This window comes from Kitasatospora sp. NPDC004615, from assembly GCF_042873545.1.
GTDB lineage: Bacteria > Actinomycetota > Actinomycetes > Streptomycetales > Streptomycetaceae > Kitasatospora.
Genome location: NZ_JBIALQ010000001.1, coordinates 660,949 through 716,368, shown reverse-complemented (window position 1 = coordinate 716,368; position 55,420 = coordinate 660,949). Strand labels below are relative to the sequence as shown.

56 protein-coding genes and 2 pseudogenes (2 of these 58 running past the window's edge) are annotated in these 55,420 nt (G+C 71.3%); 27 read left to right on the top strand and 31 right to left on the bottom strand.

All coding sequences use genetic code 11. From position 1 onward, the window contains the following. Positions 1-190, top strand: the 3' portion of a protein-coding gene (locus ACFYS8_RS03325; RefSeq protein WP_387635033.1) for a S26 family signal peptidase. 455 nt of this gene lie to the left of the window's left edge; the window shows 190 of its 645 coding nt (coding positions 456-645); its start codon lies off the left edge, out of view; its stop codon occupies positions 188-190. A gap of 6 nt (positions 191-196) precedes the next feature. Here the strand turns inward: ACFYS8_RS03325 and ACFYS8_RS03320 are convergent, their stop codons facing one another. After that, positions 197-727 (bottom strand): NUDIX domain-containing protein, encoded by a 531-nt coding sequence (locus ACFYS8_RS03320; RefSeq protein WP_387635031.1) that lies wholly within the window; start codon positions 725-727, stop codon positions 197-199. A 137-nt stretch (positions 728-864) separates the two neighbouring features. Between ACFYS8_RS03320 and ACFYS8_RS03315 the strand changes: the two genes are divergently transcribed. After that, positions 865-1,131, top strand: coding sequence for a GlsB/YeaQ/YmgE family stress response membrane protein (locus ACFYS8_RS03315; protein ID WP_387635029.1), 267 nt, complete (start codon positions 865-867; stop codon positions 1,129-1,131). Between the two features lie 62 nt (positions 1,132-1,193). Here the strand turns inward: ACFYS8_RS03315 and ACFYS8_RS03310 are convergent, their stop codons facing one another. After that, entirely contained in the window at positions 1,194-2,093 is a 900-nt protein-coding gene (locus tag ACFYS8_RS03310; protein ID WP_387635026.1) for an ADP-ribosylglycohydrolase family protein, read from the bottom strand. 547 nt (positions 2,094-2,640) lie between these two features. On the opposite strand from ACFYS8_RS03310, the gene ACFYS8_RS03305 reads away from it, so the two are divergent. After that, positions 2,641-3,888, top strand: a complete 1,248-nt coding sequence (locus ACFYS8_RS03305) for a M20 family metallopeptidase (RefSeq protein WP_387635023.1) — start codon at positions 2,641-2,643, stop codon at positions 3,886-3,888. Positions 3,889-4,021: 133 nt separating this feature from the next. Here ACFYS8_RS03305 and ACFYS8_RS03300 read toward each other — a convergent pair whose 3' ends face one another. After that, the gene (locus ACFYS8_RS03300; protein ID WP_387635021.1) at positions 4,022-5,431 is read right to left on the bottom strand and encodes a M1 family metallopeptidase; all 1,410 of its coding nucleotides are present in this window, start codon (positions 5,429-5,431) and stop codon (positions 4,022-4,024) included. A gap of 26 nt (positions 5,432-5,457) precedes the next feature. After that, complete coding sequence (locus ACFYS8_RS03295) at positions 5,458-6,363, bottom strand: M28 family peptidase (RefSeq protein WP_387635018.1); 906 nt, start codon at positions 6,361-6,363, stop codon at positions 5,458-5,460. Between the two features lie 155 nt (positions 6,364-6,518). Between ACFYS8_RS03295 and ACFYS8_RS03290 the strand changes: the two genes are divergently transcribed. The 7 genes from ACFYS8_RS03290 to paaE all read left to right on the top strand — a co-directional run bounded on the left by ACFYS8_RS03290 (position 6,519) and on the right by paaE (position 13,041). After that, the gene (locus ACFYS8_RS03290) at positions 6,519-7,235 is read left to right on the top strand and encodes a response regulator transcription factor (RefSeq protein WP_387635015.1); all 717 of its coding nucleotides are present in this window, start codon (positions 6,519-6,521) and stop codon (positions 7,233-7,235) included. Next, positions 7,225-9,087, top strand: coding sequence for a sensor histidine kinase (locus ACFYS8_RS03285; RefSeq protein WP_387635012.1), 1,863 nt, complete (start codon positions 7,225-7,227; stop codon positions 9,085-9,087). Before ACFYS8_RS03290 ends, ACFYS8_RS03285 begins: the two co-directional genes overlap by 11 nt. Before the next feature lie 197 nt (positions 9,088-9,284). Continuing rightward, positions 9,285-10,268, top strand: coding sequence for a 1,2-phenylacetyl-CoA epoxidase subunit PaaA (gene paaA / locus ACFYS8_RS03280; protein WP_387635009.1), 984 nt, complete (start codon positions 9,285-9,287; stop codon positions 10,266-10,268). After that, a complete protein-coding gene (gene paaB / locus ACFYS8_RS03275) occupies positions 10,265-10,558 on the top strand; it encodes a 1,2-phenylacetyl-CoA epoxidase subunit PaaB (RefSeq protein ID WP_387635006.1) in 294 nt (97 codons plus the stop codon). Before paaA ends, paaB begins: the two co-directional genes overlap by 4 nt. A 43-nt stretch (positions 10,559-10,601) precedes the next feature. Next, positions 10,602-11,483, top strand: a complete 882-nt coding sequence (gene paaC / locus ACFYS8_RS03270; RefSeq protein WP_387635003.1) for a 1,2-phenylacetyl-CoA epoxidase subunit PaaC — start codon at positions 10,602-10,604, stop codon at positions 11,481-11,483. Beyond that, positions 11,477-11,974: a 1,2-phenylacetyl-CoA epoxidase subunit PaaD gene (gene paaD / locus ACFYS8_RS03265; RefSeq protein ID WP_387635001.1), complete on the top strand. Its 498-nt coding sequence runs from the start codon at positions 11,477-11,479 to the stop codon at positions 11,972-11,974. Before paaC ends, paaD begins: the two co-directional genes overlap by 7 nt. Beyond that, positions 11,974-13,041, top strand: a complete 1,068-nt coding sequence (paaE, locus tag ACFYS8_RS03260; RefSeq protein ID WP_387634998.1) for a 1,2-phenylacetyl-CoA epoxidase subunit PaaE — start codon at positions 11,974-11,976, stop codon at positions 13,039-13,041. Before paaD ends, paaE begins: the two co-directional genes overlap by 1 nt. A gap of 91 nt (positions 13,042-13,132) precedes the next feature. On the opposite strand, the gene ACFYS8_RS03255 is transcribed toward paaE, so the two are convergent. The 3 genes from ACFYS8_RS03255 to ACFYS8_RS03245 form a co-directional block, all read right to left on the bottom strand. Next, positions 13,133-14,248 (bottom strand): NAD(P)-binding domain-containing protein, encoded by a 1,116-nt coding sequence (locus ACFYS8_RS03255; RefSeq protein WP_387634995.1) that lies wholly within the window; start codon positions 14,246-14,248, stop codon positions 13,133-13,135. Positions 14,249-14,286: 38 nt separating this feature from the next. Further along, positions 14,287-15,159: a RimK family alpha-L-glutamate ligase gene (locus tag ACFYS8_RS03250; protein ID WP_387634992.1), complete on the bottom strand. Its 873-nt coding sequence runs from the start codon at positions 15,157-15,159 to the stop codon at positions 14,287-14,289. 202 nt (positions 15,160-15,361) lie between these two features. Continuing rightward, positions 15,362-15,736: a YbjQ family protein gene (locus ACFYS8_RS03245; protein WP_387634990.1), complete on the bottom strand. Its 375-nt coding sequence runs from the start codon at positions 15,734-15,736 to the stop codon at positions 15,362-15,364. A 143-nt stretch (positions 15,737-15,879) separates the two neighbouring features. Here ACFYS8_RS03245 and ACFYS8_RS03240 point away from each other — a divergent pair, with 143 nt between their 5' ends. Continuing rightward, positions 15,880-16,797 carry a hypothetical protein gene (locus ACFYS8_RS03240; RefSeq protein ID WP_387634988.1) on the top strand — a complete coding sequence of 306 codons (918 nt, stop codon included), beginning with the start codon at positions 15,880-15,882 and terminating at the stop codon, positions 16,795-16,797. 17 nt (positions 16,798-16,814) lie between these two features. Continuing rightward, complete coding sequence (locus ACFYS8_RS03235; protein ID WP_387634985.1) at positions 16,815-17,585, top strand: peptidyl-tRNA hydrolase; 771 nt, start codon at positions 16,815-16,817, stop codon at positions 17,583-17,585. Between the two features lie 51 nt (positions 17,586-17,636). On the opposite strand, the gene ACFYS8_RS03230 is transcribed toward ACFYS8_RS03235, so the two are convergent. From ACFYS8_RS03230 to ACFYS8_RS03205, 6 genes are all read right to left on the bottom strand, one after another. After that, complete coding sequence (locus ACFYS8_RS03230; protein ID WP_387634982.1) at positions 17,637-21,470, bottom strand: ATP-binding protein; 3,834 nt, start codon at positions 21,468-21,470, stop codon at positions 17,637-17,639. Between the two features lie 352 nt (positions 21,471-21,822). After that, the gene (locus ACFYS8_RS03225) at positions 21,823-23,136 is read right to left on the bottom strand and encodes an aldehyde dehydrogenase family protein (RefSeq protein WP_387634980.1); all 1,314 of its coding nucleotides are present in this window, start codon (positions 23,134-23,136) and stop codon (positions 21,823-21,825) included. Positions 23,137-23,159: 23 nt separating this feature from the next. After that, complete coding sequence (locus tag ACFYS8_RS03220) at positions 23,160-23,297, bottom strand: hypothetical protein (RefSeq protein WP_387634978.1); 138 nt, start codon at positions 23,295-23,297, stop codon at positions 23,160-23,162. A gap of 115 nt (positions 23,298-23,412) precedes the next feature. Further along, positions 23,413-24,426: an NADP-dependent oxidoreductase gene (locus ACFYS8_RS03215; protein WP_387634975.1), complete on the bottom strand. Its 1,014-nt coding sequence runs from the start codon at positions 24,424-24,426 to the stop codon at positions 23,413-23,415. A 42-nt stretch (positions 24,427-24,468) separates the two neighbouring features. Beyond that, positions 24,469-25,044, bottom strand: a complete 576-nt coding sequence (locus tag ACFYS8_RS03210) for a TetR/AcrR family transcriptional regulator (RefSeq protein ID WP_387634972.1) — start codon at positions 25,042-25,044, stop codon at positions 24,469-24,471. Between the two features lie 4 nt (positions 25,045-25,048). Then, the gene (locus tag ACFYS8_RS03205) at positions 25,049-25,744 is read right to left on the bottom strand and encodes a type 1 glutamine amidotransferase domain-containing protein (protein WP_387634970.1); all 696 of its coding nucleotides are present in this window, start codon (positions 25,742-25,744) and stop codon (positions 25,049-25,051) included. A gap of 170 nt (positions 25,745-25,914) precedes the next feature. On the opposite strand from ACFYS8_RS03205, the gene ACFYS8_RS03200 reads away from it, so the two are divergent. Then, on the top strand, positions 25,915-26,865 hold the full coding sequence (locus tag ACFYS8_RS03200) for a LysR family transcriptional regulator (protein ID WP_387634968.1): 951 nt from the start codon (positions 25,915-25,917) through the stop codon (positions 26,863-26,865). 160 nt (positions 26,866-27,025) lie between these two features. Here the strand turns inward: ACFYS8_RS03200 and ACFYS8_RS03195 are convergent, their stop codons facing one another. The 6 genes from ACFYS8_RS03195 to ACFYS8_RS03170 all read right to left on the bottom strand — a co-directional run bounded on the left by ACFYS8_RS03195 (position 27,026) and on the right by ACFYS8_RS03170 (position 32,647). Beyond that, the gene (locus ACFYS8_RS03195; protein WP_387634966.1) at positions 27,026-27,877 is read right to left on the bottom strand and encodes an NmrA family NAD(P)-binding protein; all 852 of its coding nucleotides are present in this window, start codon (positions 27,875-27,877) and stop codon (positions 27,026-27,028) included. 109 nt (positions 27,878-27,986) lie between these two features. Further along, a complete protein-coding gene (locus ACFYS8_RS03190; RefSeq protein WP_387634964.1) occupies positions 27,987-28,451 on the bottom strand; it encodes a hypothetical protein in 465 nt (154 codons plus the stop codon). Positions 28,452-28,607: 156 nt separating this feature from the next. Continuing rightward, positions 28,608-29,126: a MarR family winged helix-turn-helix transcriptional regulator gene (locus tag ACFYS8_RS03185; protein ID WP_387634962.1), complete on the bottom strand. Its 519-nt coding sequence runs from the start codon at positions 29,124-29,126 to the stop codon at positions 28,608-28,610. Between the two features lie 596 nt (positions 29,127-29,722). Then, positions 29,723-30,904 (bottom strand): TIGR02679 family protein, encoded by a 1,182-nt coding sequence (locus ACFYS8_RS03180; protein WP_387636822.1) that lies wholly within the window; start codon positions 30,902-30,904, stop codon positions 29,723-29,725. Beyond that, positions 30,905-31,930 (bottom strand): ferritin-like protein, encoded by a 1,026-nt coding sequence (locus ACFYS8_RS03175; RefSeq protein WP_387634959.1) that lies wholly within the window; start codon positions 31,928-31,930, stop codon positions 30,905-30,907. Positions 31,931-32,296: 366 nt separating this feature from the next. Then, the gene (locus tag ACFYS8_RS03170) at positions 32,297-32,647 is read right to left on the bottom strand and encodes a calmodulin (protein ID WP_387634957.1); all 351 of its coding nucleotides are present in this window, start codon (positions 32,645-32,647) and stop codon (positions 32,297-32,299) included. Between the two features lie 727 nt (positions 32,648-33,374). Between ACFYS8_RS03170 and ACFYS8_RS03165 the strand changes: the two genes are divergently transcribed. Beyond that, on the top strand, positions 33,375-34,091 hold the full coding sequence (locus tag ACFYS8_RS03165) for a class I SAM-dependent methyltransferase (RefSeq protein WP_387634954.1): 717 nt from the start codon (positions 33,375-33,377) through the stop codon (positions 34,089-34,091). A 287-nt stretch (positions 34,092-34,378) separates the two neighbouring features. Here ACFYS8_RS03165 and ACFYS8_RS03160 read toward each other — a convergent pair whose 3' ends face one another. Continuing rightward, complete coding sequence (locus ACFYS8_RS03160; RefSeq protein WP_387634951.1) at positions 34,379-34,603, bottom strand: LPXTG cell wall anchor domain-containing protein; 225 nt, start codon at positions 34,601-34,603, stop codon at positions 34,379-34,381. A gap of 217 nt (positions 34,604-34,820) precedes the next feature. On the opposite strand from ACFYS8_RS03160, the gene ACFYS8_RS03155 reads away from it, so the two are divergent. Further along, the gene (locus ACFYS8_RS03155; RefSeq protein WP_387634948.1) at positions 34,821-36,125 is read left to right on the top strand and encodes a TIM44-like domain-containing protein; all 1,305 of its coding nucleotides are present in this window, start codon (positions 34,821-34,823) and stop codon (positions 36,123-36,125) included. A gap of 167 nt (positions 36,126-36,292) precedes the next feature. Further along, positions 36,293-37,363, top strand: coding sequence for an RNA ligase (ATP) (locus tag ACFYS8_RS03150; protein ID WP_387634946.1), 1,071 nt, complete (start codon positions 36,293-36,295; stop codon positions 37,361-37,363). 156 nt (positions 37,364-37,519) lie between these two features. On the opposite strand, the pseudogene ACFYS8_RS03145 reads toward ACFYS8_RS03150, so the two are convergent. The 3 genes and pseudogenes from ACFYS8_RS03145 to ACFYS8_RS03135 form a co-directional block, all read right to left on the bottom strand. Further along, a pseudogene (locus ACFYS8_RS03145) lies at positions 37,520-38,170 on the bottom strand (transposase family protein); the annotation flags it as partial. Between the two features lie 200 nt (positions 38,171-38,370). Next, entirely contained in the window at positions 38,371-38,610 is a 240-nt protein-coding gene (locus ACFYS8_RS03140) for a hypothetical protein (RefSeq protein WP_387634944.1), read from the bottom strand. Beyond that, positions 38,607-38,783: pseudogene (locus ACFYS8_RS03135) on the bottom strand (colicin E3/pyocin S6 family cytotoxin); the annotation flags it as partial. The gene ACFYS8_RS03140 and the pseudogene ACFYS8_RS03135, both read right to left, overlap by 4 nt. Positions 38,784-39,079: 296 nt before the next feature. Between ACFYS8_RS03135 and ACFYS8_RS03130 the strand changes: the two are divergent. The 8 genes from ACFYS8_RS03130 to ACFYS8_RS03095 all read left to right on the top strand — a co-directional run bounded on the left by ACFYS8_RS03130 (position 39,080) and on the right by ACFYS8_RS03095 (position 43,523). Next, positions 39,080-39,844, top strand: coding sequence for a hypothetical protein (locus ACFYS8_RS03130; RefSeq protein ID WP_387634941.1), 765 nt, complete (start codon positions 39,080-39,082; stop codon positions 39,842-39,844). After that, the gene (locus tag ACFYS8_RS03125) at positions 39,825-40,376 is read left to right on the top strand and encodes a hypothetical protein (protein ID WP_387634939.1); all 552 of its coding nucleotides are present in this window, start codon (positions 39,825-39,827) and stop codon (positions 40,374-40,376) included. Before ACFYS8_RS03130 ends, ACFYS8_RS03125 begins: the two co-directional genes overlap by 20 nt. Before the next feature lie 7 nt (positions 40,377-40,383). Then, positions 40,384-41,178, top strand: a complete 795-nt coding sequence (locus tag ACFYS8_RS03120; RefSeq protein ID WP_387634937.1) for a hypothetical protein — start codon at positions 40,384-40,386, stop codon at positions 41,176-41,178. A gap of 337 nt (positions 41,179-41,515) precedes the next feature. Then, positions 41,516-42,372 (top strand): IS5 family transposase gene (locus ACFYS8_RS03115; RefSeq protein WP_387636819.1). Its coding sequence is split into 2 segments (ribosomal slippage): positions 41,516-41,758 and positions 41,761-42,372, totalling 855 coding nucleotides; the frame shifts between segments, so codons are not numbered across the junction. Between the two features lie 19 nt (positions 42,373-42,391). Then, positions 42,392-42,724 carry a hypothetical protein gene (locus tag ACFYS8_RS03110; protein ID WP_387634934.1) on the top strand — a complete coding sequence of 111 codons (333 nt, stop codon included), beginning with the start codon at positions 42,392-42,394 and terminating at the stop codon, positions 42,722-42,724. Between the two features lie 117 nt (positions 42,725-42,841). Next, a complete protein-coding gene (locus tag ACFYS8_RS03105; protein WP_387634932.1) occupies positions 42,842-43,024 on the top strand; it encodes a hypothetical protein in 183 nt (60 codons plus the stop codon). Further along, complete coding sequence (locus tag ACFYS8_RS03100; protein WP_387634930.1) at positions 43,018-43,341, top strand: GAP family protein; 324 nt, start codon at positions 43,018-43,020, stop codon at positions 43,339-43,341. Before ACFYS8_RS03105 ends, ACFYS8_RS03100 begins: the two co-directional genes overlap by 7 nt. Further along, positions 43,299-43,523 (top strand): GAP family protein, encoded by a 225-nt coding sequence (locus tag ACFYS8_RS03095; protein ID WP_387634927.1) that lies wholly within the window; start codon positions 43,299-43,301, stop codon positions 43,521-43,523. Before ACFYS8_RS03100 ends, ACFYS8_RS03095 begins: the two co-directional genes overlap by 43 nt. 64 nt (positions 43,524-43,587) lie before the next feature. Here ACFYS8_RS03095 and ACFYS8_RS03090 read toward each other — a convergent pair whose 3' ends face one another. Further along, on the bottom strand, positions 43,588-44,496 hold the full coding sequence (locus tag ACFYS8_RS03090; RefSeq protein WP_387634924.1) for a DMT family transporter: 909 nt from the start codon (positions 44,494-44,496) through the stop codon (positions 43,588-43,590). Positions 44,497-44,782: 286 nt separating this feature from the next. On the opposite strand from ACFYS8_RS03090, the gene ACFYS8_RS03085 reads away from it, so the two are divergent. Then, positions 44,783-45,226, top strand: a complete 444-nt coding sequence (locus tag ACFYS8_RS03085) for a hypothetical protein (RefSeq protein WP_387634921.1) — start codon at positions 44,783-44,785, stop codon at positions 45,224-45,226. An 8-nt stretch (positions 45,227-45,234) separates the two neighbouring features. Here the strand turns inward: ACFYS8_RS03085 and ACFYS8_RS03080 are convergent, their stop codons facing one another. The 6 genes from ACFYS8_RS03080 to modA form a co-directional block, all read right to left on the bottom strand. After that, the gene (locus tag ACFYS8_RS03080; RefSeq protein WP_387634917.1) at positions 45,235-47,943 is read right to left on the bottom strand and encodes an MXAN_6230/SCO0854 family RING domain-containing protein; all 2,709 of its coding nucleotides are present in this window, start codon (positions 47,941-47,943) and stop codon (positions 45,235-45,237) included. A gap of 162 nt (positions 47,944-48,105) precedes the next feature. Continuing rightward, positions 48,106-48,984, bottom strand: a complete 879-nt coding sequence (locus ACFYS8_RS03075) for a glycosyltransferase family 2 protein (protein WP_387634914.1) — start codon at positions 48,982-48,984, stop codon at positions 48,106-48,108. A 59-nt stretch (positions 48,985-49,043) separates the two neighbouring features. Beyond that, positions 49,044-49,523 carry an SMI1/KNR4 family protein gene (locus ACFYS8_RS03070; protein ID WP_387634912.1) on the bottom strand — a complete coding sequence of 160 codons (480 nt, stop codon included), beginning with the start codon at positions 49,521-49,523 and terminating at the stop codon, positions 49,044-49,046. A 12-nt stretch (positions 49,524-49,535) separates the two neighbouring features. Beyond that, entirely contained in the window at positions 49,536-50,594 is a 1,059-nt protein-coding gene (locus tag ACFYS8_RS03065) for an ABC transporter ATP-binding protein (RefSeq protein WP_387634910.1), read from the bottom strand. After that, positions 50,591-51,430 carry an ABC transporter permease gene (locus tag ACFYS8_RS03060; RefSeq protein ID WP_387634908.1) on the bottom strand — a complete coding sequence of 280 codons (840 nt, stop codon included), beginning with the start codon at positions 51,428-51,430 and terminating at the stop codon, positions 50,591-50,593. The genes ACFYS8_RS03065 and ACFYS8_RS03060 overlap by 4 nt, the downstream gene beginning before the upstream one ends. Further along, on the bottom strand, positions 51,427-52,212 hold the full coding sequence (gene modA / locus ACFYS8_RS03055) for a molybdate ABC transporter substrate-binding protein (RefSeq protein WP_387634905.1): 786 nt from the start codon (positions 52,210-52,212) through the stop codon (positions 51,427-51,429). The genes ACFYS8_RS03060 and modA overlap by 4 nt, the downstream gene beginning before the upstream one ends. A gap of 270 nt (positions 52,213-52,482) precedes the next feature. On the opposite strand from modA, the gene ACFYS8_RS03050 reads away from it, so the two are divergent. Further along, positions 52,483-53,853 carry a cytochrome P450 gene (locus ACFYS8_RS03050; RefSeq protein WP_387634903.1) on the top strand — a complete coding sequence of 457 codons (1,371 nt, stop codon included), beginning with the start codon at positions 52,483-52,485 and terminating at the stop codon, positions 53,851-53,853. 49 nt (positions 53,854-53,902) lie between these two features. On the opposite strand, the gene ACFYS8_RS03045 is transcribed toward ACFYS8_RS03050, so the two are convergent. Further along, a complete protein-coding gene (locus ACFYS8_RS03045; RefSeq protein WP_387634900.1) occupies positions 53,903-54,568 on the bottom strand; it encodes a hypothetical protein in 666 nt (221 codons plus the stop codon). Between the two features lie 434 nt (positions 54,569-55,002). On the opposite strand from ACFYS8_RS03045, the gene ACFYS8_RS03040 reads away from it, so the two are divergent. Next, positions 55,003-55,420, top strand: partial view of an MHYT domain-containing protein gene (locus tag ACFYS8_RS03040; protein ID WP_387634898.1) — the 5' portion only. The gene runs 380 nt beyond the window's last position; the window shows 418 of its 798 coding nt (coding positions 1-418); its start codon is at positions 55,003-55,005; its stop codon lies off the right edge, out of view.

Below are 55,420 nucleotides of genomic sequence, written 5' to 3'. Positions count from 1 at the left end.
CGTCCCGCCCGGCAAGCTGTTCGTCATCGGCGACTACTCCGAGGTGGCGGAGGACTCCCGCGCCTACGGCTGGGTCGACGAGGCCGCGGTGACCGGCCGGGTCGGCTGGGCCGTTCTGCCACTGCTCGACAACGGCCCGCTGCCCTACGACGCCGACCTGGTCGCCGTCGATCCGCCGCCCGGGAGTTGACGGCCGTCAGGCGGCCTCGTCGAGCAGCAGCGCGAGCACCCCGACCAGGGTGGCGCTGCTGACGATCTCGCGGCGGGCCACCAGGGCGCGCAGCTCGGACAGCGGGACCCACGCGATTCGGTCGGACTCGTTCTGTTCGGTGGGCGGGCCGGTGAACTCGGCCGGTTCGGCGCGGAACACGAAGTGCTCGGCGTCGGTGATGCCCGCGGCCGGCTGGGCGTAGATCAGCGGGCGGACGTCCGACACCCGCCAGCCGGTCTCCTCCAGCGCCTCCCGGGCCGCCGCGGCCGCCGGGTCCTCACCGGCCTCCACCAGGCCCATCGGCAGTTCCCACGCCCAGGTGTCGGTGATGAACCGGTGCCGCCACAGCATCAGCACCTCGGCACGGTCGTTCACCACCGCCGCCACCGCGAGATGGCGCAGCTTCACCACGTGGTGCTCGAAGCGCTGCCCGTCCGGCAGTTCGACATCCGCGACCCACACGTTCAGCCACGGGTCCTGGTACACCGGGCGCTCCCCGTACACCTTCCACCGCACCGCGCCACCCCTTTCGTCCCCCGGACGCTACCGCACCCCGCGCGCGCCGCGGCCGGAACCGAACGGTTGCGCCAGTCGTCCTTGTGGAGGAGAAGCGCGACGGGATTGGCCCTCGTGGCGAAGGGCAGGAGAACGGCATGGGCATCGTCAGTTGGATCATCCTGGGGCTCCTCGCCGGAGCTATCGCCAAGCTGCTGCTCCCCGGCAAGGACCCGGGCGGCATCGTCATCACCACGCTGATCGGCATCGCCGGTTCGTTCATCGGCGGGTGGCTCTCCTCGAAGTTCCTGCACAAGTCGATCAACGTGCACTTCTTCGACCTGCCCACGTGGATCTCCGCGATCGCCGGCGCCCTCGCCCTGCTCATCGTCTACCGGCTGCTGTTCGGCAGGTCACGCGACTGAGGCGGCGTCAACACGGTGCCCCGGCGAGCTGGTTGCTCGCCGGGGCATTCGCGTTGTGCGGGTCAGAGCGGCGGCAGGGGCTCCTGCGCGGCCGACCAGGCGGCCGGGACGCCGGACAGGCCGGTGCGGGCGGCGACCACGCCGGCGGCGATGGCGCAGGTGGTGTCCATGTCTCCCCAGCCCGCGACGGTGTGCCAGAGGGTCTCGACCAGATCGTCCGGGTGACCGGCGGCGGACCAGAGCGCGAACGGGACGGTGTCCTGCGCCGAGACCAGGTGGCCGGAGCCCAGCACCACCGCGGCATGCCGGATGCTGGTCTCCGCCGGGAGGCGGGCGGCGATCCGCAGGCCGGACCGCACATCGGACTCCGGCAGCAGCGCCGCCACCTCCTGAAGGAAATCGGCCCGGGGAGCCGCCGCACCGCCGCGCGAGCGGACCGCCAGCGCCGCGGCCAGCGCGACCGCCTGCGCGCCCGCCACCGCCTCCGGATGCGCGTGGGTGGCCCGGGCGGAACGTTCGGCCTGCTCGGCGACCACCGTCAAGTCGTCCGCGAACCACGCGCCGAGCGGCGCCACCCGCATCGCCGCGCCGTTCCCGTGCGAGCCCTGCCCGCCGAACAGCGCGCCGGTGACCGCGCGATGGTCCTCGCCCGCGTGCACCGCGCGCAGCACCTGGTGCATCGACGGCCCGTACTTGCGGTGCGGCACCGCCATGTACTCCTGCGCGAACTCCCTTGCCAGCGCGGCCGGTTCGACCTTGCCGCGGTCGCGCAGGTGGCGCACCAGGACGAGCGCCATCGCCGTGTCGTCCGTCCAGTGCCACGGCCCGGGCCTGGTCAGCCGGCCCGCGACCTCCGTCGACGCCTCGTCCACCGGCGGGTGGAACCAGCGATCACCGAAGGCATCGCCCAGCGCCAGACCGCGCAGGCTGTCGAGGGCGGGCGGCGGGACGGGGGACAACATGGCGACTCCTCGCGGGGGCGGGTGAACGTCACCGATTCTGGCTGCTCGGCGGGCCGCCCGGCGAACCGATTTCCTGGAGACGGATCCGGTGTCACCCCTCGGACGGGGGTTCGCTCGATCGTGGGCGATTCGCGCTGCCGATTCGCCCCCGCGGGTCCAAGGTGGGAGACGGACGCGCTCGGAATCCGCGTCCCGCTCGCCGTGCCAGGCCCGGGTTCTGCGGCCGTTCCACGGCCTTGACGACGGGTGGAGCGACGAGTGCGCGGACGGTGGGCACCTCGCCGGGAGGTGATCGAATCTTCTAGGCTCGCTTCCCGGTCCCTGCCGAGGCGCCCGTCCGTGCCGAGGAACAGAGACCGACGTCCCCGGACCCCGGGCCGAGCCGGGGTCGCGGACCGAGCGAGGAGGACGCAGTGCTGCCCAGTCCCAGGTCGAATCGGACACCACGACCCAGCCCGAAACGGTCCAGCCCGAAGCCGCAACAGATTCCCGCGACGCCCGTCCCGGCCATACCTCCCAGTGCCCCGCGCCCCACCGGGGGTGAACGGTGAGCCGCCATACCGTGGCCCCCGAGCCACATCCCGCCACCCCCACGGCCGACGAACTGCCCGTAGCGGCACCGACGTTGGCCACCGCCGCACTACCGGGCCTGCCCCACACCCTGACCAGCAGGGCCCGCACCCTCACCGCCGCCGTCCGCAAGCGCTGCGCGGACCTCGCCCGGATCGAAACCCCGTCCGGCGACGCGCCCCGGCTGAACACCCTCGCCGAAGAACTCGCCACCGGCTACGCCGCCACCGGCGCCACCGCCACCCGCGAGAACTGCGCCCACGGAGACCACCTGGTACTCGACTGGCCCGGCCGGCACGAAGAACTCCCGCACCTGCTGGTGGTCGGCCACCACGACACCGTCTGGCCCGTCGGCACCCTCACCGACTGGCCCGTCGAGGAACAGGACGGGCGCCTCACCGGCCCCGGCATCCTCGACATGAAGGGCGGACTCGCCCTCCTCGAAGGCGCGTTCGCGCTCCTCGCCGACCTCGGCCAACGCCCGCACCGACCCGTGCGGATGATCGTGGTCTCCGACGAGGAGATCGGCAGCCCCGACGGCCGCCGCCTCGTCGAACGGCACCTGCGCGGCGCCGCCGCCGTCCTCGGCCTCGAACCCGGCCACCCCGACGGCCGCCTGAAGACCGCCCGCCGCGGCTCCACCCGGGTCCGGCTCACCGTCACCGGACGCGAGGCACACGCCGGCAACGACGCCGCCGAGGGCCTCTCCGCGATCGACGAACTGGTCGACCAACTGATCACCGTCCGCGGCCTGGGCCGACAGCCCGGCACCGAACTCAACACCGGACGCATCGACGGCGGCACCCGCGCCAACGTCGTCGCCGGCCGCGCCCAGGCCGAGATCGGGCTGCGCTTCGACACCACCGAAGCCCAGCGCCGCACCCTCGACACGCTCGCCCACCTGACCGCGAACCGGCCCGGCGCGAACGTCCGCACCGAGGTGCTGTCCTCCCGGCCCACCTGGCCCGAGCGCACCGCGAATCCGCTGCTGCGGCACGTCCGCTCACTCGCCGCGGCGCTCGGCCAGCACCTCGACGGGGCGCCCGCGGGCGGGGCGGGGGACACGAATCTCGCCGGCGCGAGGGGTCTTCCGACCCTGGACGGACTCGGCGCGGTGGGGGCCGGGCCGCACGCGCGGCACGAGCACCTGCGGATCGACCAACTGGGGTCGCGGATCGCTCTGTTGGCGGCGCTGTCGGCTGTGCCGTTGCCTCGGCTGCGGTGAAGACCGGGGAACTGCGCGACGAGCGCAAGCCTGTCCGTGAGGTCGCGAGCACGTGCAAGTGCTTGTCTGCGTCGCGATCTTGCGGTCGAGTGCCTTCCGTCTCGCGCAGTTCCCCACGCTGTTTTCGCACCCGCTACTTGGCCAGTGCGCCGAGGGTGCCCGGGTAGAGGTACTGCTTCGCGGGGATCGACGTTCCGTGGGCCCAGGCGTCGAAGAAGCCCTTGAGGTCCTGGCCGGACACCTGCGCCGCCAGGGTCTCGAACTGGGGGAAACTCGCGTTGCCGTAGGCGTGGTCGGTGGTCCAGCGGCGGAGGGTGGTGAAGAAGGCGTCGTCGCCGACGGTGCGGCGCAGGGCGTGCAGCATCAGGGAGCCCTTGAAGTACAGGGCGGGGTCGAGTTCCTTGCCCGCGCCGGGGTCGTAGAGCTTGGTGGACCAGTAGCCGGGGTTGTCCTTGTTGTTGGCGATTTCGGCGGCGTAGAAGCCGGTGTCGAGGTTGCTGCCCTTGTGCTCCTCCCACAGCTGGTTGGCGTACTGGGCGAAGCATTCGGCGAGGCAGCCGTCGCGCCAGTCGGTGAACGAGACGCTGTCGCCGAACCACTGGTGGGCGTTCTCGTGGACGACCGACATGTCGAAGATGGCCCCGCTGTAGGTGGGCCGGCTCTGCGTCTCCAGCGCGACCGGGCCGCCGGGGCCGGGATTCTTGGGCATGCCGACCACGATCGCGCCCGCGGAGGAGAACGGGTAGGGGCCGAACTTCGAGGCCAGGAAGGCCAGGATGTCCTGCTGTTCGGCCTCGGCGGCCGGGTCGATCGTGACGTCCGGGCTGTACGCCGTGATGATCGGTGTGCCGTCCGGCAGTTGGGCGCGGTGGACGGTGAAGCGGTCGATGGCGACGGTGCTGAGGTACGTCGCCATCGGGCGGTCCTCGTTCCAGCGGAAGGTCGTGGTGCCGCGGGCGGTGGTGGTCGGCCCGGGCCGGCCGTTGCCGATGGCGGTCCAGCCGTCGGGGACGGTCGCGGTGAGGGCGAAGGTGGCCTTGTCGGACGGGTGGTCGTTGGACGGGTACCAGGAGGTCGCGGAGTGCGGCTCGCCCGCGACGTACGCGCCGCCGTCGGCCAGCGTGTGCCAGCCCTCGGCGTCGGGCGTGCCCGCGTACTTCACCCGGACGGTGAAGGTGGCGCCCCCGGCGAGCGGCCGGGCCGGGACGATGTTCAGCTTGTGCTCGCCGGAGCGCGAGAACGACCGCGCCGGTGCGCCGTTCACGCTGACCGAGGCGACCGTGAAGCCCTTCAGGTCGAGGCTGAGGCGGTCCAGCGTGCGAGTCGCCCGGGCGGTGACGGTCGTGTCGCCGTCCAGGTGGTCCGTGCGGGCCGGGTCGTAGGCGATCCGGACGTCGTAGTGCCCGACGTCGTAGCCGGAGTTGCCGTCGTCGGGGAAGTACGGGTCGATGCCGCCGGTCGCCGCCGAGGCGGGCAGGGCGGTCACGGCGACGCCGAGGGCGGTGGCGATCGCGAGGGCGGTGGCGGTCCGTCGAGTGCGCATATGGGCTTCCTGGGGTGTCGTGTCGGTCAGGGACGGGTGGTGGCGGCGAGCTGCCAGAGCACGCCGATCAGGGCGTTGGTGCTGACGGTCTCGGTGGCCGGGTCGACGTTGGCGAGGTTGTCGCACGCCTCGTGGATGCAGTCCGAGATGCCGGTGCTGAAACCGGAGGACGGGATGCCGGCCTTGCCGAACGACTCGTTGTCCGACCCGCCGACGCCGATGTCGAAGGTGGCGTGCCCGCGGGCGGCGAACCAGGAGGCGAAGGCCTGCCCGGCCGCCTCGTCGGCCTGCGGTCCGTCCTGCACCACGAGCCACTGCTGGGTGTTCTTGCTGCCCGTCTGGTCGAAGTTGAGGTAGAGGTCGATCGCCTTCCGGCCGTCGGCGGACAGGCTGTTGACGTAGTCGGCGGACCCGAACAGACCGGGCTCCTCCGCCCCCCACCAGGCGAACCGCAGGTGCCTGGCGGGCTTGAGCCGGGCCTTGGCGACCTGGAGCGCGGTGGTCAGGACGGTGGCCGCGCCGGAACCGTTGTCGTTGATGCCCGGGCCCTGATCGACGCTGTCCAGGTGGGCGCCGGTGAGCAGCACGTGGTTCGGATCGCCGCCCGGCCAGTCGGCGATCAGGTTGTAGCCGGCCCTGCCGTCGTGGTCGAAGCGGCGGAGCTCGGTGCGGAACCCCGCCCGGTCCAGCGCGTTCCGCACGTACGACACCGACTCCGTGTACCCCCGGGTGCCGTGCGCGCGGTTGCCGCCGTTGCGGTCGGCGATCCGCTGCAGGGCGCTCAGGTGCGGCATCACGTCCCGCTCCGAGACGGTCGGCGCGGCCGCGGCGGCCACGCCCTCGGCAGGTGCGGCCGCGGCGACCGCGGACAGGGCCAGGGCCACGCCGAGCAGCCGGGTGGCGAGGAGCGACGGGCGGAGGGAGGACTTCACGCGGAGGCCTTTCGGAGCGGTACCGGGGCTCGCCCCGGCGGACTCCGCCACACTGGCCGGTCCGTGTCAGGAAGTTGTCAGGAACCGGTGGGGAAGCAGTGGGCCGTGACGTGACGTCAGATCGGCCCCCGAGCAGGCGTTCTACGATCATCGGCATGTGTGCACATGTCGTCGTCGCCGAGGACGATCCCAAACAGGCCGACCTGGTCCGCCTGTACCTGGAACGCGAAGGGCACCAGGTCGTCGTCGTCCACGACGGCCGCGCCGCCCTGCGCGAAGCCCGCCTCGGACCGGCCCAACTCCTGGTCCTGGACGTCATGATGCCCGTGCTGGACGGCCTCGGCGTCTGCCGGGCCCTGCGAGCCGAGTCCGACCTGCCGGTGCTGATGCTCACCGCCCGCACCGCCGAGGACGACCTGCTGCTCGGCCTCGACCTCGGCGCCGACGACTACCTCACCAAGCCCTACAGCCCCCGGGAACTCGTCGCCCGGGTCCGCGCCCTGCTGCGCCGCCGCGCCCCCGCCGCCCCGCCCCGGGACACCGCGACGCCACCGGGTGCGCTGAGCGCCGGAACCCTGACCGTCGACCCGGTGCGCCACGAAATCACCGCCCACGGACAGCCCGTCAACTGCACACCCGCCGAATTCCGGCTGCTGGAGGTGCTGGCCGCCCAGCCCGGCCGGGTCTTCACCCGGGCCCAACTGCTGCAACACCTGCACGGCATCGACCGGTACACCACCGCCCGCACCGTCGACACCCACGTGATGAACCTGCGCCGCAAGATCGAACCGCACCCGCAGCGCCCCACCGTCCTGCTGACGGTGTACGGCATCGGCTACAAGCTCGCGGAGGTGCCGCGCGTTGCCCCGTGACACCCCGCTGCGCCGCAGCCTGACCGCCCGACTGCTCGCCCTCTCCGCGCTGGTGTCGCTCTGCTCCATCGCCGCCACGGCCTGGCTGGCCGCCCGCACCACCACCGGCGCGATCAAACAGGAACAGACCCAGGCCATCGCCGACCACACCCGGATCTACCGGCAACTGCTCGGCTACGCCGCGACCCACCCCGACTGGAACGACGCCCAGGACACCGTGCGGCAACTCGCCGCCGCCACCGGGCAGCGCATCGTCCTCGCGACCCCGCGCTTCGAACCGGTCATCGACTCCGCGGCCCCGGCCCCCGGCCCCGCCGCCTTGCCCCGCACGCCCACCACCATCGTCGACCCGCTCTCCGTCGACCTCGCCATGCTGCCCGACGCCCCCGGCGACCGGATCGACGTACGCGCGGTCGGCCCGTTCCGGCTGACCCCGGGGGAGTCCCAGGCGCTGCGCAACGAACTCGAGCAGCAGGCCGACTGCATGCGCACGGTGCTCGGCGTCGACGCGACCGTCACCGACGACCTCGCCGGGCGGCCGCAACTGCGCACCGCCAACGGCTCCGTCCTCGGCCGGCGCTGCGCGACGCCCATGGTGGCCAGCGCCCCCACCCGCACCGACACGGCGGCCCTCGCCGACCTCACCGCCCTCGCCAACGCCTGCCTGGCCCGCCAGCAGCTCGGACCCGTCACCCTGTCGCTGGGGCCGGACGGCGCCCCGGTCAGCGACGCCCGCCCGGACCAGCCGACCTCCGCCTGCCTCACCAACGCCCGCCGGCAGCAGCTCGTCCAGTACGTGGCGCCGCCCATGCTGCTCTTCGTCGGCACCCCGGCAGACACCGCCGGCCCCGCACCCGTCCTGACCGCCGCCCACCCCGGACGGGTCACCGAGGTCTCCGCCGTGGTGCTGGTGGTGACCGTGGCCGTCACGGTGACGGTCGGACTGCGGCTCTCCAGGCCGCTGCACGCACTCACCCACGCGGCCCGGCGGATGGCCGACGGAGACCTCTCGGCGCGGGTACGGGTCACCGGCCGCAACGAGATCTCCGGACTCGCCGCCGCCTTCAACGCCATGGCGGAGCGGCGCGGACAACTGGAGGAACTGCGCAAGGCCATGGTCGGCGACATCGCGCACGAACTCCGCACCCCGCTGAGCAACATCCGCGGCTGGCTGGAGGCCGTCGAGGACGGCGTCGCCACCGCCGACCGGGCCCTCACCGGCTCCCTGCTCGAAGAGGCCATGCTGCTCCAGCACCTCATCGACGACCTGCGGGACCTCGCCGCCGCCGACGCGGGCGAACTGACCCTGTTCCGCGAACCCGTCGACGTCGACGAACTGTTGACGCAGGTCGCCAACGCGCACGGCGCGCAGGCACAGGCGTCCGGGGTGACGCTGGCCGTCGAACCGGCCGCCGATGCCCCGGAGGTCTTCGCCGACCCGGTGCGGCTGCGGCAGGCCGTGGGGAACCTGGTCTCCAACGCCGTCCGGTACACCCCCGCGGGCGGCACCGTCACCCTGCGGGTCCGGGCCGAGAGCGACGCCGTGCTGATCGAGGTCGCCGACACGGGCAGCGGCATCGCCGAGGCGGACCTGCCGCTGGTCTTCGAACGGTTCTGGCGCGCCGAGAGGTCGCGCAGTCGGCGCAGTGGGGGCAGCGGGCTCGGCCTCGCCATCGTCCGCAAGATCGCCGAGCTCCACGACGGCGGCGTCCAGGTGGCCAGCACGCCGGGGGCGGGCTCGGTGTTCACGGTCCGGCTGCCGCTCGAGGGCGCGAAATCAGGCTCGCGCGAGCCGGCGGGCAGGCCTCCAGGGGCACGGGGACCTGGGCGACAAGCGCACGCCCGTCCGTAAGGTCGCGAACACGCGCAAGTCATGGCCCTCGTCGCGATCTCGCGGTGGGGCGCTTTCCGCTGCGCGCAGTTCCGCCCCCTCGCTTCGCTGGGGGTACCCCCAGCGCCCCCGGATTCGCACCCGCCTGCGCTCTCCCGGTATGCGCACCCGCTGCCCTTTCCCTCCAAGCTTGTCACGAGGTCCCCCATGCGTACAGAATGGAACCGACCGAACGGTCAGTCGGGAGGTGGGTGGTGGAGGCGAGCGCGGAAGCGCAGTCGCGGTTCGAGGCGGTGATCGCCAACGAACAGCGCGTGGAGCCCCGGGACTGGATGCCCGAGGCGTACCGGGCGACCCTGGTGCGGCAGATTGCGCAGCATGCCCACTCGGAGATCATCGGGATGCAGCCGGAGGGCAACTGGCTGACCCGGGCGCCGTCGCTCAGGCGCAAGGCGATCCTGTTGGCGAAGGCGCAGGACGAGGCCGGGCACGGGCTGTACCTGTATGCGGCGGCGGAGACCCTGGGCGTGGACCGGGCCGAGCTGACCGAGAAGCTGATCGACGGGCGGCAGAAGTACTCGTCGATCTTCAACTACCCGACGCTGACGTTCGCGGACGTCGGCGTGATCGGCTGGCTGGTGGACGGCGCGGCGATCTGCAACCAGGTCCCGCTGTGCCGGTGCAGTTACGGGCCGTACGCGCGGGCGATGGTGCGGATCTGCAAGGAGGAGTCCTTCCATCAGCGGCAGGGCTACGAGTTGCTGATGACGCTGATGGCCGGCACCGAGGCGCAGCAGCGGATGGTGCAGGACGCGGTGGACCGCTGGTGGTGGCCGTCGCTGATGATGTTCGGCCCGCCGGACGGGGCCTCGCCGAACAGCGAGCGGTCGATGGCATGGCGGATCAAGCGGCACAGCAACGACGAGCTGCGCCAGCGCTTCGTCGACATGACCGTCCCGCAGGCCGAGCATCTCGGCGTCACACTGCCGGACCCGGCGCTCGCCTGGAACGAGGAGCGCCGCAGCTGGGACTTCGGCGAGCCGGACTGGTCGGAGCTGATGCAGGTGATCAAGGGCCAGGGCCCGTGCAACGCGCAGCGGATCGACCGGCGGCGCGCCGCCCACGAGGACGGCGCCTGGGTGCGTGAGGCGGCGTCGGCGTACGCGGCCAAGCGCGGGCAGAGGAAGGGGAGTTCGGAATGAGCGGGGAGCGATCGTCCTGGCCGCTGTACGAGGTGTTCGTACGGCCTCGGCGCGGACTGAACCACGTGCATGTGGGGTCACTGCACGCGGCCGACGACAGGATGGCGCTGCTGGCGGCGCGGGACCTGTACACCCGGCGCAACGAGGGGGTGAGCCTGTGGGTGGTCCGCTCGGACGCGATCGCCGCGTCCAGCCCGGACGAGCAGGACCCGTTCTTCGCGCCGAGTGGCGACAAGGTGTACCGGCACCCGACGTTCTATCCGATCCCCGAGGACGTTCCGCACATCTGACGCGGAGCTGATCCACCGTCAATTACTGGGCAGGGAAGGCGACATGACCGACGACCACGTGTACCTCTCACTGGCCGACGCCGCCGGGGAGCCGGACGGCGAGGCCCGCTGGGCCTACGGCACGGGGTTCGCCGATCCGCTGCTGGGCGTGGACGCCGCGCCGCCGCCGGGCATCGACCCGGCGGACCTCGCGGCGTACTGCCTGATGCTGGGCGACGACGCGCTGGTGCTGTCCCAGCGGCTGATCCAATGGATCACCCGGGCACCGGAGTTGGAGGAGGAGGTGGCGCTCGCCAACCTCGGCCTCGACCTGCTCGGACAGGCCCGCCGACTGCTCACCCGGGCCGGGCAGCTGGACGGCACCGGCCGCGGTGAGGACGAACTCGCCTACTGGCGCGAGGACTTCGAGTACCGCAACGTCCGCCTGGTGGAGCTGGAGAACGGCGACTTCGCGCAGTGCGTGGCCCGGCTGCTGATGTTCGCCACCGCCCGCGAGGAGCTGTACCGCCGCCTGGCCGGGCACGCCGACCCGGTGCTGGCCGCCGTCGCGGCCCTCGGAGTCAAGGAGTTGGCGTACCACCGGGAGTACGCGCAGTCCTGGGTGCTGCGGCTCGGCGACGGCACCGCGTACTCGCGGGAGCGGATGCAGGCCGCGCTGGACGCGCTGTGGCCCTGGCTGGACGAGCTGTTCACCCCGCACGAGGTCGAACTGCGGCTCGGCGTCGACCCGTTCGAGCTGCGCGAACCCGTACTGGCAAGCCTGGCAGCGGTGTTGGGGGAGGCCACGCTGAGCGTCCCGGAGACCGCGCCGCGGGCGTACGTGAACGGCCGGGCCGGGCGGCACGGCGTGCACACCGAGGCGCTCGGCCCGCTGCTGGCCGAGCTCCAGGTGGTGGCCAGAGCGCACCCGGGGGCGACATGGTGACCACAGTCGAACGGGCCAGGGAGGTCGCGGCCGCGGTGCCCGACCCCGAACTGCCCATGCTCACCCTGGCAGACCTCGGCATCCTCGCCGACGTCGAGGAGCACGACGGGACGATCACCGCCTGGCTCACACCCACCTACTCCGGCTGCCCCGCGGTCGCCGAGATGGCCGGCGACGTGGCCCGGCGGCTGCGCGCGGCCGGCTTCGAGCAGGTCGAGGTGCGGCTGCGGATCGACCCGCCATGGTCCAGCGACCGGATCAGCGAGGAGGGCCGCCGGAAGCTGGCCGAGTCGGGCATCGCCCCGCCGGTTCTCGGGGCGCGGCCCGTGGTGGCCTCGCTGACACTCGGCCCGACCCGGCTGGCCGTGCACTGCCCGCAGTGCGGCTCCACCGACACCGAGGAACTCTCCCGGTTCGGCTCCACCGCCTGCAAGTCGCTGTGGCGGTGCCGCAGTTGCCGCGAACCCTTCGACCGGATCAAGGAGATCTGATGGCCGCCCGCCGCCCGCAGTTCCACATGCTGCCGATCGGCAACCTGGAACGGCTCTGCGAGGACGCCGTCGCGGTGACCTTCGACGTACCGCCCGCGCTCGCCGAGGAGTTCACGTTCCGGCCCGGGCAGACGCTCACGCTGCGCCGGATCGTCGACGGGGTGGACGAACGCCGCTCCTACTCGCTGTGCTCGCCCGTCGGCGGGCCACTGCGGATCGCCGTCCGCGAGGTGCCCGGCGGCCTGTTCTCGCACTGGCTGGTCGACCAGGCCGCGATCGGCGAGATGGTCGAAGTCCTGCGCCCCAGTGGGACGTTCACCGCCGACCCGGCCGAACCCGGCGAGCACGTGCTGATCGCCGCGGGCTCCGGCATCACCCCGATGGTGTCCATCGCGGGCTCCGTGCTGGCCGGCCACCCCGACTCGCGGGTCACCCTGCTGTACGGCAACCGGCGCAGCGACACGGTGATGTTCGCCGACGAGCTCGCCGACCTGAAGGACCGCTACCTCGACCGCTTCCAGCTCGTCCACGTGCTGTCCCGGGAGAGCCGGGACGCCGAACTGCTCAGCGGCCGGCTCGACGCGGACCGGGTGAAGGCGCTACTGGAGGCGCTGGTGGACGTCCCCGAGGTCGACCACTGGTGGCTGTGCGGGCCGTTCGGGCTGGTGACGGACGCCAAGCAGCTTCTGGCCGAACTCGGCGTCCCCGCCGGGCGGGTGCACCAGGAACTGTTCCACGCCGAGGACGAACGGGCCGAGGAACGACACCTGGAACCCGCGCCCGACGCCGACGCCAGCGAGGTCACCCTCGTCCTCGACGGCCGCTCCAGCACACTCGCCCTGCCGCGCGACCGCGCCATCCTGGACGGCGCCCAACGCGCCCGCCCCGACCTGCCGTTCGCCTGCAAGGGCGGCGTCTGCGGCACCTGCCGCGCCCTGCTCTGCGAGGGCAAGGTCGAGATGCGCCGCAACTTCGCGCTGGAGGAGTCCGAACTGGCCGCCGGCTACATCCTCACCTGCCAGGCCCGGCCGGTCTCCGACCAGGTCACCGTGGACTACGACCGGTAACTGCCGTCAGACGGGAGCTCCCGCTGCGCGGTAGCTCCCGTTACGCGGTAAGTCCCGCTACGCGGTAAGTCCCGCTACTCGGTAACTCCCGTTACACGGCGGCGGGTTCGGCGGCCGGCCGGTCGCTTCCGCGCAGCAGGCGGACGACCTCGTTCACCGCTGCGCGGCCCGCCCGGTTGGCGCCGACCGTGGACGCCGAAGGGCCGTAGCCGAGCAGGTGGATGCGCGGGTCGTCGGTGACGCGGGTGCCGGTCATCCGGATGCCGCCGCCCGGGCCGCGCAGGGCGAGCGGCGCCAAGTGGGTCAGCTCGGCGCGGAAACCCGTCGCCCAGACGATCACGTCCACCGCCAACTCCTGCTCGCCCCAGGCCACTCCGTGCTCGGTGAGACGGTCGAACATCGGGCGGCGGTTCAGCACACCCAGCGCCTCGGCCCGGCGGTACGCGACGCTCGGGCCGAGACCGGTCACCGAGACCACGCTGCGCACCGGCAGGCCCGCCGCGACCCGCTCCGCCACCTTGGCCACCACCTCGCGGCCGAACTCCGGTGTGAACGGCCCCTCGTGGACCACCGGCGGGGTACGCGTCACCCACACCGTCTCGGCGACCTCACCCACCTCGGACAGCACCTGGATCGCCGACGCCCCGCCACCGACCACCACCACCCGCAGCCCGGCGAACTCCGCCGGGCCCCGGTAGTCCGCGTAGTGCAACTGACGGCCCGCGAACCGGCCCGGGTAGCGCGGCAGGAACGGCCGCGTCCAAGTGCCGGTCGCGTTCAGCAGCGCCCGGGTGACCCAGTTGCCGGAGTCGGTCTCCACCAGCAGCCGCCCGTCCGGCCGGTCGCGCACCGCCAGGACCTTCACCGGGCGCACCACCGGCAGGGCGTGCTGCGCCTCGTACGCGGCGAAGTAGCCCGGCACGGCGACCCGGGCCGGGGCGGCCGGGTCGGTGGCGGGCAGCTCGAAGTCCGGCAGGTCGTGGAAGCCGTGCACGGTGGCCATCGTCAGCGACGGCGAGCGGTGCGCCCAGGCGCCGCCCGGGGCGTCGTCCGCGTCCAGCACCACGAAGCCGGTGTACGGGGCGAGGCCGCGACGGTGCAGGTGGTAGGCGGCGGACAGGCCGGCCTGGCCCGCGCCGATCACCACCGCGTCCACCTCGCGGGGGTCGGCGGCAGCGGGCTCGGTCGTTGCACCTTGAACAGTCACGCCCGTGAAACATCGCCGCGCGGGCGGGTGTTCCCGTCTTACCTGCCGTTCTCGGGCTGCAGGCGCAGGGCAGCGGCGACCAGCGCCTCGGGGCCGTCCGGGCGCAGGCCAAGGAACAGCCGGGGCTCGGTGAGTTCGAGCTCGATCAGCGCGGGGGAGCCGTCCGGCAGACGCACCAGATCGACCCGGGCGTAGAGCAGCTCCGCGCGCTCCGGAACGGCCGCCAGCACCTGCTCGGCGAGGGCGAGTTGGTCGTCGGCGGGCTCCCGGGCGACATCGGCGAAGCCGCCACCGAGCATCGGGCCGCGGCGCACCGCGTGGCTGAACTCCCCGCCCAGGTACAGCAACGAGGTCTCGCCCTCGTCCTCGACCATCGGCAGGTACGGCTGCACCATCGCGGTGCGGCCGGCCGCGGTCAGGGCGGCGATGTGCGCGAGCGCCTCGGCACGGTCGGTGGTGCGCAGGGTGTCCCGGGCGCCGGACGAGACGGTGGGCTTCACCACCAGCTCCGGCCAGTCGGCGCCGGCGAGTTCCCCGCCCGGGGCGACCCAGACGGTGGGAACGATCGGCACACCGGCCCCGGCCAGGTCGCGCAGGTAGGTCTTGTCGGTGTTGCGCTCCAGCACCGGTACCGGATTGGCCAGCCGGGTCAGCGCGGCCGTCCGGCGGGCCCAGTCGAGGAACGCGTCGCGGTACAGGATGTAGTCCCAGACGCTGCGGACCATAACCAGCTCGTAGCCGCTCCAGTCGACCGCCGGGTCGTTCCAGACCGCGGCCTCCGCGGACACTCCGGCCCGGGCGAACGCGGCCAGCACGGGCCGCATTTCCACGTCCTCGATGCCCCGGCAGGTGGCGTACGCGACCCGGGCCGGGCCGGTCGGTGCGGGAACGGGAGGCAGAGGGGTGCTCACGGGTGCTCCTGGCGGTGCGCGGGACGGGCCGGCAGTGAGGCTCTTATGCACCCGTGAGCGGTGTCAACCGTATTACTGACCGTCAGACAAGTTGACCGCTCTGTGGTCGAAACCGAGTTCATCTACGCGGGGATAGTCTCCGCGTAGATGAACTCCGACGCGTGATCACTTCTGATCAACCGTGACCGCCCCCGGAACCGAGTCAGCCGTCGAGCGGCTCGATGACCGCGGCGGTGCCGTACGCACACACCTCCGTACCGACGTCAGCAGCCTCCGTGACGTCAAATCGCATCATCAGAACGGCGTTGCCGCCACGGGCCTTGGCCTGCTCGACCAGCCGCTCCATCGCCTGGTTCCGGGTCTCCACGAGCGTCTTCGTGAGGCCCCTCAGCTCACCGCCCATCAGCGACTTCAGGCCCGCGCCGATCTGTGAGCCGATGTGCCGCGAACGCACCGTCAGGCCGAACACCTCGCCGATCACCCGCACCACCTTGTGGCCCGGCACATCGTTCGTGGTGACCACCAGCACGCCGCCGGACGGATCCTGCCCACCGCCGAAATTGTTCAGTTCACTCATGGTTCCCACCTTTCGTCACGATTTGGTCGGAACGCCAGCATGGCACACGGAAAGCGCTTTCCACGCTACCTCGGCAGGCCTGTCCGGCATCGGATCGGGAGAGCGGATGGACATCGGACCCCCGGGTTTGTCAACCTGGTGGCATGGGCGAGCGAAGCGATCATCCACATGGGCCTGGCGCGGCGGAGGACTCCGGCGCGCAGGAGATCGAGGCCACCGTGGTGCTGGGCATCAGGATCACCGACTGGCCGGCCCTGCGGGCCGCCGCACAAGCGGCCGTCGAAGACCTGGATTTCGCCGGGATCGACCCCGAGGGCCAACGCCGCCAACTGCTGCGGGAAGTCGCCGAAGACCCCAACGCGGCCCTCGGCGCACTGCTCCACCCCGACCGGCTGGTCGCCGCCATCCCCGGCATCGAAGCCCTCGGCGGCACGCTGGAAATCAGCGTCACCGACGACTTCGCACCCGACTTCGCCGAACTGTTCCCCCTCGACGACGGCAGCGACACCGGCGACTGGACCCTCACCCCGCGCACCGCGTGCCTGCTGCACACCCAGCTGATCAGCCTCTCCGACGCCGCCTACGAAGACCTCGACGAACACGGCGACGACCCCGTCACCGTCGTCGACGAAGCCGACTGGACCGTCTTCGGCCGCCTTCAGCAGCGCACCTGGAACCTGCACCGCGGCTGGCGGCGCGCCTTCGCCCGCGCCTTCGACGACCTCGCCGACGACCTCGCACTCGGCGAATGGCCACTGCCCCGCAGCCTCGCGGAGGACGTCGCGCTGCGCCTCGCGCTCGCCGACGCCCGCGCACTGCTCGGCTCCCAACCCGAGTCCGTGGCCGACATGATGGGCGACCTGCCCGCCGACCTGTACGACTACGACTGGGACGGCTGCGCCGACGAACTCTTCGGCGTCTACGGCCCCGAAGAGACCCCCGACGACCTGGACGCCGGACAGCGGATCGACCAACTCCTCGCCGCCACCCACCCCGAGGGCTGGTTCCTCGGCTACCAGGACGCCGAGGAACGCGACCCCGGGCGGGGCTACCGGCGCTGAACTGGCATGCTGGAGGCGTGAGCTCACCCACCGACGTGCCCAGCGAACTTGCCCCGTCCGCCCTCGCCGCTCTGCCCGCGGTCGGCGGGGACGCCGAGGACCGCGACTCCCACGAGCAGTACGTGCTGCCGCTGGTGGTCCGGCTGGAGAAGGCCGACCCGCCCGGCCGGACGGACGCGCTGGAGACCTCGGCCCGGGCCGTGCTCACCCTGCTGTCCGACCCGCGGGTCACCGCCGACGACGGCGAGTGGGCGGAACGCGTCAAGGCCTGGGAGGACGCCCGGATCCGCAAGGTCGTGCGGCGCGCCCGCGGCGGCGAGTGGCGCAAGGCGGGCGAGCTGCCCGGAATCACCGTCACCGGCGAGCGCGCCGAAGTCCGCGTCTTCCCGCCGATCCCGCTGGACGGCTGGCCCAAGGAACTCGCCAAACTCCAGGTCTCCGGCACCGAACTCGACGACCCCACCCCACCCGCCCCCGCCCCCGAGGGCGTCCCCGTCCTTTGGCTCAACCCCGAGTTGGAGATGAGCGCCGGCAAGACCATGGCGCAGACCGGCCACGCCGCCCAGCTCGCCTGGTGGGAACTGAACGACGCCGAGCGCAAGGAATGGGCCGAAAGCGGCTTCCAGCTCGCCGTCCGAACCGCCCCCGCCGCCGACTGGCCCGCCCTCATGGACGGACGGTTCCCGGTCGTCCATGATGCCGGCTTCACTGAGATCGCCCCCGGACCGACTGTTGCAGTCGAGGGCGGCACACGCTACTGCCCCACCCCGCGCCTTCGACGTTCGTGATGCGCCAGCAGGGGCGTTTCAAAGTCCCGGTGATCATATGAGTTCCCAGCGTCATGAGACGGACTGGTCGCTCTCGGTGGACCTGTGATTGCGGCTGGCCATCGTCTCCCAGAACCGGTCGAGTGCTCGTACGGGGATGCCGACCCAGGTCGGGGTGGTACGTCTTACCACAGGATGGGGCCAGCGCGAGCGGCTGTGCAGGAGCGCCTGCTGTTGTCGGCAGAACGGCTCCTCGATCTCGGTCTGAGCCTTTCCCGCTTTCGGTGGATAGGGGCAGAGCCGGAAGCGGCACTCGTACAGGCAGGTGGATCCTGGCTGGTCCGATTCGGCCCGACCGACGCTGCGCTCGGGATGGAGCCGGGTGCGGTCGTGGGTGAGGCACGGCGGAAGGGTGTCCGGGGCGGCCCTGACCAGGCGTTCCTCCAGGTCGTCCGGCGAGGCGGTGTTGCGCTCGGTGAGGTTCAGCATGATCAGCATGTCCGCGACGAGCTGCTGGGCCCGAGGGTGGAGGATGCTCCAGCCGACCGAGGGAGCAATCCAGAGGTTGTGCTTGCGGTACCGGTCGGGACCGGCCGGGCGGGAGCCGACGCTGTCAATGGCGCCGTTCTCGTCGATCCAGAGGAACCGGTCAGGTCGCCCGGCCTCCAGGGCGAGGGCGACCAGGTCGCCGGCTTCGGCGACGAAGGGGTGCAGGGGCCGCTTGGAGTCGACTCCGCCGCTACTCGCGACTGCTGACCGGGCGTGCGCGCTGCCCGCCAGGGAGAGCCAGCGGGCCACCGCCTGGACAGGGTCGTCGGTGCCGCCGTGGCCGGCGGGCGCCGTACCGTTCGTGGCGATGTGGCCCCGGCCGTGCCTCGCCCGCCCTGCGGTCGCCCTCGGCCAGACGGGCCCGGTGCCGTCGGGGAGTTCCCACAGACACAGGGCGTGCAGGAGGCTGACCTGCGCGTGCCAGTACCGGCTGCACGTGAGCATCTTCTCTGCCTGCCGGACGAGGTGGGGACGGGTCTCGTCACAGGAGTTGGGATGCCGTCTCCTGCGGTTGGCGGCGTACTTGAAGCCCTGCGCGAGAGCGATCTCCAGGGAGAGCGGGAGGTCCGGCTCTCGGCGGGGAGTGGTGAGCGGTGCGATCGACGATGCAGCGGAGGTGGCGGGGTCCGGCGAGCGTGTGGAGGCGGCGGAACCGGGAGACGGCGCCTCGGCAGCCGGAAGGGGTTTCCCGAGGGAGGCGGCGGGGTCGAGGTGCCGCAACCAGATGTCGAGCCGGTCCTTGGCCTCCTCGCGATACGTCTCGCTGACCGAACCCACGAACATCGGGACCAACCACGCACGCATCACGAACTCCCGCCACAGCTCGGCCCGGTCCTGCAAGTAGCCGTCGACGATCTCCTGCAGTTCGGGCGGTTGCTCCTTGGACGGGCGGCCGCTTACGGCCACGCCCACGATCCCGGTGACGTCGCCCACGGTGCTCCGGAACTTCTCGTCCTCGTCCCTCTTGGACTTGTTCACCTTCTCCAGGTACTGCCGCACGGGGTCACGCAACTCACGGAAGTGCTCCCGCAGGACGCGATAGGCGTCGTCACCCCCCGCGGCGATCTCCTGGGCGGTGGCCAGGCGAACCGGGCGAGACGGCTCCCGCCGGCCGATCAGGGCGAAGCTCTCGTACGCGTAGGCCGGGGTCAGTCGGTCGGTGCCCGTGATGTGGTCGATTCCCTGGAGCTCGCTCTTCCAGACGGGGCCTTTCGACGCGACGGCCGGCTCTCCGCGGCGAGGGGTAGCGCCGGGCGTGCACCGGTCCCGGCGCTGATCGACTTCGCGCAGCGCGGCGCCGAAGCGCCGGACGAGACCGATTTTCGCCTCCTCGACGGTGCGCTGGTCGTCCTTGATCTGCTGGTTCACCTCCGGCCACCGGTTCGCGAGACTCACAGCGATGGCGGGTTGCACCGACCCAGGTCCCACACTGTCGATCTCCAGTGCGGCGGCGTAGAGGTCGAAGAACTTGGCGTCGTGCCGGCCTTTCGCGGCGGCGCAAAGCACCTCGGCGAGTGTCCAGGAATCATGGCGCTCCTGACTGGGGAAGTCGTCGATGCTGTCGGTCACTGCGAGGTGGCGCAGGGGCTCCGAGGGCCCAGGGGCGGTGGGTCCCTGCCCGTGGCGGGACAGGAGCACCAGAGCGATCAGCAATTCCCGGGACGGTCCGGGGGGCTGGAGTGCCTGCTCGACAAGGGCATGGATCTTGTTTTGGTCGTCGATGGTGCTCAGCAGGTGGAAGCCCAGGTACGCCTGGAGGATGCTGTGCGGAAATCGCACCTTGTTCTCATGACTGGTGACCAGACCGAGTTGCTGCCCATTACGGGCGAACCGCGCGAGCTCGGTGCGGAGTTCGTTCGGGCTGTAGCGGTCGCCGAGCCAATTCTCCTGCCCGCCGAAGTGTGCCGTGAGCGCCTCCCAGATCGCGCTGCGCTGCTGCACCGAGACGGTCAGCCGGACCGCATCGGACCGCGGTTCCTCAGGCTTGGCGGCGCCCGGGCGAGTCTCCTCGTACGCGGTCACGAGGTCGTCGAAGGTCACCTCGAGGCTGTCCTGGATCAGTCCCAGACAGGCGAGGGCCGCCATGATCTGGATCGTCTTCTGCCGCTCGCGACGGTCCAGTACCAGATCCCCGTACAGGCGGCCTTCCTCCAACGCCGTCCGGTAGGTGTCCAAGAGTCCCAGCCGCAGGGCGGCGGCGTCCTGGGTCCGGGTGTCCAGCCGGTTCGGCTGCTCGCGCAGCGCCAAATGCTCCAGGAGGCCCACCTCCCGCAGCCGACGGGCGATCTGCAGGTAGAACGGCGAGTCGGTCACGCCAGCAGTTTCGACGATCCAGTCCAAGCGGCGTTCGTCCACCTCTTCGGCGTCCCCGAGCACGTAGTTCAGGGCCGCTTCCTCGCTGAGCGGTTCCAGTACCGCGATCGCGGCCGGGGAGCTTTCCAACGGGGCGTGCGGGCGCGAGGCCACCACCAACGGCAGGCCGTCGCGGTTCGCTCGATCGATCGCGCGGCGAATGAGGTTGTCGCGGTCGTCCCGATGCGCATCGTCGAGCAGGGCCTCCTCCAGCCCGTCGGCGATAACGACCACCTTGTCGTCGAGACGCAGCTGCCTCCAGGTCCGATCCAGTTGACCGCTGAACAGGACGCCCTGGCCCGCCTCCCGCAGGAAGCAGCTCCGGCCGAGGGCCTCGAAGTCCAACTCGCCGTCCACGGTCGCGTCACGGAGTCGGACAGGCACCGGGACGGCCCCGTGCTCCGCCAGCATCCTGGTGAGCTCGACCAGGACAGCCGTCTTCCCGACCCCCACCCCGCCGATCAGCACATACGGCCTACGGGTCCGCCGATTGCGCAGGGTTTGGGCGATGACCTGCGACAGCTCGTCCCGACCTACGATCTCGTCGATGATCGTCCCGGCGGTGGGGACCAGATCCTGCGGTCGCTTCCTCGCCTTGACGACCACGGGCTTCCTGGTCCAGCGGTAGCCGACGAGCAGGAACACGGTCAGGCCGAAGGCGGTGAGCAGGAACGGCACGATCGTGCCGAACCATTTGCTGTTCTGGATCCTGCTGAACCACCCAACCGGGCCGACGACCCCGGTCCAGATCAGCAGGCCGACCCACGCCACCAGACAGATCGCTCCGAGGATGGCAAAGCTCCGCATGAGCACGGAGGAGAGCCGGGGGCTGAACCAGCTCCTGTTGGGCACGATGCTGCGGCGTGCCTCCCGCTTCGTCCGCACACCGTGCCACCAGTGCCGGAACCACGCCGACAGGGCCAACAATCGCCTCGGATAGAGCGTGTACCAGGGTGCGCCGTGCGGGCGCCGTCTTCCCCCAGGGTGCCGAACGACCTTGCTCACCGGCTCGCTCCTCCGTGAGTCTGGAAGGCATGCCATGCGTGATATCCGGAAAGGGCCCCGTGTTCCATCGAACCATGCATGTGGAGGACGGCAAGCCGGCCCGCGCGTCGAGGCGTCGGCCCGCGCGAAGGGTGTCGACCGCAGTGACGGACCATCTGGCTGACGGTTCTGTCAACTCGCCGTCGGGCACGCCTGGTTTGAGCGCGGTTCTGGCAGTTGTGTGCCTCCGGCGGGTCTTCTCGGAGGGTGGGGGGCGCTTCCTTCTACCAGGCAAGACGGACAGGTGTCCCCGCAACGGCGCGACACCGCCCCGACCTGTCCGTTGGACGGGCGTTGGCGGGAGGTGGTGGGGTCAGTTCAGCGGTACGTCGAGGCGGGCACGGCGGTGGCTGAACGTGGCGATGGAGTGAGGGCCGTGGTAGCTGCCGCGGCCGGACTCACCGACGCCGCCGAAGGGCAGGTCGGGTACGCGGAGGTGAGCCATGGGCAAGCCGAATCCGAGGCCGCCGGAAGACGTCTCGGCGGCGAGGCGAGCGCGCGTGGTCTCGTTCCCGGTGAAGCCGTACAGGGCCAGCGGCTTGTCGCGGTCGTTGATGAAGGCGATGGCCTCGTCCAGGTCTGCGACCTCGACGATCGGCAGAACGGGACCGAAGATCTCTTCCTGCATGACCGGGTCCTCGGCCTTCACGCCGGTCAGGACGGTGGGCGCGATGTAGACGTCGTCGCGGTCGGTCGTGCCGCCGAAGGCGAGGGTGCCGGAGTCGAGCAGAGCGGCGACCCGGTCGAAGTGGCGCTGGTTGACGAGGCGTCCGTACGCGTCCGAGGTCTGCGGGTCGCTGCCGAACATGCGCTCCGTGGCCTCGGCGAGTGCGGCCGCCAGGCGCCGGGCGGTGGCCGGGTCGGTCAGGACGTAGTCGGGGGCGACGCACGTCTGGCCGGCATTGCGGAACTTGGCGTCGGCCAGGCGGGCCGCGACCGTGTCGATGTCGGTGTCGCTGTCGACGAACACCGGGGACTTGCCGCCCAGTTCGAGCGTGACGGGGGTGAGGTGCTCGGCTGCCGCGCGCATGACGATGCGGCCGACGGTGCCGTTGCCGGTGTAGAAGATGTGGTCGAAGTGCTGGGTGAGCAGCTCGGTGGTCTCGGGCACCGCGCCCTCGACGACGGCGACCGCGTCCCGGTCGAGGTACTCCGGCACCAGTCGGGCCATCAACGCCGAGGCGGCGGGGGCGAGTTCGCTCGGCTTGAGGACGACGGTGTTGCCGGAGGCGAGCGCCCCGGCGACGGGGACGAGCGACAGCTGGACCGGGTAGTTCCAGGGCGCGATGACAAGAACGGTGCCCAGCGGTTCGTAGTGGGTTCCGGCGGTCGTGCCCTGCGGCAGCCCGGCCAGGGACTGGGCGCCGAGCGGTTCGGGGGTCAGCCACTCCTCCAGGTGGGCGAGGGTGTGGTCGATCTCGCGGATCGGGAAGTCGATCTCGGCGGCGTACGCCTCGGCGCGCGGCTTGCGGAGATCGGCCTGGAGGGCGTCGGCGATGGCATCCCGGTTATCGGTGAACAGGGTGCGCAGTGCGGTCAGTTGGGCGCGGCGCCAGGCGATCGGCTTGGTCCTGCCGGAGCGGAACGTGGCCCGCAGTGACGCGATGAGGGATTCGGTGTCAGACATGGCAGTGGTACTCCTGATGCTGGTCAGTGGGCGCTGAACAGCAGGTCGATGCTGTGGTTGACCTGGCTGCCGGGCTCGACGTACTGCTCGGCGGCCAGGCGCCGGGCGAGGAAACGCGGAGTCGCACGGTGTGCTTCGGCAGCCTCGGCGTCGACGTACACCTCGTAGCGGAAGGCGCTCTGTGCTGGCCGGGCCGGGCCGGGCGAGGGAGTGGGGAGCCCCGGCCGGTGGGCCGGGGGGCGTGCCCACCGGCCGGCGTTCAGGGGCCGGTGTGGGTCAGGCCTGCGGGAGGCGGACGAGCATCTTGCCGGTGTTGGCGCCGCGCATCATGGCCTGGAAGGCCTCGAAGGCGTTCTCGATGCCGTCGACGACGGTCTCGTCGGTGACGAGCGAACCGTCCTTGAGCCAGCGGCCCGCCTGTCGGGCGAAGTCCGGTACGAGGTGGAAGTGGTCGCTGACGTTCATGCCGCGCAGGTTGATGCGCTTGCCGATGGCGAGCGGCAGGTGCGGCGGGCCCGCGGGCAGCTCGGTGGCGTTGTACATCGAGATGGCGCCGACCAGGGCGACGCGGCCGCGCAGGTTCATGGCCCGGAGAGCGGCGTCGAGGTGGTCGCCGCCGACGTTGTCGAGGTAGACGTCGATGCCGCCCGGAGCGGCGGTGGCGAGCTGCCCCGCGATGTCGCCCGCGCGGTAGTCGAGACCGACGTCGTAGCCGAAGTCCTTGGTCAGCCGCTCGGCCTTGGCCGGGCCGCCGGCCGAGCCGATGACGCGCGAGGCGCCGAGCTTGAGGGCGAACTGCCCGGCGACGGAACCGACGGCGCCCGCGGCACCGGAGATGAAGACGACGTCGCCCTCCTGGACCGGGGCGACCTCCTTGAGGCTGGCCCAGGCGGTCAGGCCGGTGGTGCCGAGGGCGCCCAAGTAGGCCTGGGCGGGGGCGAGTTCGGGGTCGACGAGCTGAACGTCGGCGGCGCCCAGCAGGGCGAACTCGCGCCAGCCGAGGAAGTGGGTGACGGTCGCGCCGACCGGGACCTCGGGGGCCTGCGAGGCGACGACGGTGCCGACGGCCGAGCCCGTCATGGCCTCGCCCAGCTCGAACTGCGGGATGTAGGACTCGCCTTCGTTCATCCGCCCGCGCATGTAGGGGTCGACGGAGAGGTAGTCGTTGCGGACGACGACCTGGCCGGGGCCCGGGTCGGGCACGGCGGTCGTCTCGAACGCGACGTCCGAGTCCTTGGGCTCGCCGACGGGGCGGGCGACGAGGTGCCATTCACGGCTGGAAAAAGACATGACGATCCTAAGAAGTAGTGCGGTGTGAGGGAGTCGGGGAAGTCAGCTGCCCGCGGTCACGATGGGCTCGGGTACGCCCAGCAGTCCGGCCACGAGGGCGTCGGATCCCAGGGGCAGCAGGCGGTGCGCGTCCGTCGCGTTCTCCAGGCCGACCACGAGCGAGATGCAGATGTCCGCGGCCTCGGCGGGCCCGACCCCTTCTGCGGTGCCCGCCTCGGCGAAGAGCCCGGTGAGCAGGTGGCGCAGCTCGGCGGTGAAGCCGGAGCAGATCCCGCCGAAGAGGCGGGCCTTGTCGTCGAGGAGTTCGGCCGTGTGCGGGGAGTCCTCGGACAGGGCGAGGACGAGTTCGAGCTTGGCGGCGAGCACGCCCCGGACGCGGGCGGTGTACGGAACCGCGCTGTCGGCCGCTGCCCGGCGGGCCCGCACGAGCGCCTGCTCGTGCAGGCGCCCGGCGAGCCGCCGGAAGGCGTCGTCCTTGCTGCGCACGTACTGGTAGACCGCGGACCGGGACACGCCCATGGTGGTGGCGATGTCGTCCATCGTGGTGCGCCGCACGCCGTACCTGGTCAGGCAGTCGTACGTGGCGTCGAGGACCTCGTCGAGCCGGTCGGTGCCCATCGGGTCAGGCCAGCTTCTTGAGCAGTTCGACGGCCAGCGGGGCGGAGGAGGCCGGGTTCTGGCCGGTGACCAGGTTGCGGTCGACCACCACGTTCGGCACCCACGGCTCGCCGACCCGGACGTTCACGCCGGCCTCGGTGAGGCGGTCCTGGAGCAGCCACTTCGCCTTGTCGGCAAAGCCGGCCTGGGTCTCCTCGGCGTTGGTGAAGGCGGCGACGTCGTAGCCGGCGAAGGCGTTGGTGCCGTCGGCCTCGACGGCCGCCAGCAGCGCGGCCGGGGCGTGGCAGACCACTCCGAGCGGCTTGCCGGACTCCAGTGCGAGGGTGAGGAGGCGGCCGGAGTCGGCATTGACCGCGAGGTCCTCCATGGGGCCGTGGCCGCCGGGGTAGAAGACGGCCGCGTAGTCGTCGAGGTCGATGTCTTCGACCTTGATCGGTGCCTGCAGCTCGCCGAAGCCGGCCAGGGCGTCGGCGATGCGGTCGGCGTTCTCCTGCCCGCCGTTGGCCTCGGGGGCGAGGCTGCCCTTGTCGACGGTGGGAACGACACCGCCGGGCGTGGCGACCACGATCTCGTGACCGGCCGCCTTGAAGGCCTGGTAGGGGGCGACGGCCTCCTCGGCCCAGAAGCCGGTGGGGTGCTTGGTGCCGTCGGCCAGCGTCCAGTGGTCGGCGCCGGTGACGACGAAGAGGATCTTCGACATGAGGTGGTTCTCCGAGGGTGCGGATCCCGTACGGGCCGTAGGGATCGGGGACGGTAGGTCGCCGCCGCTGACGTTTCCGAAGGACTGACACTTCGTGTTCAGTTCGTCAGTGCGGCGACGTCCTCGAAGGTAGGACCCCTACCCCATCGGAATCCAATAGGCTCGTACATGTGAGAGATAGGGATCCCAATGGACCGCCGGGAATACCGTCGCCGCAAGGCAGCGGCCTTCTCGATCTGAATCTGCTGCGCACGTTCCTCGCGGTGTACCGCGCCGGCGCCTTCACCGCGGGCGCCCGCGTGCTGGGCCTGTCACAACCGACAGTGACGACGCAGATCCGCTCGCTGGAGAACCAGCTGGGCCGGGAGCTGTTCGAGCGGCTGTCCCGCGGCGTCGCCCCGACCCCGTTCGCCGACGAGCTGGCCGCGCGGGTCATGGAGCCGTTGGACGCCCTCGGCCCGGTCAGCGGCGGCGCCCTCTTCGGCGAGAGCGACGCGGAACCCGTGCACCTGGCGGGGCCTGCCGAGTACCTCACGCACTGCGTCATGCCGACGCTCGCCCCGCTCGTCGACAAGGGTGTGCGCCTGCGCGTCGCATTCGGCCTCACCGACGACCTGCTCGACGGACTGCGCGCGGGCCGGCACGACCTGGTGGTGGCCACCCTGCGCCCACGCGGCCGCGCGCTCGCCTCCGTACCGCTGGCCGACGAGGAATTCGTCCTGGTCGCCGCACCTTCATGGGCCGAACGGATCGGATCACGCCTCGCCGCCGAGGGGCCCACAGCCCTGCACGGAGTGCCGCTCGTCTCGTACGCCGAGGACCTGCCGATCGTCCGCCGCTACTGGCGCCACGTGTTCGACAGGCGCTTGACCTGCCAGCCGACCGTCACGGTCCCCGACCTCGGAGCAGTCAAGGCGGCGGTTGTCGGCGGCGCAGGGTTCAGTGTGCTGCCCCGCTACCTGTGCGCCGACGATCTGGCCTCGGGCACCCTGACCCTCCTCAACGATCCGGACGACCCGCCGATCAACACCGGCTTCCTGGTCCAGCGCCCAGGATCGTCCACGAACCCCCATGTCACGCTGGTCCGAGACCACCTGCTGCGCTCCGCCCGCGAGGCCTGAGGGTCGCCGCAGCCATCGCCCACGCCCTCGCCCTCGCCCTCGCCCCGGAATATGGGTGATCCGCACCCCGCCCGGCTCCGGACGGAGTGAGGCGTGCGGGGAGCGGTGAGTGCCCGCCACCTGGAGTCGGTCTTCTTCAGGTGGCGGGCGCATCACTGAATCACCGGAAGTGGGTACGGTGTTCGTCCAGGAAGGCGTCGAGGGTGCGGGGCGGCCGGCCGAGGATGTCGGCGACGGTACTGGTGGGGAACTCGGGCCGGGCGATGGCGAGTTGCTGGATCTCCACGACGTGGTCGGCGAGCCAGGCGGGCAGGCCGGCCTGGTGGATCAGGTTGTCGCGCAGTTCGTCCGGTGCGAGGTCGATGTACTGGATCCGGCGGCCGGTCAGTTCGCTCAGCCGGGCGGCGAGGTCGGGGTGGGAGACGGCTTCCGGCCCGGTCAGGGTGTAGCTGCCGCCCGCGAGGTGGCGCCGGGTGAGCACGGCGGCCGCGACGTCGCCGATGTCGCGGCAGTCGATGTAGTTGCAGGGCGCGTCCCCCATGGTGCCGAGGACGAGACCCTGGGCCACGGTGGGCGCGAGGCGCAGCAGGTTCTGCATGAAGGCGTAGGGGCGCAGGACGGTGCCGGTGAGTCCGGAGGCGCGCAGGTGTTCCTCGACGGCGTGGTGTCCGCGGGATATCGCGACGGGTGCCGCAGGTTCGGCGGCGGGGGCGGAGAGCTTGACGATGTGTCCGATTCCGCTGCGGGCGGCGATGTCGATGACACGGGTTTCGAGTTCGACCTGTGCGGGGCCGTTGGCCATGGCGAGGAAGAGTTGGTCGGCGCCCGCGAAGGCGTTGCGCAGCGAGTCGGGGTCGCCGGCGTCGGCGTACCGGACCTCGACGCGCCGGTCGTGCGGGCCGGCGGTGCCGGGGAGCGGTCGGTGCGGGGTGCGGGTGAGGGCGCGGACGGGGACGTCGAGTGCGCGCAGGCTGTGGAGCAGGGCGGTGCCGGTGGTTCCGGTCGCTCCCATGACAACGATCATCGGGTGTCTCCTCGGTGCTTGGTGGCTTCCGCGGCAGCCGGTGCCGCCGGGGTGGGTTCGGTGCGTCCGGGCGCCGGTGCCCGGGTGCCGGGGCCGGTCACGGCCGGGCTTTCGCGAGGGTGCCGCGCCAGCGCAGGGTGACGATGGTGGTGGCGAGGACGGCGGAGACGGGCAGGTCGATGCGCAGTCGCCGCAGCCAGGGGGCGGCGTGGATCGAGGCGCGGGCCGGCAGCCACTCGGCGGCGAACCATCCCAGCGCTGCCGCCACACCGGCGGTCGCCATGACGAGCAGCGCGGTCAGGACGACGCGCGGCAGGGCAGTGGTCCAGCGTCGCGGCTGCCCGCGGTGCCGCAGCCACGTGCCGACCAGGAACGCCACCACCGCGGAAGTGCCGGCGATGGAGGTGCAGGCCGCCACTGTCAGATCCGCCTGTCCGGTGACGACTCCCGCGGTACCCGCCATCACTGCGGGGGCGACGTAGGCGGTCAACACCTCGCGCCACAGCGTGAACGGTCGGGCGGCCGCCCGGTTCGTGCCGGTGCTGTCGTTCGTTGCGGGCATCGTGGCCTCTTCATCTCGTTGGAGTTCCGAAAGGCGAAAAGGTGCGGCCGGATCGCCGGCAGGCCTTTCCCGACAGAGTAATTAGGTGGCTAATTACTGCTTCGCGAAAAGGGCTCCCATCCACGGGATGGGAGCCCGGCCCGGCCGTCGGCAGGGTCAGTCGGCGGTCAGGGCCGAGCTGCCGCGCACGACGCGCGCGAGCAGGTCCAGGAACACCGCGCGCTCCTCGACGGTGAGCCCCGAGACCATCGCCTCCAAGCGCCCGAAATGCTCGGGCGCCATGTCGCGCAGGCGCTGCGCGCCGCGCGCGGTCAGGATCGCGACCGTGCCGCGCCCGTCCTCGGTGGACGGGCGCCTGGCGATCAGGCCCTCGCGCTCCAGGCCGTCCAACAGGCCGGTGACCGTGGCTCTGGAGACGTCGAGGTCGGCCGCCAGTTGCGAGGGGGACTTCTCCCCTCCGTGGCCTTCGAGGTCCGCGAGCAGTCGGTAGCGGCCTGTCGACAGCCCGAACCTGGCGAAGTGGGTTTCGGCCGCCCGGCCGACCCTCGCACCTGCGGAGATCAGCCGCACCGCGACCAGTACCGCCTGCGGGTCCGTCTCCAGGCCGTAGTGCCGCAGTTGCCGTCCGGCCTGCTCCAGTGTGGGCTGCTCGCCGTCGGCCTCGTCTCTCCTCATGCACGTAATATGGCAGCTAATTACTTTGGGAGTCAAGATGCCGGCCTCAGACCATTGGCACCCGACGGCACCTGGCCTGCCGATGCCTCCAGGGACGGGTGCTGCCCTGGTCCGGGGCGACGGCATGGTCCGGCAGCGGGTCAGGGCAGCCACATCGGGCGGCTCCGGACCGCTGTCGCCCACCCCTCCCCGGACGCTGCTCGCCACCGAAGAAGGCGACCGCGCGCTCCGGCTCCGGGACCCGCGCACCGGCGGGCCGGTGGCCGACCTGCGCGGTCACACCGGCCGGAGCCGGGGGAGCGCGCTGGTCTCTCGGGCGTTCCACTGCCGGAACTTCGCGGGCAGGCACGTGCCGCAGGGCCGGTAGCCGGCGGCGATCGCGGTGGCCTCGTCCGGGAAGAAGACGCGGTGGCGGACGTCATGGCCGGCGGCGATGAAGCGCAGGGCGGAGGGGCGGTCGAGGCGGCCGTGGATGCGCCTGGGGCGGTAGCCGCCGAGGGTGCCGGGGGTGGTGCTGGTGTACGGGTGGCCGTCGGGGCCGATCAGGGTGCAGGTGCGCGGGGGTGCCGGGGTGGTGGGGTCGCGAATGCGCCGTGTCAGCGGAGGTCGGCGAGGAGTTGGTCGAGCAGGTGCTCCTCCTCGACGCGCAGGGCGTGTTCGGCGATGGCGGAGGAGAGGGACGGGTCCCAGGGCGTGGGGGCGGGGTGCCGGTGGTGAGGGGGGGTGCCGTGGCCGCGTCGGACGGCGGCGAGGTAGGAGGGGGCGTCGTAGCGCCGGGGGACGGCGCCGGGGAGGCGCAGGACGGTGGCGGCGATGCGGGCGCCGCCCCAGTCGAAGTCGCCGTGGTGGGCGAGGGGCGAGCCGGCGGCGGCGATGGCGGTGAGCAGGACGCGGGCGGCGACGGAGGGGTTGCCCTCGACACAGACCATGGGCGGGCAGTCGGGCCCGTACGCATCAGCGGCCGCGGCCAGGATCGCGGGGTTCTCGCAGACGCGGACCGTGCGTCCGTGGAGGTCGAGTGCGGGCGGCCGGCGGGTGAGTTGGCGGAGGGTCAAGAGGCAGGGTTCGCCGTCCTCGCGGGCGGCGGTGAGGATGCGTCCGGTCGGGTCGGAGGGAGAAACGGGGAGGTTGAGGACGAGGACCCGGGAGGACAGCTCGTCCAGGGCCACGCCGACCGAGGCCCAAGCGGCCCGGCGGCTCTCGGCGCCGCCGAGGAGTTCGGCGGGGGCGGTGAGGGCCCGGACGGCGGAGAGGACGAGCGTGGTGAGCGGCCGGCCGTGGTCCAGCGCGTGGGAGTCGCCGATGGTGCGGGCGGCGAGGACAGGGAGGGTGAGGCCGTCCGCGGGGAGGTGGGAGAGGACCCGGGCGGTGTCGGTGGCGAGTTGCCGGGCCGTGGCCGGATCGCCGCCGGACAGCCGTTTGAGCAGCCCGGTGCCGGGCAACTTGGTGTGCCAGTCGGCGAGTTCGGGACGGCCGGTGACGGCGGGGCGGTCGAGCTCGGCCAGCGCCCGCCGCCAGGCCGCCGCCACGGCGGCCTCCTGCCCGTGGCGGTCCGTCACCGGGCCGGTCAGGGCGGTCACGGCGGCCGCGAGGCCGTCCGGACCGGCGCCGCTGGCCCGGAGCGCGGCGTCCACGGCGGGGAGGGAGACGGACAGGGAGCGCCCGGGCCGACCATCGCGGTCGAAGGCGCTACGGTCTACTGCCCCGCCCCGCCCCGCCCCGCCCCGCGCCTTCGCCGCCCGTGATGTAGTTCCTGTCTCGTGCCGGGGGCGGTTGATTCAGCCGTGGTTGGGGCGGTGGATGAGGAACTCGGGCCCGTACACGTGTGTGCTGTCACCCGGTAGGGGCTTGACCATCAACGCCTGCGCAGCCCCTTCCAGCGTGAACATCGCACCGACCGACTGGCTCAGCGCGGAGGAGTCCCCGTCCCGCCATGCCGTCTCCAGGAAGTCGAGCATCTTGGTGTACTGGTCGTTGAAGGCGGTGAGCAGATCCTGCACGTCGCCCGCGGGGTTGGGCCAGGCCCCCTGCGTGAGCCGGCCCATGGGGTACGTCTCGGGGAAGGGAACCGGATCCCCGACCCAGTCGTACGGTGTGGGGCCGGAGGGCGTGGGCACCAGCCGGTGTCCCTTCCAGATCTCACCGAAGCCGTAGTAGTGGGCCAGCTTTCCGCCGGCGGTGGGGTCGTCGGGCAGATGGCTGGTGCCCTCTCCCTGCTCCTTGATCACATCGATCGCCTTTGTGATCTGGTCGACCGAGGTGAACTTCTCCAGCGTGTTCCTGCCGATTTGCGTCTCCATCTGATGGCCCGACCCGATGGATGGTTTGACGTTGTTGAAGGCGTCCCGCACCGCGTCGTAGAACTGGCCGATCGTGACCCACTCCTCCTGCAGGCGCGCGAGCGGGTTCTCGGGCATCTCGATCTCCATGAAGACCTCCCGGACGTACGTCTGGGTCAGCCCCTGGAGGTACACATCGATCGTCGGCCGCACATTGCCCGGCAGCTTGCCCGGATACGGCGGGGCCGCGGCGAGGATGCGCGGTGTCCCGCCGATCGCCGACAGCATGTTGCACACCATCCCCATGTGGTACATCTCGTCGTGGACGACGCTCTTGATCACCGCCTCGGCATCGGAGCCCGTGGTCTTGATGGACCACATGCCACACAGGTAGGGCGGCAGGGTCGACAACTCCAGAGCGATGGCGGACTGCAGACTCTCCTTGATCCACTCCAGGTCGTGATCGACCGCTGGGGTCTTCATGAGTTCGGCGATCGGCACCGGCTTGGTGGCGTAAGTGGTCACGGTGGTTCCCGTTCGTTCGATGGGAGCGGCGGCCAGGCACGGTCGACGCGGCCGGAGCTCGAGAAGAAGCTCCGGCCGATCACGACTGTTCAGTGCGAATCCCCGCGCCGCTGAGTGCGCATTCGATCGTTCCCGGAGTGGATCGTGACAAAAGCGGACAGATGAGCGAAGACTCCTTCGGCGTACTCGCCGTCCGGGGCCGTGCGCGGACCCGCGGCGGCGTAGCGCGCCCGGAGCGGACGCGGCCGAGCCCGGACCGGAGTTGCAGGTGCCGGCGGCCTCGGTCCGTGGTCGACGCGGGGTCGACCTGGACCCTTGCCGCGCCGGAATGGACGCCCACCTGCGGGCAGACGGAACAGCGGGGCCTCAGGTGTCGAGCTCGCGGGTGATCTTCGAGCGGGCGGGGGCCCAGACGCCGTCCGGCAGGAAGCCCTCCTCGCCGACCCGGTCCAGCTGCATCGCGACGTAGTGCGCCGAAGCGTCGCAGTCGTCGTCCGCCTCGTCGAAGAACGTGATGCTGTCGGGAGCCAGGTGGAAGTTCCAGTCCGGGTTGTGGTCCGACTTCTCTGCGACGACTCGTCCCTGGACGTGGACTTTCGACGTCTCGAGTCCCGCCAGGACGGCCCGGGCGTGCCTGATCTTCTGCTCGTCGTCGAGTCGGAACACGAACTCGTCGTCGTTCGGTGCTGCTTGGAGACCGAAGCGGGAAGTCGCCATCGTGTGCCCCTCCGAGAGTTTGAATCAGCGGCCGTGTTCCGTGTCGACGGCGGCCGGGACACCAGCCATGTCCGCACCGACCCGCGGGCTTCGTCGGACGGGCAGGACGTTCCCGCTCCGGTTCGTCCCGGCGGCAGACTGCCGCCGGATCCGGACACTAATGCAGCGGAGGTCCCGGCATCGCTCATCGGCCCAGAACATCACCCGGAAGGAAGCGCCGAGAACCGGGGCCATCGAATCCGGAATGCCGCCGGTCGGCCCGGCGCAGTCACGGGACCGACCGCAACGCCTGCGCGACTCCCAGGAGTACGGGGTTCAACGCCGCGTGGCGTGCGTCATGCGCCCGGGGCAGCTGCACCGTCGTCGCCGACCACCCCGCGCTGCGACGCTCGTGAACGCACCACGCTGACCCCAACACGGCAACGCAGTAGGTAAGGCATGCGTATTCCGACAGTCGTCGCATGCCTCTGACGGGTCCTCCTGGAGGGGTGGGGGAGCTCCGGAGAGTTGGGCAGACCACGGGGGTTGAGGAAGTGCAGTCCTGTTCGGCGCCGTTGAAGGACGGGACACGGGAGGTCGCCGGTCCGGTGCTCGCCGTCGTCGCCGGGGGAGGGGTGTCAACGTCCGGTCATCGGGGGCGAGTTGTGGCCCGTTCATGGGTGCGGCGCGCGGTGTTCTGGCAGGCTGGTGCGCGGCATGTCCGAACCGGTCCGGTCAGGAGTGTTCCATGGCAGCAGGGGAGCAGGAACCCGCCCAGTACGACGCCATCGGTGAGCGGTACGCCGACTTCAAGCGCGATCACGGCAATTCGCCGGAGGAGCCCGCGGTGCGTGCCCTGCTCGGGGATCTCGCGGGAGCCCGGGTCCTCGACGTGGCCTGCGGGTTCGGCCGTTACACCCGGCTGGCGAGGGAGCTTGGTGCCGCGCGCGCCGTGGGGGTGGACGTTTCGGCGGAGATGGTGGCGTTGGCCCGGGCGGAGGAGGCGCGGAGCCCTGTTGGGGCCGTGTACCACCGGCACGACGCGGCCGCGCTGCCGGTGTTGGGGGTCTTCGACGCGGCGGTGGCCGTCTGGCTGTTCAACTACGCCGAGGACCCCGGGCGGATGGCCGACATGTTCCGGGGCATCCGCGCCAACCTCGTCCCCGGTGGCCGCCTGGTCGCGGTGACGGTCCACCCCGGTTACGACGCTGCCGACCCGGACCGGCAGCCCGTCGGGGCGCGGGTGACGGCGGCCCGGCCCGTACCGAGGGGCACGGCTCTCGTCCTGGAGTTCCCGGTCGAGCCGCCGGTCGTGCTGGCGTTCACCCGCTGGGACGCGGACGTCTACGAGCAGTCCGCCCGCCAGGCCGGCTTCACCGACCTGACCTGGCACCCCGTCCGGAATCCGGCGTCGGAACTGCCGGGACGGGAGGACCCGTTCATCGTCGCCCTCGTCTGCGCCTGACCGGGCGGCCCCGCGCACGGGGTGCATGATTCCGCGGTTCAGCGGGCTCGGTGGCCACCATGCCGCTGCGCTCGGCCGGTCGCACCTTCCGGGCGGCGATCAATCGCGCTGCTCAGCGAGATGAGCTGTCCGCCCACAAGGACCACGAACTGTCCGCTCACCCGGACGTCCTCATGTCGGCGGACAACACCCCGCCCCCACATGGCGCGGGACCGCCCCGGAGCCCGAAGGCCCCGGGGGCGGTCCCATTCACCTTCACCGAACGAGCGGCGAGGTGATGGGTGTTGTTATCCCACGAGCCGGTCCGCGTCCGAACGCCGACGCGCCCGGTACAGCAGCACACCGCCCAGCGTCAGCAGCCCGCCACCGGCGAGACCGGCCGCGGCGAGACCCGCGGGCGAACCCGTGTCCGGCAGGTGACCCCCGCCACCGGCGTGCGGCGGCTTCGAAGGCACCACGACGACGCTGAACCCGGGTGCGAGCACGCCTGGAGCACGGCCGAGCAGGTCCATGCGCGAGGACGCCGTGGAGGGCCTGGTTCTCGGAGTGGAGAGTGTTCCGGCCGGCCAGCCTGGCGGACGGGGTGCTCGCCGGGGTCGGTCTGCCGTCCCCGTCCTCGGGAGGCTCGCTGACCCCAAAGTCTGTCGGGTGTCCAGGCTTGTAGGCTCGAGTGGAACAGCTCTGATTATTTGAAGGGGGAGCCCGGTGCGCGCCCGTCGATGGATAACTGTGGTTGCTGGAGTCGTCGCGCTGAGCAGCCCGGCGGTCGCGTATGCCCGCGGCGGGGGCGGTAGCCACGGGTTCGGTGGCGGTGGTGGTGGCGGTGGTGGGGGCGGTGGCTTCCACGGGTCGACCGGCACCGGCTTCGGCTACGGATTCCTGGCCGGTGGCGGCGGCGGTGGGATCTTCCCGCTGCTGGTGATCGTGGCTGTGATCCTGCTGGTCATGTGGCTCAGGTACCGGCGCCGGAAGGCGAGGCAGGCGGCCGACCTGAACACGGTGTCGGACCGTACGGCGCACCGCTCGGACGCGCAGGCGCGCGAGCGCGCCGCCCAGATCGGGGCCCGGGTCGATGCCCTCGCCGAAACGGATGCGACCTTCGACCGTGCCGCGCTCGAGCGCCGGGCCGTCTGGCTGTACACGACCGCCCAGCAGGCCTGGACCCGGAACGATCTCGCCATGCTGCAGCAGATCCTGTCCCCGGTGCTCTACGGCAAGTGGGCCGACGAACTGCACGACTACGCGTCGCGCGGCGAGGTCAACGTCGTGGAGATCGTCTCCGGCCCGGTGGTCGAGCTGGTCGATGTCGCGAACCGCGCAGGCGAGCTGAACGACACCGTCACCTTCCGGATCACCGCGACGCTCAACGACTACGTGCGCCGCGGCTACGGCACGGACGCCGTGCGCAAGGACGGATCGACCCGCCCGGTCGAGTACTGGACGCTGCGCAAGAACCCGGCCGGGGAGTGGATCGTGTCGTCGATCGAGCAGGCGGCCGAGGGTGCGCACCACCTGACCAGCGCCATCGAGACGGACGGCTGGGACCAGAAGGAGGTCGCCCGCGAGGCGGTGCTCGAGGTGGCCGGGAAGACCGCGGTCAAGGGCGTGAGCGACATCCTGTCGCTCACCAACATCTCGTGGAGCACGGACGCCGACAACGCCGTCGGCGACCTGAGCGTGCTCGACGGCCGGTTCGACAAGGCGGTTCTCGAGGTCGCCGTTGAGCGGTTCCTCGAGGAGTGGGTCATGAACGACGGCAGCCTGGACTTCACGTCCGTGCGCACCGTCAACCGAACCGTCATGCGCAACGCCGTCGTCAAGTCGGTCACCGTGCGCTCGCTGGTCTCGCGCGACCCGATCGTCTTCCGGGTCGCGGTCGACGCGGAGGGCGTCTACTACGAGGTCGACCGGCGCAGCGAGCAGGTGCTCCGCGGCGACGCGCGCGAGCGCAGGCCGATCGGCTTCGCGTTCGATCTCCGGCTGGACGACACGTCGAGCAACGCGTGGACCGTGATCGCCGCCGACGCGGCGTAGGCGGGGCCCGCGCTGCGCGCATCCTGGCTGGTCAGGCCTTGATGGATGTGGCAGGGGAGTCCGAAAACCCTTGGCGCCGGAGGGTGTCCACCCGACAGAGTTGATCTCGTCCGGTTCGCGGACATTCCGATTAGCGGACATTTCGATTAGGGGAGGACGAAACCGCCATGTCCACACTGCGGGTGACCGCCGAGCGCCTGACCGTCCTGGAGCACCCGAACGCGGACGCCCTGGAGCTGGCGCAGGTCGGCCTCTACCGGGCCGTGGTGGCCAAGGGGGCGTACCGGACCGGGGACTTCGCGTGCTACATCCCCGAGCAGTCGGTGCTGCCGTCCGAACTGATCGAGGAGCTCGGGCTGACCGGCCGGCTCGCGGGCGGCAAGGCCGACCGGGTCAAGGCGGTGCGGCTGCGCGGCGAGCTGTCGCAGGGCATCGTCTGCCGCCCCCGCGCCCTTGCCGGGGTCGACCTGTCCCGGGCGGCCGAGGAACGCACGGACTTCGCGGAGCTGCTCGGTGTCACCAAGTGGGCGCCGCCGGTGCCGACCATGATGAGCGGCGACGTCGAGCCGGCGCCCGACCTGCTGCCCTGGGTGGACATCGAGAACCTCAAGCGCTTCCCCGACGTCTTCGAACCGGGCGAGCCGGTGGTGGTCACCGAGAAGCTGCACGGAAGCTGCTGCCTGCTCACCTTCCACGCCGACACCGGCGCGGTCCAGGTCTCGTCCAAGGGCATCGGGGCGCAGGGCCTCGCGCTGAAGGAGGACGGGCGGAACCTCTACTGGCGTGCCGTCCGCGCCTACGGCATACCGGAGTTGGCCGGCCGGATCGCCGACCGGCTGGGGGCGAGCCGGGTCGGGATCTTCGGTGAGGTCTTCGGGGAAGGCGTGCAGGACCTCGGGTACGGGGCGAGCAGCCGCACCGAACAGCCGCCCGGATACGCGGCGTTCGACGTCTCGGCGGTGATCGACGGCCAGCTGCACTGGCTGGACGCGTCCCAACTGCTCGCCGGCGAGCTGCCGGTGGTGCCCGAGCTGTGGCGCGGACCGTTCGACGCGGAACGCGTACTGGAACTCGCCGAGGGCCGCGAGACCGTCACCGGGCGACAGTTGCACACCAGGGAGGGCGTGGTGGTCCGGCCCGCGGTCGAGCGCTACAGCTGGGTCCTGGGCGGCCGGGCGATCGTCAAGGCGGTCGGCGGCGGCTACCTGACGCGCAAGGGCGGCACCGAGTACGAATAGCAGGCCGGGCGCGGCGGGGCTTCAGCCCGAAGGCGGAAGCCCCGTCGCCTGCCCAACGTCGGCCCCTTTCCCGTCCCCGGCCTCGTCGCCGCTGGGGTGGGAGCGCTTACCTGGCAGCGGCTCGTGGCCCGGCGGCGGCCCAAGGAATCGTGGGTCAGCGACGTCGCGTTCGACGGGGTGACGGAGCCGGGCGTGGGCCCGGTTCAGCGACCGCTGCCCAGTGGTCGGCTCCTTGCGGGCGGGGTGTCTGGTCGGCACGGCGAACGTGCCGCCGGCGCCTGTGTACGCCATGTCGGCCAGGGCCGGGATACGTAGCCGGACGCAGGTCCTGACGATGCGGTGGGTGCGGGCGGCGGTGAGGTCGTGGGTACGGCCGGGCAGGGCGCGGGAGATCCGCACGAGCTTGCCTGTCGGGCCGGTGATGACCTGGTGGTTGACGCCGTGGCGGCGGTGTTTGCCGGAGTAGTCGGCGCGGCCGTCGCCGACGCGGTCGTACTCGGCGAGGGTTCCGTCGACCAGGACGTATTCCGGGTCGACCTCGCGCAGGGCCCGGGTCAGGCCGGGCGCCTTCCGGGCGAGCAGGTCGGTGGCCTGGTGGACGTAGGCATGGGCGGTGCCGACGCTGATCCGGAAGCCGGCGGCGATCTGGGCGAGGGTGTCGTGCTTGCGCAGGTAGACCAGCGCGACCAGAGCCCGTTGAGAGGGCCGGAGTTTTCAGCGGCGGTCACCCTCGCGGGTGACGATGAGCATGGTGACCCACTCGACGAGCGCGTGCGGCAGGTTCAGTGCGGCAGGGTCGGTGACCAACGAGGCTCTCTGGTTGGCTGCTTGAGACGTGAGACATCTCGCTCAACCGACGGGGAGCCTCGTTCGTTCTGCTCTCATCCGAGCACCCTGCCGTCACCCGAACGGTGCCCGCCTTGAAAAGGCTCACTCTCTTCCCCGCGCACCAACTAACGAGCACCAAGCTCGACAGTCACGCCCACAGCGGCTTCTGTTAGGACCTCTTAGTGCGAGCCCTGCTGGGCCTCAAGGAAATAGGAGACCTTCGCACCATCGGCCTTGACCCCGATCAGTTCCTCGATCACGGGTAGCTGATCGTCGGACAGCGGGAAGCTGGAGCCGATCAGGTCGGGCCACGGCCCGACCAGGTTGGCGGCGCTCGCCTCGTCGAACGAGGCCGGGAGGGTCCGCTCGACAACGAGCTCGTCGTCACTGCGGTCGAACCCGAGTACAACCCAGATCATTTCACGCACGTCCGTCCTGCCTCGGGCCCCTTGAGCTGCTTGCCGTTCACGTCGAACGCGCCGAGATGCTTGCCCTGCTTGTCGTACTTCTCGACCTCGCCCTGCTGGGAGTCCCACTCGTAGATGTTCTTCTTATCCTCCCAGCGCGGGCGCAGGCCACCGCCCTTCTGGACGGAGGCTTGTTGCTCACGCCATCACGAACGGACGAATCGTCACATCGGTTGCGCCCCACCAGCAACGATCAGCAAGATCGTGTTATCAGCTCCTTGGGCGGAAACGCTGGAATGGTTCTGTTCCCATGCGCCGACCGGGTGATTTCGGAAGCCGCTGTTCGAGCTCCTTCAACCTCCTGACCTGCTGGTTCCAGTTCCTGGCGGTCGGCGCGTGGGTGGCGTGCTGTCGACAATCAAATACTTCGCACGCATTCTTCTTGTGCTGGCGCCCTATCGTGAACGGAGATTGGCCTGTCATGGACAGATCTACTGCGCTGCAGCTTGCGGCTGATGAGATGGAGGAGCGCGAGCTCCGCCGCAGTCGCATCGAGATCATCGACTACGTGCCCAGCGATCCCTCCCAGGGGGTACTGGCGCCCCCTGGGAGCATCACGGTCTTCGTCGCGCATGACGGGGATCCCATCCTTCAGCGCGTCCGTGACGCCACGTCGGGCCCCGCTGGAGCCGATGTCCAGCTGTCGCGGGAGATCCGTGCCATGTTCGAAGGCCGGGAGCGCTCGAGCTACTACCACGCGTACCGGCTTCTGCGGGCCTCGGCGAGCTTCGCCACCATTCGGTACGGGGCCAAGACGCTTGCGACAAACATCTTCCCGCCCCCTGGGCCGAATCTTCTGGTGCTGGAAAACCCTTTCAATGGCGGCCGTCTCGACCCTGGCGAGTTCACACTCGTCGAGCACCACGTCCCCGGAGCCGAGGGCGGTCTCGCCGCCATTGCACTCCGGCACATGCCACCTCTGACCGAGGCCGAGCGAGCCGCGGTCGAGCAGGTGCCCGAGAGCCAGCTCGAGATGAATGTCGCCATGCGCGCCGACTGCTGCGACAACTGGACGGACTACGCCCAGGCCGTCATCGCTGTCACGATCGCGATGGCCTGCATGGCGGCTCCCCGGCCCGAAGATGTCTCGCTCTCAGCAGAGGGGATCGAGCGTCTGGGCCCTGCAGCCTCAGCACGCAAACTACTCAACCTCCGCCGCGAACTGCTTGGACACGACCACGGTTGAGGCCTACGCCATGCGCCCGCTCGCAGAAGTGCTGCTCGCCGGCCTGTTCGTCGGCTGGTTGCTGGCAACAGCCCTATGTCAGGCGCCGTCACGTGTTCAGAACCGGCTGAGAAAGGCCGACGTGTTCGGCCTGATCCCGCGCTGGCACTTCTTCGCGCCACGACCAGGGACACAGGACTTCGTCCTTGTCTTCCGCGACCAGGCCTCCAGCGGTTCACTGTCGCGATGGCGAGAGGCTCCGCGCCTGCCAGTGAGCCGGTTGCCTCTGTGCGCGTTGTGGAACCCGGGCCGCCGCCACACCAAGGCGATGATCGACATCACCGTCGAGCTCATGAATCTGGTCGTCGACGATCGAAACAAGAAGGAGATCGAGCTGTCCGTGCCGTACTTGGCGCTACTCAACCACATCTCCGGGCTGCCCCGCCTGGATGGAGAATGTCTCACGCAGTTTGCTCTGGTAGCCACACAGAGCTCAGCGTCCACTGAACCCCCGGAAGTCGTCTTCGTCTCGTCGATGCACGCGATCGGATGACTTCACCGTGAATGCTGAACTTGCCATGCGCCTCACGGTCGGCTTGGCAGCCGTCGGCGTGGCCATCTCATCGCTGGAATACCTCCTTCGTCCAGGCCTCCTGGCCGATGATGCCCTCGCCAGTTGGTCAGTGACCCGAACCAGCCACGCCTGGATGGTGACGCCGCGAGCCGAAGCAATGCTGGAACGGCTTTTCGCCTACCCGAACTTCGCGGTGGTGCTTGTCCTGCGGCTACTCGCCGCCGCGGCAGTGATGGTCGGCCCGCCGCTGCCGCTTGCCGCCCTGGCGGCCCTGATCGCGGTGAGCTCATCTCTCCTGGCGCAACGCTCGCCGTACGGCACGGACGGGGCCGATCAGCTGACGGTCATCATCTTCGTTGGCGCCGCACTTTCGGAGGCGATCGCCACCCCAAACTCCTACAAGCTCTTCCTCTGGTTCATTTCGGCACAGGCATGTCTCGCCTACCTCACCGCTGGCGTCGCCAAGTTGGCGTCCCCGGTCTGGCGGGAGGGGGGCGCTCTGCCAGGCATCCTCGGCACAAGCAGCTACGGCTACCGCCGCCTTGGCGCGGTCCTCGCGCGTCATCAGAGAACCTTCTGGACCCTGGGGTGGCTGATCATGGCGCTTGAGTGCGTATTCCCTACCGTACTACTGGGAATTCGACCTTTGACCTACGCAATGCTCGCGGCCATGCTCACATTCCATGTGGGAGCAGCATTTCTGATGCGACTGAACACCTTCTTCTGGGCGTTCACTGCCACCTATCCGAGCATTCTCTTCTGTGCTTTGGGCTCACCTTGACCGGCCTCGCCGAGGGTAGGGATCAGCGGAGCGGCTAAGGCGGTGGGTGGCCGGAGGGGGACGACGTTGTCGGGGCGGACACTGTGTTCTGCTGCTGTTTCTTGCGCCTGAGTCAGGACGGCTTCGGCGAGGGCGAATTGGGTGACCACTCTGCGGAGTTCTTCGAGCTCCGCTTTCTGGTGGGTGGTGGTCTTCTTGAGTTTGGCGATTGGTTCGCGGAGCCGCTTCTCGTTCTCGGGAATCTGCTGGGTTTCGGTGCGGACCCGTTCGTAGAACTCGTTCTTCAGACCGTGTTTGAGATCTGCCGTGTCCCGTTGCTGAGGCGTTCGTTGAGCTCATCGTGAGCAGTGTTGGGGGTGGGTATCCGTCGGACCTGACGGATGAGCAGTGGGCGCTGGTGGAGCCGTTGCTTCCGCCTGCGCGGGTTGGCCCGAAGGGTGGTCGGCGGGAGAAGCATCCGCGGCGGCGGATCGCGGACGCGATCTTCTACGTGGTGCGCACCGGGTGTGCTTGGCGGCAGTTACCGAACGACTTTGCTCCGTGGCCGACGGTGTACTGGTACTTCACGTGGCGCACGGCGACGGAACCGTCGAGCGCATCCATGACGCGCTGCGCCGCAAGGTTCGCGAGGCTGACGGCCGTGATGCGGAGCCGAGCGCCGGGCTGATCGACTCGCAGTCCGTCCGCACTGCCGACACAGTCCCGGCCGCGACCAGGGGCTTCGATGCGGGCAAGAAGGTGAAAGGTCGCAAGAGGTTCATCGTCACCGACACCCTTGGCCTGCTGCTGGCCGTCCACGTCGTCGCGGCGAGCATCCAGGACCGCGACGGCGCGAAGCGGCCGTTGCTGTGGACCAGGCTCGATCATCCCAGCGTCAAGAAGGTCTGGGCGGACCAGGGCTTCGCCGGCCGCCTGGTCGAGTGGGTCGCTCAGATCCTCGGCCGCGACCTGGAGATCGTCCGCAAGGACCCCGACCAGCGCGGCTTCCAGGTCCAGTCGAAGCGGTGGGCGGTAGAGCGCACGTTCTCGTGGCTCACCGCCCACCGGCGCCTAGCCAGGGACTACGAGACCAGCCCGGCCCACTCCGAGACGATGATTCGATGGGCGATGATCAGCATCATGGTCCGGCGGCTCACGCGAGGCCAGCCCGCTACCCTACCAGGTCCAAGGCTCCTGTCCCGCACCAGCACATGACGCCCCAAGGGGGTTCCCGGTGTACGTCCCAGCACCCGCACTTCGAGTTCTATCCGAGATCATCGTCAGTCCGAATGTCGGTGCCGTGCACCTTCGTCGCGCAGGCGAGGTCCTGGTCGCCCGGGCCGAGATGAACGCCAGGATCCTCGACACTGGCCGGAGTCGGGTCTCGGGCGATGATCTCGACGAGCTGCTGCTCAGCATCGCTGACATAGAAGACGTCTACGTCGACGCATGGCATGCGTGCCAAGCAGGAACCAACGACTGGCGTACAGCCAAGGGCCTGGCAGCACTGGAGGCCGCACTGAGACATGCTGTCGAATACTTCCTCGCAGTCGCGTCCCGGGAGTAGCCGACCCGGCGAATCCTTGAGATCTCAAACGCGCTCTCAGATCCGCGTGCCTTCATGAGAGCCATTCGGTGGACGCCTGCCTCGTAACTCTGTGGGCTGGGCGATGTCGGTCTGGGTGTGCAGCTGCTGTCGGCGGCGCGTCGTGAGCTCATCGAGGTGTTCACCGGGCTGCGTCCGGCTCAGTTCCGGCGCCTGGTCCAGGCGGTGAAGTACCGCGGAGGCCGGACGCTGGACCCGTCCAGACCCGGCCGGCCGTGGGCGCTGTCCTTTTTTGCAGGGGTCTGGGTGGATGAATGCTGACCTTTTGCCGGCTTTCCGACGGCCCGTCATCTCTCCCGGAAGGGGCTGGCGGGCAGGTGGAGGATGCCGGCCTGCGACGACAACCGGCAGGCACACGCCGTGGATCGCGTCACGCCGAGGACCACACCGCCGGCCCGGTTGACGCTGATACGCAGATCGGTGAGCTGTTGCCGTTGGCGGTGGGCGTGGCGATCAGTCCGATTCCGATCATCGCGGTCGTCTTGATGCTGCTGTCGCGGCAGGCGACCAGGACCAGCCCCGGGTTCCTGGCCGGGTGGGCGGCGGTGCTGTGGTGGCCGTGGTGGTGTTCACGCTGATCGCGGCGAGCACGGTCGCCGTCCCGGTGAGCGGCTACCTGGCGGCACGCGACCGGATGACCGGGCCGCTGGAGCGACTCCGGGGCTGGCTGGAGCAGAACAATGCTGTGGTGATGACCGTGGTGCTGCTGGTGATCGGTGTCGCCCTGCTGGGCAGGGGCATCGGTGGGCTCAGCTCGTAGGGGGGCGGTGTGGGACGGCCCTTGTCGGGCCGTCCCATCGTTGCCTTGTGGGCCTGGCCGGAGGTCAGTCGGCCCGGAGCTCCGTGCGGGCCAGGGCCGTTACCGACAGCAGCAGGACGGACGTGCCGAGCAGGACGGACGGGGTGAGCGGCTCGTCCAGGACGGCGGCGGCGATCACCGTCGCGCTGAGGGGTTCGATCAGGGCCACCACGGAGGCGGTGGCGGCGCGGATCACTGCCGCGCCCGCGAAGTAGAGCGCGTACGCGAGGGCGGTCGGCACGGTCGCCAGGTAGCCGAGCAGCAGCAGGGTGGACGGCAGGGCGTGCGTCGACGGGAGGAGGCCCTCGGCGAGGGCGAACGGTGCCAGGCAGACCGCGCAGACCGTGAACGACCAGAGCGTGGTGACCGCCGGGTCGTCCGCGGTGCCGGTACGGGCCCAGTGGCGGGTGGCGACGGTGATCGCCGCGTAGCCGGCCGCCGAGGTCAACGCCCAGGCCAGGCCCAGCGGTTCGGCCTTTACGCCCCCGCCGCCGCCGAGCATCAGCACCGTCAGGCCCAGCAGCGCGCCCGCGATCGCCGACACCCCGGCGCGGCCCAGGCGTTCGCCCATCAGCAGCCGTCCGCCGAGAGCCACCATCACGGGCGCCGAACCGAGCGTCACGACCGTGGCCACCGCCAGGCCCGCGTGCTGCACCGCGAGGAAGTACGCGGCCTGGAACAGCGTCAGCCCGAGCCCGTTGAACAGGATTCGGGCGGGGGCGGGCCGCGGGCGCCTCGCCTTGGTGGACAGCCGCAGCGCGAGCAGGACGCCCGCACCGCCGAGCGAACGCCAGAACGTCAGGGCCAGCGGCCCCAGCCCGCTCTGCCGGAACAGCAGCGCGGCCGCCGCCCCGGCGGTACCCCAGGCGGTCGCGGCGAGCGCGACGTACAGCAGGCCCCGTCGCGCGGGCAGGGCAGTGTGCGTGGAAAACACGGGTGAACTCCCGAAAAGCCGTGATGGTCAGTGGCCACGGAAGCGGGCAGCACCAACCAGCCCGGTCGCCCCGCCCGAAACGGCAGGATCCCGGACGCGCTCAGGAAGTGGCCGGCCGCCCGCTCAGACGGCGGGAGGGGGCAGAACACCGCGATGCATGGCGGTCACTGTACCGGGCGGCGGGGGTCGGCTGGTTCAGTCGGGATCACTGTAGGTTGACGGAATGGTGCCGGGGGGAGAGCGCAGGGTGGCGCGATGGTTGGTGACGGGATCACTCGGGGCGTGCGTGGTGTTCACCGTCGGGGTGGTGGGGTGGGACGCACTAAGGCTGACGGATCGTCAGGTCCCGTTCGTGGCCGATGCGGTGAGGGCGGAGCGGCTGGCCGGGTTGGGGGTTGAACAGCATCCCGGGAAGGGGCGGTACTACGTGCCGGAGCAGGCCGTGTTGGTGCGGCGGGCGAACGGGGGTGCTGTCGGGTATCTGCATTACCGGCTGGGCGGGGGTGTGGATGTCAACGTCGAGGATTTCCTGCGGACTTACGACCTTGGCGAGCCGGGGGGAGCGGTGGCGATTCCGGAGGATCTGCGGGAGGCGTTGCCTGGGGACGAGCCGGGTGATGGGGCGTTGGTGCCCGGGCAAGCGGGGCGGCAGGTGTTTGTGGTGCGGGCGGTGGGGGGTGAGCTGCCTGGGGGCGGGGATGTGTATGTGCGGGCCGAGGGGCAGGGGTAGCGGGGGCGTCAGCGGGTGGGGGCGAGGAGGGCCACCAGGTCGGGGGCGGTGAGGCGGTGGAGGGTGTCGGGGGCGGCGTCGAGGGGGCCGGGGTAGAGGCGGTAGAGGGAGCCGGTGAGGGGGGTGGTGGTGGGGAGGTCGGCGTGGAGGAGGGCGAGGAACGTTCGTTGGAGGGTGGGGAGTTCGGTGGTGGTGGCGTCGGGGTCCTGGCGGTGGCGGAGGCGGGCGGCGAAGGTGGGGAGGTCTTCGGTGGGGCGGCGGCGCCAGTGGCGGACGGTGCCGTCGAGGCCGCGGACCAGGACCTCGCCGGTGGTGTGTGCGGCGCGGGCGCAGGCGATGTCCCAGAGGGTGGCGCGCTGGTCGGGGGAGAAGTGGTTGAGGACGTCGCGGCAGAGTTCGGCGATCGCGGTGCGGTAGGCGTTGACGCTGTGGAAGTGGCCGGTGGCGCCGATGTTGAGGTCGGTCCAGGTGAAGTGGCGGTCCGTCAGGTCGACGATCATCGGGACGGAGACCTTGGCGTGGCCGGTCAGGTCCATCCGTTGGCGGACGGCGCGCGGGTGGAGCAGCCGGCTGCCGGGCGGGGTCGCGTCGAGGTCGGCGAAACCGGTGTAGGCCTCCGGGAGTTGGTCGAAGGGGACGTCGTTGTAGCTGAACACCAGCATTACGGCGTACCGGATCCGGGTGGCGGACAGCCGTTCGAGGTCCAGGTCGACGAACTCGGTGGCGCCGTCCGGTGGCGGGGCGGAGATGTAGTCGCCGGAGTGTACGGCGGCGCGCTGTCCGAACATCAACTGGGTGTAGTCGCACAGGCCGCGGAACTTCCAGTCCGCGTCGTACAGGGCGACGGAGAGGTCGAGGTCGACGCGCCGGCGCTGCGGTTGCAGCCAGTGCAGGAACAGCCGCAGGCGGTCGCCGGTCGGTAGCGGCAGGCGGCTGCCGCGCGGTACCGGGACCAGGACGCGGGCGGCCGCGCGTTCGGCGAACGGGACGGCCATGCCGGTCAACGCCTCGTCGAGGACGGCGAGTTCGGGGCGGTCGGCGGGCTCAGGGGTGGCGCGGCGGAGCAGTTCCTGCTCGATCAGGGCGACCACCGGGGCGCTCAACTCGGCCGGGACGACGGTGCCGTGGTCCTCCCGGGCGTGCACGGAGGCGGCCGGGCCGCGCAGGAAGTGCAGTCGTCGTTCGCCCGCGGTGCGCGGGCCGCGCAGGCGGCCGTACGCGCCGAGCAGCGGGCCGGGCGCGACCCGGGGCAGGGCGCGGGCCAGTACGGCGAGCAGTTCGGGTGGCAGCGGTTCGCCGGGCGACATGATCGCGTGCACGCGGAGGAGGTGGTGCAGGCGGCGGGTCAACTCGCCCGGGCGGGACGAGAGTTCGTTGAGGGCGATCGAGACGTCGCCGGTCGCGAGCAGGCCCTCCACCCGGGAGGCGAACCCGGTGTGCGAAAGCCGTCGGCGGCCGTCCGGGCCGGTGGTGATGCGTAGCGGTGCGGGCGGTGTGGCCAACTCCGGTGCGGCGGACGGTCCGTCGAGGTCGGTGCCGCGCAGCAGGGCGAATGCGGCGGCCACCGAGGGGAAGCGGCCCGCGTGCTCGAAGGGGTGCAGCAACTCGCCGACGCGCAGCCAGGGTTCGCGGTGGCGGCGGAGGTCCTCGGCGAGAGCCGAGGTCGGCAGTCCGGCCAGGATTTCCAGCAGGCCGCGACGCACCGGGCGGGGCAGCTTGCGCAGTCGCAGGCGGCGGGCGGTGGAGCGCTGGAGATCCGGTTCGGCGCCCGAGAACGCCCAGAGCAGGCGCAGCACGTCGGTCGCGGTGTCGATCCGTTCCGCCAGGAAGGGGAGGGCCAACTCGCCGTCGCGGCGCATCAGTTCGGCCAGTGCGTGGGCCTTGGTCTCGCGTACCGGTATCTCGGCGGGCAGTCGGCGGGGCAGGTCGGCCGGGGCGTGGGCGAGCAGGGTGGCCAGGTCGTCGCGGTCCTGCGGGCCGAGGGGGGTGCGGCGGCTCAGCAGGCTGTTCAACTCGGCCATGGCGGCGTCAATGTGATGCTGCATCAGGAGCCGGAGCGGCCGTAGCTGGTCGGTTGTCGGGGGGTCGGCCTGGCCCTTGTGCGGCGGCGGGGCCGCCTTGGGGGTGGTGCGGCTTCCGCCGACCAGGAGCGGGCGTTCGGCGAGGGGCTCCCAGCAGGCGGGGCAGTGGGCGGCCCGGCCGACCGTGGTCAGTTCGTCGAGGCAGTCGAGGCAGAGCAGGTGGGCGCACGGGGCGAGGATCCCGATGCCGGCCTCCGCGCCGGTCCGGGCGCAGCGGGTGCAGGGCTGGTTCGGCTGGTTGCGCAGGAAGGCCCGCATCTGGCGGCTGTGCTGCATCCGGGCGGTGTCCGGGACGGCGTCCGGGAAGCGGCGGAACAGCGGGGTGTGGCGGCGGCCGGTGCCCAGCAGGTGGTCGATCCGGGCGAGCAGCGCCGTGCCGGTCTCGGCCAGCCGCAGCGGGGCCAACCTGGCCAGGGCGGTGCGCAGTTCGGCCGTCGGCAGGTAGCCGCGGGACGCCAGGTCGGCGTCCAGCGCGGTCAGTCCGCGCAGGCTCCACGGGTCGGGCTCGGGCAGCAGTTCGGCCGGATCGACGGCGACGGCGGCGCGGCGGCGGAGCAGGAAGGAACCGAGGTCGAGGTCGACACTGGCGTCGAACCGGGCCCGGCTGGCTCGGGGCGTGCGAACGGGATCCCCCACGGAGACGGAAGACGAGAGTGCGGGCGGAGAGGGGGCGCGCTGATCTTTTCGGAGAAGGAGAAGGAAGCACGCCGCGGAGCCGCCCGCCGGGGCAGCCTAGCGGAGGCGCCGGGGCGCGCCAACGGATTTGATTCGACCGCGAATCCCGGGCAAGTGCGGTCGTCAGATCAGGGGTGGGCGGCCGAGGCGGGTGAGGTGCCAGACGGTGTGCCAGCGCATGGGGCGGCGGGGTGGGCAGGAGGTGCGGAGGCCCTCGGCGAAGCCGGCGAACCAGGAGGTGAGGCCGGGGAGGGAGCGGGTGCGGGCGAGGGTGAGCAGGAGCCAGGTGGTGAGGTAGAGCGGGACGAGTGCGGCGGGGAGGCGGCGCTTGGCGAGCCAGACGCGGTTGCGGGCCGTGTAGCGGTAGTAGACGGCGTGCCGGGCGGGGGAAGTCTTCGGGTGCTGGAGGACCACCTGCGGGTCGTACTGGATGGTCCAGCCGTCGTCCAGGGCGCGCCAGGCGAGGTCGGTCTCCTCGTGGCCGAACCGGAACTCGCCCGCCCACAGGCCGGTGCGGCGCAGCATCGGCACCGAGAGGGCGTGGCCGCCGCCGAGGAACGCGGTGACCAGGCCGGCCCGCAGCGGGTCGGACGCCCGCAGGCGGGGGACGTGGCGGCGCTGGGTCTCGCCGTGCTCGTCCGCGATCCGGAACGCGACGATCCCCAACCGGGGCTCTGCGGCGTAGCGTTCGGCGACGCGGCGGAACACGTCGTCGGCGATCAGCAGCCCGTCGTCGTCCAGTTCGACGACGACGTCGATGTCGCCGGCGTCCAGCAGTGATTGGAGGCCGACGTTGCGCGCGCCCGGGCAGCCCGGGTTGTCGGTGAGGGGGAGTTTTTCGAGCCCGGGCCGGTCCACGTCGGTGAGCGGGCACGCGCTGCCGACCAGTACGACGCGCTGCGCGGGCAGGTCCTGGCGGTCCACCGAGTCCAGCAGGGCGGTGAGTTCGCGTGGGCGGTTGCCCATGGTGACGATCACGACGCCGATTCGTGGTGTGCTCATCTGCTGGACTCCGGTGCGGGACGGGCGGGTTCGGCCCCGATGGTAGCGGGAGGGGCCGGTCAGCCGTCGAACGTGCTTGTGGCGGTGAGCTGTTCGAGGAAGGTGCGCAGGTCGGGGGCGAGGGCGAGTTCGGTGCCGGCCTCGGCGTCGAGCCAGGTGACGGAGGGCTCGCGGTGCGGGCCGCGGGCGCGGTAGTCGAGGGCGATCCACCAGTGGCCGTCGCCGCAGAGCAGGACCACGGGCGAGGGCAGTTCCCACTCGCCGATCAGGTACGGGGTGTCGAGCAGGGAGAGGGCGTCCGGCCGGTGGCCGATGCCGAGCAGGTGGTCGAACGGGACGTGGTCGTCGCTCCAGGAGGTGGGGCGTCCGGTCGGGAAGGCGGCGTACTCGTCGGTGATCGCGCCGCCGTTGCGCCGGCGCAGCAGGGCGAGCAGCTCGGCGGGCAGGGTGACGCCGAGCAGGCGCTGCGCCTCGGCGACGGCGGCGTCGGTGAGTGGCGGCTGGGTGAAGGTGGGGGAGTCGTCCCAGAGGAGTTGCACAGGGGCAGGATCTCAGGCCGGGTAGGCGTGGGTCTGGGTGGCCTTGACGGCGGCCCAGACGCGGGTGCCGGGGGTGAGGTCGAGGTCGGCGGCGGCGGTGGGGGTGAGGTCGGCGGCGAGGGGGAGGGGGCCGGTGAGGTCGACGCGGAAGCGGTCGCCGTGCAGGTCGAGGCCGGCGACGGTGCAGGGGAAGAGGTTGCGGGCGCTGGTCTCGGGGCGGTGGCGGTGCAGGGTGACCGCGTCGGGCGGGAAGGCGACGAACGCGGGGCCGGCCAACTCCTCGTCGGTGGCGAGGACTTGGCCCTCGGGGAGGGTGACGTGGCGGCCGTTCGCGGTGCCCTGGTACAGGTTGAGGCCGACCAGGCGGGCGATGTAGTCGGTGCGCGGCCGGCGGGCGACCTCCGCGGGGCGGCCGGTCTGGACGACCTGGCCGGCCTCGATGACGACCAGGCGGTCGGCGAGCACCATCGCGTCCAGCGGGTCGTGCGTGACGAGGACCGCGACGGCCTCGAACTCGGCCAGGTGGCGGCGGAGTTCGGCGCGGACGTCGAGCCGGGTGCGGGCGTCGAGTGCGGCGAGTGGTTCGTCCAGCAGCAGCAGGCGGGGGCGGACGGCGAGGGCGCGGGCGAGGGCGACGCGCTGGGCCTGGCCGCCGGAGAGTTTCGCGGGGCGGCGTCCGGCGTGCTCGGCGACGCCCATCCGATCCAGCCAGGGCAGTGCCTCGGCGCGGGCGGCGGCGCGGCGAAGTCCCTTGCAGCGCAGGCCGAACGCGACGTTGTCGAGCGCGGACAGGTGCGGGAAGAGCAGGTAGTCCTGGAAGACCACGCCGATCGGGCGCTGCTCGGCGGGCCGGAACACGTCGTCGGCGGGGGAGTCCAACTGCTCGCCGTCGAGGGCGAGATGGCCGCCGGTGAGGGGGAGCAGCCCGGCGAGGGCGCACAGGGCGGTGGACTTGCCGGCGCCGTTCGGGCCGAGCAGGGCGACGACTTCTCCGGGTTGTGCGGAGAGCGCCACGTCGAGCGTGAACGGGCCGCGGTCGACGAGGAGTTGGGCGTCCAGAGCAGGGTTCACGGGGTGGACATCCAGCGGTCGCGCAGTCCGGCGAGGACGGCGATGGAGACGGTGAGCAGGATCAGGCTGAGCGCGATCGCCGCCTCGGGGTCGGACTCCATGGCGAGGTACACGGCCAGCGGCATGGTCTGGGTGCGGCCCGGGAAGTTGCCGGCGAAGGTGATGGTGGCGCCGAACTCGCCGAGCGCGCGGGCCCAGGCGAGCACCGCGCCGGCCCCGATGCCGGGGGCGACCAGCGGCAGGGTGACCCGGCGGAACGCGGTGAGCCGGGACGCCCCGAGGGTGGCGGCGGCCTCCTCGTAGCGCGGGTCGGCGGCGCGCAGTGCGCCCTCCACGCTGATCACCAGGAACGGCATGGCGACGAACGCCTCGGCGACCACCACGCCGGCGGTGGTGAACGGGAGGGTGATGCCGGTCGCCGAGTCCAGCCAGCGGCCGACGATGCCGTTGCGGCCGAGCACCAGCAGCAGCGCGACGCCGCCGACCACCGGCGGCAGCACCAGCGGCAGGGTGACCAGGGCGCGCAGCAGCCGGCGGCCGGGGAACTCGGTGCGGGCCAGCAGCCAGGCCAGCGGGACGCCGAGCAGCAGCGAGATGCCGGTGGCGGCGGTCGCGGAGATCAGCGACAGCCGCAGCGCCTGCCAGACCTCGGGGCCGGTGAGCAGCGCGGGCAGCGCGCTCCACGGGGCGCGGATCAGCAGGCCGAGCAGCGGCAGGACGAGGAAGGCGAGGCCGAGCAGCGCGGGAAGCAGCAGGGCGGCGGGGACCCGGGTGGTCCCCCGGGGCCGCCGCCGGCCCCGGGGGTGTGGTGCGGGAGTGGTTCGGGGGGTGCTCACGGGACCTGGAAGCCGGCCTCGGTCAGCACGTTGCGGGCGTCCATGGAGTTCAGGTAGCCGAGGAACGCCGCGGCGCCGTTGCTGTTGGGCGCCTTGCCGAGGGCGACGACCGGGTAGTCGTTGACGGCCTGCGCGGCCTCGGGGAACTCCACGCCGTCGATCTTCGCGGCGTCCGCCTTCACGTCCGTCCGGTACACCAGCGAGGCGTCCACCTCGCCGAGTTCGACCTTGGTGAGCGCGCCCTTGACGTCCTGCTCGTAGGTGGCGGGGGTGAGTTCGACGCCGGCGGCCTTCAGTGCGGTGACGGCGGCGGCGCCGCACGGCACCTCCTTGGCGCACAGTGCGGTCTTCGCGCCGCCGAGGTCCTTCAGGCCGGCGATGTGCTTGGGGTTGCCCTTGGCGACGGCGATCTCCAGCGTGTTGCGGACGAACACCCTCGGGTCCTCGCCGGTCAGCTTGGCGTCCGTCACGGTCTTCATGGTGGCGGGGCTGGCCGCGGCGAACACGTCCACGGGTGCGCCGGAGACGATGCTCTGGGCGAGGGCGGAGGAGCCGCCGAAGTTGAAGGTCACCTTGGTGCCCGGGTAGGCGGCCTCGAAGCGCTTGCCGAGCTCGGTGAAGGACTCCTTGAGCGAGGCCGCCGCGAACACCGTCACCGTGCCGTCGACCTTGGGGGCGTTCTGCGTGCCGTTGTTCGACGTGGGGTTGGCGGTGCACGCGCTCAGCGCAGCCGCGAGGGCGAGCACGGCGGTGGCGGCGAGGAGGCTTCTGGCGCTGCGCATGGATGGTTCCCCTGGTCGTGGTGGGCGGTCGCGGCGATTTGTCGGGGGCCGATCAGCTGATCATAGTGCCGCAACTGCTGGGCTCAAGGGGGAGACCCCCTCGCACCAGCGACCTTAAGCCGAACTTAAGGGCTGCATGTGCCATACCTCAAGCACCAGATCAGGCCAATGATCGTTCCTCTCGCCATGCCCCGCCCCCCGGGAGATACTGACGCAGTGTCAGCGAACCCCTACCGTCCGGGGCTCGCCCGCCGACGGAGGGGGAACTCCATGACCGCGACCACCCGCGTGCCCGGCCCGGCCGGACTGCCGCTGATCGGCTCGCTGCTCGACCTCAAGCGCGACCCGCTCGCCACCTACGTCGCCGCCCACCGCGACCACGGCGACGTGCTGCGCATCCAGGCCGGCCCGCCCGGACTGCGCGCCGAGATCTACCTGGTCTGCTCGCCCGAGGGCGCCCAGCAGGTGCTGGCCACCGAATCGTCCAACTTCCGCAAGGACAACGTCTTCTACGGCGAGATCCGGGCCAGCTTCGGCAACGGCCTGCTCACCGCGCAGGACGAGGACTACCTGCGCCAGCGCCGCCTCGTTCAGCCGCTGTTCACCCGCCGCCGGGTCGACCAGTACGCGGACGCCATCGGCGTCGAGGCCGAATCGCTGGTGCAGCGCTGGGCCGACGCCCCCGACGGAACGGTGGACCTCGCCGAGGAGATGTCCCGGTTCGCGCTGCGCACCGTGGCCCGGATCCTGTTCGGCCAGGACGTCGAACAGGCCGTGGAGACCGTCCACCACGCCTTCCCGATCCTCGGCGCGTTCGTCCGCGACCGCGGCTTCGCTCCCGTCCGGTTGCCCCGCGAATGGCCACTGCCCGGGCACCGCAAGGCACTTGAGGCCGAACGCGCGCTGTACGCGGTGTGCGACGGGATCATCGCCCGGCGGGCCGCCGAGGGCGACGCCGAGGAACGGGACGGGGAGGACCTGCTCGGCCTGCTCGCCAAGGCCCGCGACGAGGACGGCAACCGGCTCGACGCCACCGAACTGCGCGAACAGGTGCTGATCTTCCTGCTGGCCGGCCACGAGACCACCGCCACCTCGCTGACCTTCGCCCTGCACCTGCTCGCCAAGCACCCCGAACAGCAGCGCCTGGCGTACCAGGAGGCCGCCGAGCTGCTCGCCGAAGGGCGCCGTCCCACCGCCGCCGACTACGCCCAACTCCCGTACCTGACACGGGTGCTGAAGGAGGCGATGCGGCTCTACCCGGCCGCGCCCTCGGTCGGCCGGCGGGCCGTCGAATCCACCGTGGTCGGCGGCGTCGAGATCCCGGCCGGCGCGGACGTGCTGATCGCTCCGTACGTGACGCACCGCCACCCCGAGCACTGGGACGACCCCGAGCGCTTCGACCCCGAGCGGTTCACGCCCGAGCGGGAGGCCGCCCGTCACCGCTACGCCTGGTTCCCGTTCGGCGGCGGCCCGCGCGCCTGCATCGGTCAGCACTTCTCGATGCTGGAGTCGGTGCTCGCGCTGGCCGTGCTGCTGCGGGAGTTCGAGATCACGGCCGTCGACACCGATGTCCCGCTCGGGCAGGGCATCACGCTGGAGGTGCGCGGTCCGGTCCGGGTGAAGCTGACGCCACGTCAGTAGCAAGTGTGCCGCCCGCTCCCCGACTTGACGGGGGGAGCGGGCGGATGGCTCAGGCAGTGTGGGTGAGCTTCACCAGGCAGAGGGTGACCGGGTTGGGGCTCTCCTTGCGGACGAGCATGTTGTCACTCTCGGGGAAGGCGTCGCAGGCGTCGTCGGCGGTCGAGGAGGAGCGGCCGACCACCTTGGAGTCCGCGTCCTTGGCGCCGCAGTCGACCACGACGATGAAGGTGCGGGTGGAGCCGCCGACCGTGCGCAGGCAGTCGCCGGCCTTGACGTTCGCCGGGTCGGCGACGGAGCTCGTGGCCGTGGGGGTCGGGTAGCTGCTGACGTGCACCCGGACCGGGGCGGGGCCGGTCGCCCCGTCGCGCCAGGAGTGGCCGCCGTTCCAGACGAGCGCGGCGATCAGCAGCACCGGCAGCAGCAGGCCGAGGACCTGCACCCGCTGCCACAGCGGACGGCCCACCGGCATCGGGGTGCCCGGCGCGCCCGGCAGCGGCGGGGGCAGCCGGCGGACCTTCGACCAGGCGCCGAGGTTGCTCAGCATGGTGATCGGGTTGATCAGCATCGAGCCGATGCCCCACCAGCCCTGCCACAGGCTGTTCGAGGTCATCCGACGCACCGACGCCAGTCCGCAGTCGCGGCAGAACGGGCCCCGCAGCTTGAGGAACCGCATGAGCACGATGAAGCCCTGGTGGCCGCGGACCGTGGCCTCCACGGCCGGGACCGAACCGCAGAAACGACAGAACGGTCCGTGGAACGGCGCCTGCGGGGCGGAAGCGGTCTCGGCCCCCGGAGCGGCGTACGTCGGAGCACCGAATGCGCCGGACGGCGGGGGCGGGACGGAATTGGACACGTAGATCCTCGAATTGATGTTCCAGCTGGGAAGTACGCGGAGAGTAGCGGGTCCGGCCGACAGTCCGCATCCCGGTTGAAGCCCGGCGCCCGGCGGAGCATGCGGGGGGCATAGGCCAAGGGCCCATTCGAGCACACCGAACCCACGCCGCGTGGTGCTTTTCAGATCTTCTGGTGACCATCTATCAACTCTGGGTAGCGTCCAGCGTCCCCGGATCAACAAGAGCCCTGGCACCCAGGAGCTTTGACTCAGAAGAGCGCGGGCGAGCGCCGCCGGGCACTCGCGGGAGGCAACCCATGGGATCGATGGACCACTTCAGTGTCGGCTGGCTCACCCCAGTCCTCTCCTACGCGATGGCCTGCGTCGGCGCGGCCCTCGGCCTGCGCTGCACCCTGCGCGCGCTGTCCGCCACCGGCGCCTCCCGCCGCAACTGGCTGCTCACCGCCGCCGCCGCGATCGGCTCCGGCATCTGGACCATGCACTTCGTCGCCATGTTCGGCTTCGCCGTGGACGGCACCGAACTGCGCTACGACGTACCGCTGACGGTGCTCAGCCTGCTGGTCGCGATAGCCGTGGTCGGCCTCGGCGTGTTCGTCGTCGGCCACGGCCGGCACCGCGGCCGCAGCCTGCTGCTCGGCGGACTCACCACCGGACTCGGCGTCGCCGCCATGCACTACCTCGGCATGGCCGCCGTCCGCATCCACGGCGAACTGC

What these genes read in the sequence shown, in the direction of transcription:
- ACFYS8_RS03315 (WP_387635029.1), top strand. Translation starts at nt 865, where the DNA reads ATGGGCATCGTCAGTTGGATCATCCTGGGGCTCCTCGCCGGAGCTATC.
- ACFYS8_RS03310 (WP_387635026.1), bottom strand. Translation starts at nt 2,093, where the DNA reads ATGTTGTCCCCCGTCCCGCCGCCCGCCCTCGACAGCCTGCGCGGTCTG.
- ACFYS8_RS03300 (WP_387635021.1), bottom strand. Translation starts at nt 5,431, where the DNA reads ATGCGCACTCGACGGACCGCCACCGCCCTCGCGATCGCCACCGCCCTC.
- ACFYS8_RS03290 (WP_387635015.1), top strand. Translation starts at nt 6,519, where the DNA reads ATGTGTGCACATGTCGTCGTCGCCGAGGACGATCCCAAACAGGCCGAC.
- paaA (WP_387635009.1), top strand. Translation starts at nt 9,285, where the DNA reads ATGGAACCGACCGAACGGTCAGTCGGGAGGTGGGTGGTGGAGGCGAGC.
- paaB (WP_387635006.1), top strand. Translation starts at nt 10,265, where the DNA reads ATGAGCGGGGAGCGATCGTCCTGGCCGCTGTACGAGGTGTTCGTACGG.
- paaC (WP_387635003.1), top strand. Translation starts at nt 10,602, where the DNA reads ATGACCGACGACCACGTGTACCTCTCACTGGCCGACGCCGCCGGGGAG.
- paaD (WP_387635001.1), top strand. Translation starts at nt 11,477, where the DNA reads ATGGTGACCACAGTCGAACGGGCCAGGGAGGTCGCGGCCGCGGTGCCC.
- paaE (WP_387634998.1), top strand. Translation starts at nt 11,974, where the DNA reads ATGGCCGCCCGCCGCCCGCAGTTCCACATGCTGCCGATCGGCAACCTG.
- ACFYS8_RS03245 (WP_387634990.1), bottom strand. Translation starts at nt 15,736, where the DNA reads ATGAGTGAACTGAACAATTTCGGCGGTGGGCAGGATCCGTCCGGCGGC.
- ACFYS8_RS03240 (WP_387634988.1), top strand. Translation starts at nt 15,880, where the DNA reads ATGGGCGAGCGAAGCGATCATCCACATGGGCCTGGCGCGGCGGAGGAC.
- ACFYS8_RS03225 (WP_387634980.1), bottom strand. Translation starts at nt 23,136, where the DNA reads ATGTCTGACACCGAATCCCTCATCGCGTCACTGCGGGCCACGTTCCGC.
- ACFYS8_RS03215 (WP_387634975.1), bottom strand. Translation starts at nt 24,426, where the DNA reads ATGTCTTTTTCCAGCCGTGAATGGCACCTCGTCGCCCGCCCCGTCGGC.
- ACFYS8_RS03210 (WP_387634972.1), bottom strand. Translation starts at nt 25,044, where the DNA reads ATGGGCACCGACCGGCTCGACGAGGTCCTCGACGCCACGTACGACTGC.
- ACFYS8_RS03205 (WP_387634970.1), bottom strand. Translation starts at nt 25,744, where the DNA reads ATGTCGAAGATCCTCTTCGTCGTCACCGGCGCCGACCACTGGACGCTG.
- ACFYS8_RS03195 (WP_387634966.1), bottom strand. Translation starts at nt 27,877, where the DNA reads ATGGGAGCGACCGGAACCACCGGCACCGCCCTGCTCCACAGCCTGCGC.
- ACFYS8_RS03190 (WP_387634964.1), bottom strand. Translation starts at nt 28,451, where the DNA reads ATGCCCGCAACGAACGACAGCACCGGCACGAACCGGGCGGCCGCCCGA.
- ACFYS8_RS03185 (WP_387634962.1), bottom strand. Translation starts at nt 29,126, where the DNA reads ATGAGGAGAGACGAGGCCGACGGCGAGCAGCCCACACTGGAGCAGGCC.
- ACFYS8_RS03170 (WP_387634957.1), bottom strand. Translation starts at nt 32,647, where the DNA reads ATGGCGACTTCCCGCTTCGGTCTCCAAGCAGCACCGAACGACGACGAG.
- ACFYS8_RS03165 (WP_387634954.1), top strand. Translation starts at nt 33,375, where the DNA reads ATGGCAGCAGGGGAGCAGGAACCCGCCCAGTACGACGCCATCGGTGAG.
- ACFYS8_RS03160 (WP_387634951.1), bottom strand. Translation starts at nt 34,603, where the DNA reads ATGGACCTGCTCGGCCGTGCTCCAGGCGTGCTCGCACCCGGGTTCAGC.
- ACFYS8_RS03150 (WP_387634946.1), top strand. Translation starts at nt 36,293, where the DNA reads ATGTCCACACTGCGGGTGACCGCCGAGCGCCTGACCGTCCTGGAGCAC.
- ACFYS8_RS03140 (WP_387634944.1), bottom strand. Translation starts at nt 38,610, where the DNA reads ATGATCTGGGTTGTACTCGGGTTCGACCGCAGTGACGACGAGCTCGTT.
- ACFYS8_RS03130 (WP_387634941.1), top strand. Translation starts at nt 39,080, where the DNA reads ATGGACAGATCTACTGCGCTGCAGCTTGCGGCTGATGAGATGGAGGAG.
- ACFYS8_RS03100 (WP_387634930.1), top strand. Translation starts at nt 43,018, where the DNA reads ATGCTGACCTTTTGCCGGCTTTCCGACGGCCCGTCATCTCTCCCGGAA.
- ACFYS8_RS03075 (WP_387634914.1), bottom strand. Translation starts at nt 48,984, where the DNA reads ATGAGCACACCACGAATCGGCGTCGTGATCGTCACCATGGGCAACCGC.
- modA (WP_387634905.1), bottom strand. Translation starts at nt 52,212, where the DNA reads ATGCGCAGCGCCAGAAGCCTCCTCGCCGCCACCGCCGTGCTCGCCCTC.
- ACFYS8_RS03050 (WP_387634903.1), top strand. Translation starts at nt 52,483, where the DNA reads ATGACCGCGACCACCCGCGTGCCCGGCCCGGCCGGACTGCCGCTGATC.